Here is a 54,827-nt window from a genome sequence, read left to right as displayed (position 1 = left end):
TGTAATTGTAGGCGATGGCAAGGTGGGCTACAATCTGACCAAACAGCTCTCGAAAGAAGGGCACGACATCGTAGTCATCGACAGCAATAAGGACGTTTTGCAGGAATCGGTCGAGACGCTCGACGTCATGGTCGTGCATGGCAACGGCGCGAGCCTGAAAGTGCAGAAGCAGGCGAATGTTGCAAACTGTGATCTGCTGATCGCGGCAACCTCTGCGGATGAATTGAATATGCTCTGCTGCATCGTTGCGCGCAAGCTCGGGGATGCGCACACGATTGCCCGCGTCCGCAATCCCGAATATGCGGAACAGCTGATCTTCCTGAAGGAAGAACTGGGGTTGAGCCTGACCATCAACCCCGAACTCGCGGCCGCAAGAGAAACCTTTAAACTGCTTCAGTTCCCGTCGTTCCTGCGGCGGGACTCGTTTGCCAAGGGAAAAGTGGAGATCGTTGAACTGATTTTGCGCGAGGGCGGCCTGCTCGACGGGCAGAAGCTCTCCGAGCTTTATAAAATCGCCAAGGTCAATGTGCTTGTCTGCGCGGTCGAGCGGGAAGGGAAAGCCTATATCCCGGACGGTAACTTCTGCTTGCAGAAAAAAGATAAAATCTATGTCACCGCCCCTTCCCATGAGCTGACCTCCCTGATCAAACATCTGGGGCTGGTGACGCACAAGGTCCGCGATGTCATGATTATCGGCGGGAGCCGGATCGCCTATTACCTCGCTATGAGCCTGCTCGGCGCCGGGGTCGCGGTCAAGATCATTGAGCAGCGGCGGGAACGCTGCCTCGAACTCGCTGAAATGCTCCCCAAGGCCACCATTATCCATGGGGCGGGCGCCAACCAGGAGGTCCTGCTCGAAGAGGGAATCCGTGAAACCGATGCGGTGGTTACCCTTACCGATATGGACGAGGAAAACCTGATCGTTTCGATGTATGCCAACCATCTGGGCGTGCCCAAGGTGGTCACCAAGATCAACCGCACCGAATACACCGAGGTCTTCCGCGATAAGGGGATCGACTGCGTCATCAGCCCAAAACAGATCACTGCCAATGACATCGTGCGGTATGTCCGGGCGATGCAGAACACCAGCGGCGGTTCGGTGCTCACCCTGCACCGGCTGGTGGATGACATGGTAGAGGCGCTCGAGTTCCGCGCCAACGCCACCACCCGCCATCTCGGGGAAACCCTTGCCCAGATCCAGCTCAAAAAGGGAATCCTGATCGCCTGCATTACCCGGTATGGGAAGGTTATCATCCCAAGGGGTAATGACACGATCGAACTGAACGATACGGTCGTTGTTGTCACCACCTCGGACAGGTTGTATAAAGACCTCAATGACATCTTTTTGGATGGGCCGGTCCCCGCCAATACCTACGGCACCACCGACCCCAACCGGAGCTGATCCAGGGGGGATGAAAGGATGAACTATCGGATGCTGGCCTATATCCTGGGGTATATCCTCCGGATCCAGGCCCTGTTTATGCTCCCGGGGCTGGCGATCTCGCTGGCCCGCGGGGAATCAAGCGCTGTTTACGGCTTCTTGATCGCCATTTTGCTGCTGCTCGTGGTCAGTGCGGCGAGCTTTTTCCTCAAGCCCAAAGAACGCCATTTTTATGCGCGGGATGGGTTGGTGATTGTTGCCCTGGTCTGGATCGTCATGTCGGTGTTCGGGGCGCTGCCCTTCTTCATCAGCCGTGAGATCCCCCATTTTATCGACGCGCTGTTTGAAACCGTCTCCGGGTTTACCACCACCGGCGCAAGCATTTTAACCAGCGTGGAAGCGATGCCGCATGGCCTCCTTTACTGGCGCAGCTTCACCCACTGGCTGGGCGGCATGGGCGTTCTGGTCTTCCTGCTCGCCATCCTGCCGATGGCACAGGGGTCTGGCTCCTCACTTCACCTCATGCGCGCCGAAAGCCCCGGCCCCGAGGTTGGCAAGCTCGCCCCCAAAATGCGCAAGACCGCAGTCATCCTTTATGCGATCTACTGTGTCATGACGGTGGTCCAGATGGGGCTGCTCCTTCTGAGTGGTATGCCGCTCTTCGACAGCGTCTGCATCTCGTTCGGTACTGCTGGAACCGGAGGGTTCGGAGTGCTGAACGATAGCTGTGTGCGTTATACCTTTTTGCAGCAGAATATCATCGCTGTGTTTATGGTGCTCTTCGGAATCAATTTCAGCATCTACTACCTGCTGCTCCTCCGCGAATTTTCACGCGCGTTCTTCAATGAAGAGCTGCGTGCCTATCTCGGCATCGTGACGGCGGCTACACTGCTGATCGGATACAATACACTGCCGCTCTTCAATGGGAATTTTGGGGATTCCTTACACCATGCCTTTTTCCAGGTCGCGTCGATTATGACCACCTCCGGGTTCGCTACCACCGACTTCAACCTCTGGCCTGAGTTCTCTCGTACCATCCTTGTCGTCTTGATGGTCATTGGCGCATCCGCCGGTTCGACCGGCGGCGGTATCAAAGTCTCGCGCGGGCTGCTCCTTCTCAAAAATGCCAGACAGACCATCCGCCGGATGATTAACCCGCGTGAAGTCAACCTGGTACGGATGGATCAGGAGGTTGTCGGGGAGGATACCCTGCATGGCGTCAACGTCTATATGACCTTCTACTGCCTGATCGGGGTGGTTTCCCTGTTAGTCATCTCCAAGGATAATTTTTCGCTCGAATCCAACATCACGGCTGTGCTCTCCTGCCTCAATAATATCGGGCCGGGGTTGGGTGCGGTCGGCCCCATGGAGAATTTTTCAGCCTATTCCGGCCTGAGCAAGCTCGTCCTGACGATGGACATGCTCTTTGGCCGGCTCGAGATCTTCCCCATGCTGACCCTGCTGCTGCCTTCCGTCTGGCGGCGTGCGTCCCAGCGCGGCAAAGTTTCCATGGTGTAAAACGGCGGGCGGTGTCCCCCTTCGCAGCTTCCATGCCTATGGGATCGAGTGTTCGAGGCATTCCCCGGATTCGCGGGGATGTACACACCGTTCGAATTTTTATAACAATTTGTTTGAAACGAGCATTAAAATACTATTCGTATTTTAATGCTCGTTTCTTTACTCTTTTTTTTTAAAATTTTTTGAAAGGTGCAGTTTTTCTGCACCTTTTTCGTTTTTGGACGGAGGGGTGAAAGGAGTTGATGGTTACGGATCAGGTTGATCTAGTGCAGGCAAAAAAATTATTCTGCATCTTTGTGGCACGTGGATTCGAGCCGGAAGAGGCTGCTGTGCGTTCTGGTATCCCGATAGACGGCGATCCCGCACGCACCGCATGTCTGCTGCTCGGGGAGTACGGCCTACGCAGGAGAATCGCCCGGCTGACAAAGGCGCTTGCCTTCTGTGCCCCTGCGGCACGCGCAAGGTCCGGTTTGGAACGGCTCGCCCTCGGGGCTGGGTACGGTCGGGAAGAGGTGCAGCTGGCGGATGGGGCAGACCCGCTGCCGCCCGATCTGTTGTTTCACCTCGCAGAGGTAAAGTACCCCAAGGGCGGAGGGGTTGAGCTGAAATTCTTCGACCGGCTGAAAGCGCTCTCCCTCCTCGCTGGGTTGGAGGGGGAAGGCGGGGAAGCCGAATCTCCGCTGCTCGATGCACTCTCCCGCTCGGCAAATGCGCTCGCGGGGCCGAAAGGGGAGCAGGGGCGTGAAGATTGAACGGTTTTCCCGGAAACAGCTCGCCGCCATCAGTTGGTGGCATCCAGACAGCCCTCATGCCGGATGCTGTGCGGTCATCTGCGATGGGGCGGTGCGCAGCGGTAAGACCTTCTGCCTGTCGGTCGGGTTCGTTAGCTGGGCGATGGCCTGTTTCGACCGCCAGAGTTTCGCCCTCTGCGGGCGCACTGTCCTTTCTCTCCGGCGTAACCTCGTCACGCCTCTGACCGCCTGTCTGGGGGAGCTGGGATTCCGGTGTGCAGACCACCCGTCACGCGGATACATCGAAATCTCCCGCGGCAGACGGTCCAACCGGTTCTACCTGTTTGGGGGAAGGGATGAAGGAAGCGCCGCTCTCATCCAGGGGGCCACCCTCGCCGGCGTGCTGTTCGACGAGGTCGCCCTGATGCCCCGTTCGTTCGTCGAACAGGCGCTCGCCCGATGTTCGGTGGAAGGCGCGCGGTTCTGGTTCAGCTGCAACCCGGAGCACCCGGCTCACTGGTTTTATACCGAATGGATCTGCCGCGCAGAGGCCCGGAACGCCCTCTATCTGCATTTTGCCATGCGCGATAACCCGTCCCTTTCTCCTGCGGTGCTCGCCCGCTATGAATCCCTTTATTCAGGCAGTTTCTACGAGCGGTTTGTGTTGGGGAAATGGGTCGCTGCGCAGGGGGCGGTTTACCCAATGTTTGATCCTGCGGTGCATCTGTTCGATCAGCCGCCTGCCTGCCGCAGGTTCTTCCTCTCCTGCGATTATGGCACCGTCAACCCCACTTCCATGGGGCTGTGGGGGGAGAGGGATGGGGTTTGGTATCGGCTGGACGAGTTCTACTATGACTCCCGCAGGGAAGGGCGCCAGATGACCGATGAGGAATATTATCAGGCATTGGAGTCGCTTGCCGGTACGCGGGAAGTTGAGGCGGTGATCGTCGACCCGTCGGCCGCCAGCTTTATCGCCTGCATCCGCAGGCATGGAAGGTTTTTTGTCATCCCCGCCAAAAATAGCGTCGCTGATGGCATCCGGCTGGTCGGAAGCCTGCTCAAACAGGGGAAACTCCGGTTTTCCCGCCGGTGTGAAGGGTTGATCCGGGAGTTCTCCCTCTACCGCTGGGATGGCCGCGCCGGTCGGGATTGCCCCGTCAAGGAGCATGACCATGCGATGGACGATATGCGGTATTTCGCTGCTACCGTCCTCGACGAGCCGGAGGGCGGCGCTTTCTTCGCCGCGTGCAGCCGCGGCGGGGGCTGACACAGCAGCGTGTATAGCCAGCCAGGCGCAAAGTATCTTCTCGTAAGCAGGTGCAAAGGCTGGCGAACTGTTTGATCTAGGCTTAAAAAAGGCAAGGGAATCCATGGTGAATTTCGCCAGATGCAGAATGGGGTTCCATTATTTTAGGTAAGGAGGGATTTCTCATTGAAATTTTCCAACCTGTGGAAAAGAGGGGAGGCGGCGCGCTCTGTTCAAACCGCGCGGGAGCCATGCGCCGCCTGGAACGGGATGCTCCCCCTCTACACCCGGGACTGCGCAGTCTATGACGGGCTGCGCCGCTCGATCCCGGTGGTCGATGCGGCAATCGACAAGATCGGACGGCTCACCGGTGGGTGCAGGCCGGTTTGCTCGAATCCCCGCGCGCAGGCCGAACTGGAACAATTGTTCCGAGAGGTTCCGGTGGGCGGTATGTCCCAGGGGTTTGAGGCGTTTTTACGGCAGTATCTCGACAGCCTGCTCCTCTATGGCAATGCGGCCGGCGAGATCGTCCTCTCCCGCGACGGGGAGTCGATCGCCGGGCTTTACAACGCCTCGGTGCGCAACCTGCATTTCCAGGAGGGGGAGTCGCCATTTGAGGTGCGGGTCTGCGCCGCCAGAAATGGGGCGGTCCCCGTCCCGGTGCCCTATCCGCAGCTGATCGTCTGTTCCGCGCTTAATCCACCTGCCGGCCAACTGCGCGGAGAGTCGATTTTGAGCGGCCTGCCGTTCGTCTGCGATGTGCTCATGAAAATCTATGCTTCGATGGGACAGAACTTTGAGCGGATCGCCAACCTGCGGTATGCGGTCACCTACAAACCCGGCGCCGGTTCGCTCGACCGCGCGTATGCCAAAGAAATTGCCGGGAATATCGCTCGGGAGTGGGGGGATGCGATGGCTTCCAGCAAGGCCGGCAACATCAAGGATTTTGTCGCGGTCGGGGATGTCGATATTAAGGTGATCGGCGCTGATAACCAGATGATCGACACCGAAATACCGGTGCGGCAGATGCTCGAACAGATCGTCGCCAAGCTGGGAATTCCGCCCTTCCTGCTCGGCCTGAACTGGTCTACCACCGAGCGGATGAGCGCCCAGCAGGCAGACATCCTTACCTCCGAGCTGGAAAGCTACCGGAGGCTGGTGGAACCCGCGATCCTCAAAATCTGCAACCTCTTCCTGCGGCTCCGGGGATATACCTGTGAAGCCGGGATTGCGTGGGACAACATCAATTTACAGGACGAGCTGGAACTCGCAAATGCCCGTCTGACCAATTTGCAGGCCGACCAGCTCGAACAACAGCTCCAAAAGGAGGGAAATCAGATATGAAACAGGCTTTGATCCTGAAAAATTTGGGTGGGGAGGTATCTGCTGCCCAGCTCGAGGCGATCAACCGGTTTTCCAGGCGGGCATTGGAAGCGGATGAGGTGTATGTCTTTTCGCTCCTGCTCTGCGATAACGCGGTTGACCGCGACGGGGAACGGTTTTCGTCCGGTGCGCTCCAGAAGCTCGCTTCGCTTTTCGTCGGCAAAACCGGTATCTTCAACCATGACCCCAAAGGCCAGAACCAGACCGCCCGCATCTTTGAAACAGCGGTCGAGACCGATGATGGACGGGTGGTCGAAAACGGCGAGCCTTATCGGGCGTTAAGGGCCTGGGCGTATATGGTGCGCTGCCCCAAAAATGAGGACCTGATTCTCGAGATTGACGCGGGCATCAAAAAAGAGGTCAGCGTCGGGTGTGCAGTGGGGAAGGTGCTTTGCTCGGTCTGCGGCGCTGATCTGCGCGATCAGCCCTGCGGGCACCGTCCCGGAGAGGTCTACAATGGCGTCCTGTGCTGGCGGGAACTGGAGGAGCCGACCGACGCGTATGAATGGTCATTCGTAGCTGTGCCCGCCCAGCGCAATGCCGGGGTGACCAAGCAGTTTTCTGCCGCGGAGCCCGGCCAGCTGCGAAAGGCGCTTGAAAGCGGCCAGGAGGTTCTGCTCGACCCGGCGCAGGCCGCCGCCCTCGCGGATCAGTTGCGGTCGCTCGAATCCCTCGCCGAGGACGGCCGCGCACGTCTCGACCGGCTCCGCCGCAAGATGGTCGCGCTCGCCGCTTTCGCTCTGCCCTCGGTCCCCGCCGGTACGGTTGGTGAGGTCGCAAAAGGGATGGATGCCGGACAGCTCGAAGCCTTCTGCCGCGGGCTTTCCAGTATGCAGGGAACCCCGCCCAGCCTACAGCTCGGCGGGACATCCAAACCCGCGCCCGACAATCAGGCGTTCTGTATCTGACACCACTTTTTGAATGGAGGAATCTTTTGTATGAATTACCAGAACATCAAACTCGACAAGTCGATGTACAAGTCCGGTGTGCCGTTCTCCGCCCAGCTCGAGAAGCTTGACCCTTCCGCAAACTATGCCGGAACCGATCTCGCCGGGATGGACGCCTTCCAGCGCCAGCTCAAACGGTTCGATATCCGGGTCAGCGGTGCAAACAGCGATCCCGTCTCCAAGTTTTTCAGCACTGCCGATTCTGCCGCCCTCTTTCCCGAATATGTCGCACGCGCGGTCATGCAGGGGGCGGACGAAACCGCTGCCATCAACAACATCATCGCCTCCCGGACGGTCATTAACTCGCTCGACTACCGCACCATTACCACCGCCGCCGGCCATGATGTGGAGGCAAAAGTCGTTGCAGAGGGGGCGGAGATTCCGGAAACAGTCGTCAAACTTAAGGACAATCTCGTGAAGATGGTCAAGCGCGGAAGAATGCTTGTTGCTTCCTATGAGGCTGTCCGGTTCCAGCGGATTGATCTGTTCACCGTCACCCTCAAGCAGATCGGCGCTTATATCACCAAGGCCCAGCTCGCGGATGCGGTCGATGTGCTCATCAACGGCGACGGCCCGGATCATGCCAACAACAATCCGGCTGCGGTGGTCGAAACCGCCGGTGCAGGTGCGCTTACCTATGCCGACCTGCTCAGCCTCTGGTCGGCTTTCGATGAGTTCCAGATGAATACGTTGATTGCTTCCCCTGACATGATGCAGAAGCTGCTGACCCTTACCGAGCTGCGGGATCCGGTCGCTGGGCTGAACTTTACCGGCAGCGGTATGGTCGGCACCCCGCTGGGGGCCAATGTGATCCGCTCCAAGGCGGTGCCTGCGGGTACCATCGTTGCACTTGACAAGAATTTTGCCCTCGAGATGGTCACTGCGGGCGAGATCGCTGTGGACGCCGACCGCCTGATCGACTCCCAGCTCGAACGTGCCGCTGTTACCGCGACCTCCGGGTTTGCAAAAATTTTTCCCGATGCCTGTAAGGTGCTCAAACTCAAAGCGTGAGGAGGTGGTTTTGATGCTGTTGGAACCGGTTATCCGCCAGTTTGCGCAGTTCGCGCGGCTGGACGAGGAATCCGTTGCTCCATGGATTCCGCTTTGCGAAGCCGCTGCCGCATGGATCGAGTCGATGCGTAAGCCGATCGTTCCGCCGGAGGGGGAATCTCCTCCGGTGGGAGAGGGGAAGCCCGATGAGGGAATGCCTCCGGAAGGGGAGGAAGTACCACCCATCGAGGATGGGACATCTCCGGCGGGAGAGGAGAAACCACCCACGGGGGGTGGGACACCTCCGGAAAGTGAAGCCCCCGAACCGGCAGACGATCCCCGTCTGGTGCTTGCCGCTGCGGGAGAAGCCTTTTATCAGTATTCGCTGGTTTCCTCCGGCGGAGAGGCGCAGAGCCTCAAGATCGGCGATATTTCGGTCTCCGAATCAAGCGGGAACGGAGGAAGCTCAGGTGCGCGTACTCTGCGGGACCTGCTGCTGGCCAAGGCTGCCGGCCTGCTCGAACCCGGGTTCGCCGGTCTCTGGCAGGTGGAAGGATGACCCCCGCTGCGCTGCGCGGGGCGATCGAACGGTGCGGCGAGCCGGTCCGTATCGTTCGGGATGGGGAGGTCTTCTCCTTCTTCGCCTGCATCCAGCCCCGGCCGCATACCAACCAGCTCGGCACCGGCGAGCCGGTTCTCCACTCCCGGTTCGGACGGGAGGACCCCCGTCAGTTCTATTATTACGGTCCGCCTGACGGGGGTGGGGAACTGGTCGAGAGCGGCACCATCCTCGAGACCGAAACAGCCCGCTATCTCGTGGTGACCTGCCATGAATTCCGGTTCCGGGGGGAGGCGGTCTATCGCTGGGCTTCCCTCAAACCTGCGGATCAGGAGGTAGACGATGGAACAGTTTTTATCCATTAAACGGGAGTTCGCTGAACTGCTCGCCGGGCAGTTCTCTCCCTATGGGGTAAGGGTGACCGGGGAGTTCCCCTCGGAATCCCACCGCAGGCCGGGCGGATGTGCGCTTGCTGTCGGGATTGACGGGGTTGGATTTCCCTCGGTCCCGTCCGGCGGCAGCCAGATCCAGCTCACCCTACGGTTCGATATTCTTTGTCCGGCCGGCCATTCCCCCGGCTGCCATGAGGTGTTCGAGCTGCTCTGCGGGGTGCTCGTCCCAAAACTCGGCATCCGGGAGGTCCACTGCGGGACCATCTCGTACGATAGGGGATTCGATGCGTTCTGCATGACCGCTACCGCTGTACTCGATGGGATACTCGCCGGAGCCGACCCCGACAGCGGCTCGTTCGACCGGATCATCATTCGTGCAAACATCAAATGACAGGAGGGGTTTTATGATCCAGATTCCAAATACCATGCGGCCGGGCGTATTTATCAGCAGCTCGGTGCGCGCGGCCGCTTCCGGAAACGCGGTCAGGACCGTTGCCGCCGTGGGGCAGGCCGGTGCGGATGCGCCGCAAGGCTGTACAGTCGTCCATACCCGGGAGGATGCCGCCGCGCTTGGCGAAAATTCCGCGCTCCAGCAGATGGTTTTTGCCCTGCTTGACGCGGGGTGTGCGCCGGTGCGGGCGGTTCCGGCCGGGGAGGACTATGCGGAGGCGTTCGACGCAATTGCCGGGATCGAAGAGGTCCGGGTGGTCGTTTCGGATGGAGGCGGCGAGGCGTTCGCTGCACATCTCGCTGAATGCAGAACCGCCGGTCGGGAACGGTTCGGGGTGCTCGCGGTTTCCGAGCCGGAGGACGCTGCCGCAATCGCCCGGCAGCTCAACTGCGAACGGCTGGCGGTCGCCTGCGACGGCGGGTCCTGCACCCTGCGTACCGCTGCCGCGTTCGCCGCGTTGATCGCTCGGGAAGGGGCCGCGGGCTGTTACAACGGCGCCGAACTGCCCTTCTCTGGCACCTTCGATGGCTCTCTCTCGGATGGCCAGGTGGGAATGCTGCTCGCTGCCGGCGTCACACCGTTTGAACAGGTGGGCGGTGTGGTCGAATGCATCCGCGCGGTGACCTCCCACACCCTTACAGACGGGTTGCCCGACCGCACCTTCTCCGCAGTCTCTACTGTGCTCGCGGTTGATGAGGTGGTTTCCGGGCTGCGGTACGCGGTGCGCGCCCGCCTGCGGGGAATGAAAAATTCCTCCGCTACCCGCGAGAGCATTGCGTCCCAGCTGACCGTCGAACTCGAGGCGAGGCGTCTCGAAGGGGTGATCGACAGCTTTCTGCCCCCGGTCGTTGCCGCACACCCGAAGGACCCGTCGGTCTGCGTGGCAACCCTCTCGTTCTCAATCGCGCCCGAGATCAGCCAGATCGTGATTTCGGCTGAAATTTCTATCTGAATGGAGGTGTCTGTATGGCATTGGTTTCTTTTCCTACCAGTAAGGATGTCTATATCGAGGTAGACGGGAAGCGGCTCGCTGCCGCACAGAGCTATAAGGCCAAAACCTCCCGGGAAAGCCGGTTCGTCGAGGCGTTCGGCTCGGATGAGCCGGTCGGGACGGTTGGGGGGCGGGTCAAGTACCTGATCGAGCTTTCCCGCGTGGTCATCTGCGGCGGCTCCGCGGCAGAAGTCCGGTTCCACAACCTTTCCAACTTCAATATCGTGGTGGTGCGCCCTGACCGCAAGATCATCTATTCCGGATGCGAATGGTCGGGCGTCGATGAGGCAATCGGTCTGAACGACCTTGTCTATGAGACGGTCACCGCAGTTGCTTCCTCGCGGATGGAGGTTGCACTTTGAGCCGGGCCGGTTGTCTCCCCGAAAACCGGTTCTCTGTCCCCTATCTGGGGCGGGACTTCCGGTTTCACCGCCGCTCCGCTTGGCAGGAATTGCAGTTTCCCGGTGCGGTCGAACGCCTGCTGGAACATCTCCCAGGGGCGGACCTTCCCGGCAGGCAGAAACAGGCGGTTGCGGGGAATGCGGTCCTGCTCTGGCAGGCGCTCGATGGGCCGGATGCTGCCGGTTCCCCCGAAGAGGTCCTGCGCCGGTTCAGTGCCGGCCAGATCGCTGACCTCGTCCGGCTCTATTTTGAGCCGGACGGCAGCGGGGAGGTCTGGTACGATGAGTGCGGCGTGAATGCGGGGTTTTCCGGTGAGGAGGGTGCGGTTTGAACGGCTATAACGTCAATGCGGACCTTGCAAAAAATCTCGAGGTTTACGCCAGATTCATCGAGGCGCGTTCTTCGGTCACCACCCCGGAAAAGCTCGACGTCCCAATGGTATGGGGGATGTATCTTGACACCACCCGACCGGTCGGTGAGCCAAGCCGCCTTTCTATGGAAATCTCCGGTTCAGAGGTGCCGCAGCTGCTCTCCGCTTCGGCCCCGGATGGTGGTCTGCCTCAAAGCTTCCATGCTTCGGTTCGGAACCCTCAGCAGCCGCAGGCGCTGTCCACTACCCTGCCGGAAGCCCGGATTCCCGATGCGCTGCCTGCTATGACGCAGGAAAGCCGGCTCCCCGAGCCGCTCGCCTTTTCGGTTCGGGAAACCGCCGGGCCGGGGGAATCCCTCGCATTTGACGGGGCCGAAGCGGACAGCGCCGAGACCGCTGTTTCGGTGACCTACCGTACTCCCGTCAGCGGTGATCTCGATCTGTTAGGGCTGGTCAATGACCGGCTCAAAACCCAGGCGCGCCGGTATCCGCATCCGCTTTCAAACGAGATGGACGCTTTCGGGTAAAGGAGGACTCTATTTGACCAATTTACAGTATAAAAACCATACCTTCCAGCCCAATCCCCGCAGGATCAGTGTTTCATATGTGCAGAATATCGCCGCGCATCTGCTGCCCGCTTACGGTACCCTCTCCCAGCCGCTCGGCCCGCGCTGCCGGGTCGTGCGGTGCGAAGGGGAGGTGTTCGACACCTCCAACGCTGACACCGCCGCTGCCAAACTGCGTGCCATTGCTGCGCTCTGTGATGACAGTGCATCCGGGATGCTCTATCTACCCACCGGCCAACAGTTCGAGGCGGTCGTCTCCCGGTTCAGCTATACCGCCCAGGGGGATGGGAGAATCCTCAGCTACGCGGTCGAATTTACCGAAACCGAGCGCAAGGGGGTGCAGGAGGAATGATCGACCCGGCAAAGCTGCGGTTTATCGCTTACGGTGCGAAGGACACCTTCACCTTTGACCACCCGGTCGAGTTCGAGCTGGTCAAGTCCTACGATTCGCCCGCCCAGTCGCTTGAGGCGGTGTTCCCCTGCGAGCAGGCGATGAACACCGAACTGATGCGTCTGCTCCTCTTTCACGGGGAACAGCGGCTGTTCTATGGGCTGGTCGATGAAACCTGCCTTTCCCATACCGACGAGGGGCGCAGGCTCAAGATCGCGGCCCGCAGTGTGGGCGCTCTCCTCCTCGATAACGAGGCGGTCCCCAAGCTCTACACCAATGTCTACCTGCGGGAGATCATCTCTGACCATCTCAGCCCGTACGGATTTCCCACCGTCATCGGGGTCGACAACCCGTTTTTCAGCCAGTACCAGATCGTCAAGGGCACCAGTGAATGGGAGGCGTTCTCCAACTTCTGCCGCAGTGCTGCGCGTGGTACCGCTTATCTCAACGATGAAGGGGATGTGATCTGTACCGTCAACCCGCCGCGCGGGAAAACCCTGCAAATCTCCAACCGCAGGGAGGACGCGATACACTACGCAAGCCTGCGGGTGGTCAACAACCGGTATGCACCGGTCAGCAAATTTCTCATCCGGGACAACAATGGGGCTTACAGCTACAGCTACACCAACCCGGAGGCTTCGACGCTCAATATCCAGCGGATCCGCTGCCTGATCCCCGGGCCGGAATACAGCGAGGGGACCGAGGGCGGCTGGCTGGACGGCAGGCTGCGGGTGAGAAGGTCGATGCTGGGCAAGCTGGTCATTACCGCGACCTGTCCCGGCCTGCTGGAGGCGGCTTTCGGTGACCGGGTCGATCTGGATGATGGGTACACCACCAGAAGCGGGCTGTTCGTCCAGCAGGTGCGGCACCGCCTCGGGGAAGGCGGCTATACCACCACGCTGACCCTGCTTGATATCAACTATGTGTGAAAGGGGAGGTCTCTTTGGATGTTTTACTGCGCGACGGGGATATGGTGATCGGGCACGACGGTTCCGCCCTTTCTGTCAGCGGTGCGCATGAGCTGCTCCAGCGTGCGGTTCTCCGGCTCGCGGTCCGCAGGGGCAGCCTGCCGCACGACCCTACTTTCGGGAGCAGGCTGCATCAGCTCGGCGGAGCGGACGGTTCCCTCAACCAAAAGGCGCTCGCCGCCTGCCGGGAGGCGCTTGCACCTATGTCCGGTGTGCGCGTCCGCTCTGCCGACTGCCAGTTCTCCCCCGATGCCGGACGGCTGCATGTCCGGGTCGGGTTGGAAGCCGGACACCAGAACTATCAGTTGGAGGTGACTGTATGAACTACGATCAGGAATATTACTACGAAAGGATGGCCGAGACCTATGCTGGTTTGACCGGCTTCCGCCCCAACCCCGCTTCGGATGTGGCTTTCCGGTTCCGCGCACTGGCGGTCCAGCTCTCCGCCCTCGCGGGACAGATCGAAGAGGCCCGTCTGGGGGCGTTTCCCGCGACCGCATCCGGCAAGACGCTTGATGCGCACGCCGCCCTTCGGGGGCTTTCCCGCCGGGAAGCCTGCCGCGCCAGCGGGATGCTGCGGTTTTCACGCAAACAGGCCGAAACTGCCTGTACGATCCCGGCAGGGTGCATCTGCGCCACTGCTGATGAGATCGAATATGAAACGGTTGCGGAAGGGCGGATGGAGCCGGGGGTTTCCGAGCTGCTGGTTCCCGCACAGGCGGTACATCCCGGTATTTCCGGAAATGCGGTCGCGGGTGCGGTCTGCCTGATCCGCTCTTACTGCGGGGAGGTCTCCGAAGTGGGCAACCCTGAACCCTTCTCGGGTGGCTTCGAGCGCGAAACCGACCAACATCTGCGCGCCCGTCTCGAATCGGCCTGCCGGGAGCCGAACAATGGCGCAAACAGGGGATTTTATATGGAACACGCGCTCGCCTGCCCTGGGGTGTATGATGCGGCGGTCAGCGGCCAGGGGGGCACTGTGACTGTTCTGGTTGCCGCGGAAGGGGATGCGCAGCTCTCCGACGAAACGATCTCCTCCCTTTCGGAGCAGCTCAATCGGCTGCGGGAGCCATGTACCACCGTTGCCGTGGCACGCGCAGAGGTTGTCCCCGTCAGGATTGATGTTGAGGCGGCCGCTGATGCCGCCGGGCGGGAACAGATCGCCGGTCTGCTCGCCCAGGAACTGAACTGCCGCCGGATCGGTCAGGGATGCACCCTCGCGCGGCTGGGGCAGGTGATTATGAATAGCGGTTTCGCCGAAAATTACCGGTTTGTCCTGCCTGCCGCCGATCTCACCCCCGGTGGCTCCCAAATCCTGCGGGCAGGGGAGATCGTTGTCAGGGAGATGGTCGGATGAGCCTGCTTTCTCAAACCGCTGCTCTCGGCATCTACGACCTGCGGCCGGGCAGTATGATCCGCTGTGAGATCGAATCGTATCAGGCCGCGCTTGATCTTCTGCCGCCCCTGCTTGCATCCGTCTCCAGCCTGCCCGACCGGATGTCCTCGGAGCAACTCGGCAGATGGTGCGCACTCTATGGATTTACACCCCCGGAGGGGATGAAGGAGGATGCGGTACGTCGGGCGCTCGCCGAATGCATCCGGGGGTGCGGATGGACAGTCCCCGAAATTGAGGGCTTTCTGGAACGGCTTGGGGCAGTCGTATCCATCGAAGAGCAGACGGGGCGCCTGATGGTACGCGGGGATTTTTCCCCCGGATTTTTTCCGGATGTTGAAACTCTGCTGCGCACGATCGGACAGCTCGCCCCTGCCGGGTTGGAGATTGCAAACGACCTCTATGGACTGAGCTGGGATGCGCTCGACCGGAAAGACTATACTGCGCAGATGCTCGACGACCGCGATATGACCTGGAACTGGTTCGAGACGTTTGCGCATCTGCTCTAAAGTGTTTCGCTCATTGCGATGAGCGACCAAAGGCTCTGCCTTTGGAATCCGCCACCTTTGAAAAGGTGGACGAAACTTCTTACGATAACCGAGAAGGAGGGTGTTTATGGCAAGTACAAATATGACCGAGCATCTCAAGCTGAACCAGTGGATTGGGTCTGACAAGCCCAAGATGGCCGACTTCAATGCCGATAACCGCAAGGTAGATCAGGCGGTCGGAAGCCACACTGCGGATCAGACGATGCATCTCACAGAGGCCGAGCGCGCCGCATGGAACAAGGCAATTCCGATTGTGGGGGGATACACCGGGGACGGTACTCCCATGCGGGCAGTCGAGATGGGGGTTGCGCCGCGGTTCGGCATCCTGTATGCAGTGGACAAGGTACCGATCGGCGCGACCGCTACCTCCGGGACGGTGGACGTTTATTCGGGATTTTTTTCCCAGACCGGATGCTCCCAGGGATTGATGCTCAATCCCGGGGATACCGCTTTTACAGCGCTCAACGTCCCGCAGGCAGTCTACGGGCGGATCGCCAAGCTCAATGAAAAAGATGTGAAATATGTGTATATCCTCTTTGCGTAGGGAAACAAAAACCGCCGGTCCTGTTTCTCAACAGGGCCGGCGGAACTGCGTCTTGTAGAATTATTCTACTTCGTAGAGTTTCTGGAGCCGCAGCAGGTGCTCGTACCGCGCCAGAGAGTTCTTCTCCGCCTCGGTGAACAGAGTCTCCGCACGATCCGGGAACGCTCTCGTCAGCGACGAGTAACGCGCCTCGCTCATGATGAAGTCTCTGTAGCTCGCCGACGGGGCTTTGCTGTCCAGCGTGAACGGGTTCTTGCCCTCTGCCTTGTTGGCCGGGTTGAACCGGAACATGTTCCAGTAGCCAGCGTCGACCGCTTTCTTCATCTCGCTCTGGCAGTTGGTCATGCCGCCCTTAATGCTGTGCATCTCGCAGGGCGAGTAACCGATGATCAGGGACGGGCCCGGATAAGCCTCTGCCTCGGTCAGTGCTTTGATCGTCTGGTTCATGTCAGCGCCCATCGCGATCTGCGCGACGTAGACATAACCATAGGACATTGCGATCTCTGCGAGGCTCTTCTTCGCAATCGCCTTACCGGAAGCAGCAAACTGCGCTACCTGGCCGATCTGCGAGGACTTGGATGCCTGGCCGCCGGTGTTGGAATAGACCTCGGTATCAAAGACCATGATGTTGATATCCTGACCGGAAGCCAGAACATGGTCAACACCGCCGAAGCCGATGTCGTATGCCCAGCCGTCGCCGCCGAATACCCAGACCGATTTCTTGGACAGGTACTCCTTGTGAGCGAGGATTTCCTGAACCAGCGCGCAGGCTGCGCAATCGCAGTAAGCCGCGCCGGACTCCTTCAGAGCCTGTGCATGGGCCTGCATCTCACCATGTTTATCGCCAAATACCTCTTTGCTGGCCGGGCTGGCGATGAACGCCAACACATCGTCAATCGTCATGAGGCCCTCTTCCAGAGCAGCAATATACTTTTTGGTCGCTTCCGCGTTTGCCTTGCCGTCGTTGACGGTATCCAGCCACGCCTGTGCAGCTTCTTTCAGCGGTGCATAGGTATGCTCAACCGCGATCAGCGCTTTGGTCTTTTCGATCATGCGGTCACGGATTGCGCTCTGGCCGAGCAGCATACCGAAGCCATGCTCTGCGTTATCCTCGAACAGCGAGTTCGCCCATGCCGGGCCGTGGCCCTCTTTGTTGACAGTGTACGGCGAAGTTGCCGCCGGACCGCCCCAGATCGAGGAGCATCCGGTTGCGTTGGAGATATACATTCTGTCGCCGAACAGCTGGGTGATGAGACGTGCATACGCGGTCTCCGCGCAGCCTGCGCACGAGCCGGAGAATTCAAGCAGCGGCTGTTTGAACTGGCTGCCCTTGACTGTCTCGACCGCTACCGGCATATCCGCCTTGGGCGCGACCTTCGCAACCATGTAATCGAATACCGGCTGCTGTGCCGCCTGGCTCTCCTGCGGCTTCATCTCGAGCGCCTTGACGCCCTTCTTGCCCGGGCAGACGCTGACGCAGACGCCGCATCCCATACAATCGAGCGGAGAAACGCTCATTGCGAATTTGTACTGTTTCGCACCGGTCATCTCGAGGGTCTTGGTTGCCTCCGGAGCGGCTGCGGCCTCCTCCTCGGTGAGTGCGAACGGACGGATGGTTGCGTGCGGGCAGACATACGAGCAGCGGTTACACTGGATGCAGTTTTCAGGCAGCCACTCGGGAACCGCCACCGCAACGCCGCGTTTCTCGTAAGCCGAGGCGCCCTGCTCGAAGGTACCGTCCGCGTGCGGGACAAACGCGCTGACCGGCAGGCTGTCGCCGTTCATCTTGGAGACCGGCTCCATGATGTCCTTGACCATCTTGACCAGCTCGGACTTGCCCTCAAGAGCTGCGCTGTCATTTGTATCCTGCGCATCCGCCCAGGAAGCCGGAACATCGATCTTGACGAACGCAGTGCCGCCCGCGTCGATCGCAGCATAGTTCATGTTGACAACGTCCATGCCCTTCTTCTCATAGGAATGCAGGGCCGCATCCTTCATATATTTGATCGCGTCCTCAGCGGGCATAACCTTCGCGAGTGCGAAGAACGCCGCCTGAAGGATGGTATTGGTGCGCTTGCCCATGCCGATCTTGATCGCGAGGTCGATCGCATTGACCGTGTAGAGCTGGATGTTGTTCTTGGCGATATACCGTTTTGCCTCGGCAGGCATATGGTGGTCAAGCTCCTCGGGGCTCCACTGGCAGTTGATCAGGAACACACCGCCCGGTTTGACGTCGTTGACCATCTTATAGCCCTTGACCACATAAGACGGGTTGTGGCAGGCAACAAAGTCTGCTTTGTTGATATAGTAGGGGCTCTTGATCGGCTTGTCGCCAAAACGCAGATGCGAAACGGTGATACCGCCGGTCTTTTTGGAGTCGTACTGGAAGTACGCCTGTACATATTTATCGGTGTGGTCGCCGATGATCTTGATCGAGTTCTTGTTCGCGCCGACCGTGCCGTCGCCGCCCAGACCCCAGAACTTGCACTCGATGGTGCCTTCCGCAGCGGTGTTCGGGGAGACCTCTTCCTCGAGCGAAAGGTTGGTCACGTCGTCGGTGATGCCGATGGTGAACTGCGGCTTCGGATCCGCCTTCGCAAGCTCTTTATAGACTGCGAATACGCTGGAGGGCGGGGTATCCTTGGAGCCGAGGCCGTAACGGCCGCCGATCACCTTGGTCGAGATGCCCGCCTGTGCAAGGGAGGTGACAACATCCAGATAGAGCGGCTCGCCCAGTGCGCCCGGCTCTTTGGTTCTGTCGAGGACAGCAATCGCTTTTGCGGTGGAGGGGATCGCTTCGATCAGTTTGGAGGAAACAAACGGACGGTAGAGACGTACCTTGACCAGACCGACCTTCTCGCCGGCAGCGGTCAGATAGTCGATGACCTCTTCTGCAACGTCGCAGATCGAACCCATTGCGATGATAACGCGCTCTGCATCCGGTGCGCCGTAGTAGTTGAAGAGTTTGTAATCGGTGCCCAGCTTCTCGTTGACCTTGCCCATGTACTCCTCGACCACTGCGGGCAGCTTCTCGTAGTACTCATTGCAGGCCTCACGATGCTGGAAGAAGATGTCGCCGTTCTCGTGGGAACCGCGCATCACAGGGCGCTCGGGGTTCAGAGCGCGTTTGCGGAACGCTTCCACTGCGTCGAAATCGAGCATCTCCGCCAGGTCTTTGTAATCCCAGATATCAATTTTCTGGATCTCGTGGGAAGTACGGAATCCGTCGAAGAAGTTGATGAACGGAACCCGGCCTTTGATCGACGCCAGATGTGCGACCGCGCCCAGATCCATGACCTCCTGCGTATTGGTCTCAGCCAGCATCGCAAAACCGGTCTGACGGCAGGCATAAACGTCCGAATGGTCGCCGAAGATGTTCAGCGCATGGGACGCAACCGTTCTCGCCGAAACGTGGAACACGCAGGGCAGCAGCTCGCCGGCGATCTTGTACATATTCGGGATCATCAGCAGCAGGCCCTGGGAAGCGGTGTAGGTGGTGGTCAGCGCGCCAGCGGCCAGAGAGCCGTGGACGGTGCCCGCAGCACCCGCCTCGGACTGCATCTCGACGACCTTTACCTCGGTGCCGAAGATGTTCTTCTGGCCCTTTGCCGCCCACTGGTCGACATTGTCCGCCATCGGGCTGGACGGTGTAATCGGGTAGATACCCGCTACTTCGGTAAACGCATAGCTGACATGCGCTGCCGCAGTATTACCGTCCATGGTTTTCTTTTTCCTTACGATTGCCATGTTTGTATTTCCTCCCTATTAAAAATAGTAACTAATTGGAAATTAGTCATGGAGACAAGACCCCTCACGGTCACTTCCCGCGAAAGAATCCATCTTCTTTAGATTTTACCATCTTTGTCCACTGTTGTAAACAGCATGTACAACAAAATTTATGATAATTTTCTGCAAAAAAGCGCAGATAAGACGAAAATTTCTTGTTTATTTATACACGCCCTTTCCGGCACTTTTTTCTTATTTTGCCCAACCTGCCACAAAAAATTGACAGCCGCCCTGAAAATGTTTATATTAGAGGTAATCAAACCTGTCTTTCAGGAACACTTTGGAGGAATTGAGATGATGGGAGAGTATCCCAGTTGGCCGTTGATCCTGTTCATGGCATTCTGCAACGCCTTTTTAACCGCCGGGCGCACCGCCCTCACCCAGCTGCCTGATGCAGAGGTCAAAAAGCTTGCTGCCTCCGAGCGGAAGAGAGACCGCCGGATCGCGCACGACCTCGAAAAACCTGCCGCGCTGCTTGAGGGCTGTAAGCTGGCGGGATTCTCCTGTACAGTTGTGACCTCGCTACTGCTCTGGTCGTATCTGGCGCGCAGCCTGTCGGCGCTTTTCCCTGTGGATGGCGCCCCGGTTTTCCTGCGATACACAGCGGTTTTTCTCGCCTGTGCGGTGCAGGTGCTGATCCTGGACGTGCTCTGCCTGCTGCTTCCCTACCGGATCGCCTGCCGTCACCCACAGCCGGTTGCGGCCGCGCTCGCCGGATTCTGCCGGATTGTTTCCCTGCTTTTCCGGCCGTTTGTCGCGTTCAACGGCGCGCTTGCCGAGCTGCTCGCCCGATTGGTCGGCTGTCCCGAGCCGCTTGAATCGGGGCAGGCCGCTGAAGAGGAAATCCGCATGATGGTGGATGTGGGCAGCGAAAAAGGGGAGATTGAACAGAGCGAAAAAGAGATGATTAACAATATTTTCGAGTTTGATGACCGGTGCGTTTCGGAGGTCATGACCCACCGTACCGATATGTGCGCCATCCCCAAAACCGCGACCCTTTCCGAAGTGGCGGCGCTCGCGCTCGAAAGTGGGTATTCCCGCATCCCGGTTTACGACGACAATGTTGATGCGATCCTTGGGATCGTCTATGTTAAGGACCTGCTCCGCTTGATCGAGCAGAGCAATGAGACCTTCGATCCTCAGAGCTATATGCGTCCGGCGCTGTTTGTGCCCGAAACCATGAGCTGTGTCGATCTGTTCAGCCAGTTTAAGGCAAAAAAGGTACAGGTTGCAATCGTAGTGGACGAATACGGCGGCACTGCTGGGATCGCGAGCATGGAAGACCTGCTCGAATCGATCGTTGGGAATATCCAGGACGAATACGACGACGAGGAAGAAGAGATCTTCAAACTAGGGGAGGACTGCTATGCGATCGGCGGAACTGTCCTGATCGATGATGTTGAACGGCTGTTCGGGATCACCCTTGCAGAGGACTCGGAGTATGACACGATCGGCGGGCTGCTGACCGACGTACTTGAACGGATCCCCGCCCCAGGGGAGCATCCGACGGTAGCGCTTGGCGAAGTGAAATTTACGGTCGTGGCCGTCTCCGACCGGCGGATCGTGCGGATTCGCGCTGAACGCTCCAAAACTTCCGCCCCCTCCTGAAGGCGCGGGGGCTCCGCCCCTCGACCCCGCCACCTTTGAAAAGGTGGACGAAACTTTTAAACAAGGAGCAGCTAAAAAGGTGCTCCTCATCTGCCGGGATGGGGCCTGCGGGGAGGGATCGCTGACCCCTCTCTGCAAGGCGCATCCTGCCCAGGTGTCGCGTGAACCGCGCTTCGGGCGCAACGCCCGAGAAATAACATGCGCATGGAAAAGCCCCCTCTACAAGTCTGTGGAAAGTCTTGAACAAATTCCAAGGGAAAAATCCAGAAAACCTTTTTGGACATGGAGGAATTACTCACAATATGCAACAAATTTTAGGTTATATCCGGCGCGCAATCACCGAGTATGGGATGATTCAGAACGGCGATACCATTGCGGTCGGTGTTTCAGGTGGAAAGGACAGCGTTGCTCTGCTTGTCGGACTTGCCCGCGTCCGCTCGTTCATTGGCATCGATTTCTCCCTCAAAGCCATCACGCTGGACAATCAATTCAACGGTCTCCCGTCCGATTATTCCAAAATCCAGCAACTCTGTGATGAATACGGGATTCCCTACCTGATCAGGCGTACTGATATCGGTTCGATCGTCTTCGACACCCGCAACGAGACCAACCCTTGCAGCCTCTGCGCCAGAATGCGCCGCGGACTGCTCCACGACACTACCAAAGCCCTTGGCTGCAACAAAATCGCGCTTGGCCACCACTACGACGACGCGGTGGAAACCTTCCTGATGAATCTGTTCCACGAAGGGCGGATCGGTTGTTTCTCCCCGGTTACCTACCTTTCCCGTAAAGACCTCACGATGATCCGGCCGCTTGTCTTTGCCCCCGAACGGGAGATCCGCAACGCAGTCAACCGCGCAGGGCTTCCGGTTGTCAAGAGTGCCTGCCCCGTCGATGGATGTACCGCTCGCCAGTCAGCTAAGGATCATTTAAACGATTTGGAAAAACTATATCCAGGCATTACAAAACGTATATTTGGAGCAATACGGAGGGGGAAGATCAGTGGATGGTAACTGGTTGCAGCGCACCGAACTTTTGATCGGTTCCGAAGGGCTTGCACGCCTGCAAAGCGCCAGGGTTGCCATACTGGGGTTGGGCGGGGTCGGTTCTGCCGCCGCAGAAGCGCTCTGCCGGGCTGGTGTGGGGCATCTGCTGCTGATCGACCATGACCGGGTGGACCTCACCAATCTGAACCGGCAGCTTGTCGCTACCCGGGAGGTGGTGGGGTGGCGCAAAACTGACGCACAGGAAAAGCGTTTGCGTTCGATCTGTCCGGAAGGGGATTTTACCTTCACCCCCGAATTTTATCTGCCCGAAAACCATGCCTTCCTGTTCGACTGGTCCCCCGCTTTTGTGGTGGATGCGATCGACACGGTTACCGCCAAGCTCCACCTCGCACAGGAATGCCAGACAAGGCATGTACCGCTGGTAACCTGTTTGGGCACCGGTAACCGGCTCGACCCTTCTCAGCTCCGGATTGGTGACATCTGCGAAACTGCTAATGGATGTGGCTGCGGACTTGCGCGGGTGATGCGCCGGGAGCTGAAAAAGCGCGGCGTGACTTCTCAGACTGTCCTCTACTCCCTCGAAACACCGCGTAAAACGGTCTGCCCAGACAGCCAGAACGGACGTCATGCTCCCGCAAGCATTGCATTTGTGCCGCCCGCCGCAGGGTATTTGATCGCATCTTACGTGGTGCGCCGCCTGCTTCAACTGGTGTAAGAACCTTGCTAAAAGCCAAAGTTTTTCTCGATTTTTTTGCTCCGGGGAGGGGTCGGGTGCCGCTTTTTCCCAAAACTAAAGTTTTACTCGATTTTTTTCAAAAAATCGCGGGGTCGAGGGGCAGAGCCCTCGCCGCTCGCCGCAGCGAGCGGAACGCTTTATCCTGTGAAGCGCTTTTTTCGGGTGAATTGCCGCGAAGCGGCAAGAGGGGGCTTTTTGCAAGTGAAAAAGCCCCCTGTCAAACATACTATCATCGATACCCTTCAAAACAGGCACCTATTCGCAGAAATGTTAGATTTTCTATTTGTAAAAATAAATATAAATATTCCAAAAAGTAAAAACGCAGAGGAAAATCCTCTGCGTTTTTTCATATCGCTTATATGGTTCAAACCAGCTCGATAATTGCCATCTCTGCGGCGTCACCGCGGCGAGGGCCGATCTTGACGATTCTGGTATACCCGCCCTTAGTCTCCTGATACTTAGGGGCGATCTCGTCAAACAGCTTCTTCGCGACATCCTCTTTCGTTACGAAAGAGAAAATCTGACGCTTGGAGTGGAGGTCGTTGGTTTTAGCCGTTGTAATCATCTTCTCGGTCATCGCACGAACTTCTTTTGCCCGCGTGACAGTGGTCTCGATCTTGCCGTTTTCCAGCAGGAAGGTGACCATCGCCCTGAGCATTGCCATTCTATGGCTGGAAGTTCTGCCGAGTTTTCTGGTTCCTGGCATCGAATTTCACTCCTTACCCAAAACTTTGCAGGCGCCTGGCGCCCGGATTATTCTTCGTCCTTAGAAAGGTCAAATCCCAGTGACTGTAACTTCCAGATAACCTCTTCCAACGATTTCTTTCCGAGGTTACGCACCTTCATCATCTCGTCCGGAGACTTGTTGATGAGGTCCGCCACGGTATTGACGCTGGCTCTCTTCAGACAGTTAAACGCGCGAACAGATAAGTCAAGCTCTTCAATGGTCATCTCAAGAAGTTTATCTTTACCGGTATCCTCTTTTTTGTCCATGATCTCGGTTGTGCTCACCTCATCCGAAAGGTCGACGAAGTGATTGAGTTGTCTATTGAGGATCTTGGCCGCCAGACTCACCGCCTCCTTCGCGGAGATGGTCCCGTCTGTCCAGACTTCAATCGTGAGTTTGTCATAGTCGGTTATCTGTTCTACCCGGGTGTTCTCCACCGTATAGTTGACCTTCAGCACCGGGGTGTAGATACTGTCAACCGCGATGGTTCCGATCGGAGCTTTCTCAAGCTCGGTATGCTTGTTGCGGTCGGCGGACACATAGCCCTGCCCTTTGCGCAGCGTAATCTCCATCGAGAGCTTGGCGCCCGCATCCAGCGTGGCGATGTGCATACTCGGGTCGAGTATCTCAACCTCCGAATCGCATTCGATGCTTCCGGCGGTCACTTCACACTCGCCCTGGGCCTCTATTCTCACCGTCTTGGGTTCATCGCAATACAGCTTTGCGGTAAGCCCCTTGATGTTGAGGATAATCTCAGTTACGTCTTCTTTCACTCCCGGGATTGTCGAGAATTCGTGCTGGACGCCGTCGATCTTCACAGAGATGACCGCAACACCAGGAAGAGAGGAAAGCAGCACACGGCGCAGGGCATTCCCCAGCGTGGTACCAAAACCTCTGTCCAGCGGTTCCGCCACAAATTTGCCGTAACTACCGTCAGACTTGAGCTCGACCGTCTCAATCTTGGGCTCTATGATTTTGACCATAATGGACCCTCCTTCTCCGGCGGAAACTCAATCCCCGCCTTGTCATTCTCGTTTCCCTAAAACCTTGCGCGGTCATGCGGCGGCGCGTATTGCTGCGCGCCTCCACATGATTACTTGCTGTACAACTCGACGATCAGGTGCTCCTCAACGTCGAGGTCGATGTCCTCGCGGTGCGGGAGTTCGATGACGCGGCCGGTCATTTTGGTCTTGTCGCAGTCCAGCCATTTTACAACCGGACGGGCAGACATCGCTTCGACAACCTCTTTGAGCTTGCCGCTCTTGGATGCCACCGCAACCAGATCGCCGGACTTGAGCAGGATCGAGGGGATATTGGCCTTTTTGCCGTTCACAGTGAAATGGTTATGCCGAACCAGCTGGCGTGCCTCTTTGCGGGAAGCCGCGAAGCCCAGACGGTAAACTACATTGTCCAGACGGCTCTCACAGATGCGCAGCAGGTTTTCACCGGTCATGCCGGACTGGCGCTCCGCCATATCGAAATATTTCTCGAACTGGCTCTCGAGAACCCCATAATAACGCTTGGCCTGCTGTTTGGCGCGGAGCTGGATTCCATATTCGGAGATCTTCTTACGCGCCTTGCCGTGTTGCCCGGGAACCGAAGCCCTGCGGGTGACGGCACACTTGTCGGTGTAGCATCTCTCGCCCTTGAGGAACAGCTTTTTGTTCTCGCGGCGGCAGAGCCTGCATACAGCGCCGGTATATCTTGCCATTGATTGCACCTCCTGAATGGTTTGGGCGGCGTGCGGGGCACGCTGCGGGATCAGATGCGTTTAGACGCGTCTTCTCTTGGGCGGACGGCATCCGTTGTGCGGGATGGGGGTCACGTCCTTAATCATGTTGACCTCGAGACCTGCTGCCTGCAATGCGCGGATTGCGGCTTCACGGCCCGAGCCAGGTCCTTTTACGAACACTTCGACCGTCTTGAGCCCATGTTCCATGGCAGCCTTTGCAGCGGTCTCCGCAGCGGTCTGCGCGGCATACGGGGTGCTCTTTCTGGAGCCTCTGAAGCCCAGCCCGCCAGCCGAAGCCCACGAAAGCGCGTTGCCCTGGGTGTCGGTGATGGTGACGATCGTATTGTTGAACGTGGACTGGATATGCGCCGCTCCGCGCTCGATGTTTTTGCGCTCGCGGCGTCTGCGAGTGGCTGTTTTTCTGGCAGTTGCTTTTGCCATCGTCTATATCCCTCCCTGATTATTTCTTCTTGTTGGCGATAGTCTTCTTGGGGCCTTTTCTGGTGCGCGCATTGGTCTTGGTTCTCTGCCCGCGGACAGGCAGACCCTTTCTGTGGCGCACGCCGCGGTAGCACCCGATCTCAACCATGCGCTTGATGTTCAGCGCGACCTCACGGCGGAGGTCACCCTCCACATGCAGGTTGTGGTCGATATAATCACGCAGCTTGGAAACGTCCTCCTCGGAAAGGTCCTTGACACGGATGTCCGGATTCACGCCGGTGGACGCAAGGATTTGCTGAGCGGTTTTGCGGCCTATACCAAAGATATAGGTCAAACCGATCTCGACCCGCTTTTCTCTCGGCAGGTCAACGCCAGCTATACGAGCCATACTTCTGTTACACCTCCATTATTCGGTTTTACACTTAGCCCTGACGCTGTTTGTGCTTGGGGTTTGCGCAGATAACCATGATACGGCCCTTGCGCTTGATGATCTTGCACTTTTCACAGATGGGCTTAACGGAAGGTCTTACTTTCATGAGAAATTACCTCCTTCTGCTCCCTTGGATGTTTCTTGCTTATTTGGAGCGCCAGGTAATGCGCCCCTTGGTCAGGTCGTACGGAGACATCTCCAGTGTGACCTTATCTCCCGGCAGGATACGGATAAAGTTCATCCGCAGCTTACCTGATATATGCGCTAAAAGCTGATGCCCGTTGGGCAGCTCCACCCGGAACTGCGCGTTGGGCAGGCTCTCTACGACGGTGCCTTCAATTTCGATGACATCTTCCTTAGACAAGCTCGTTTCCTCCCTCGCTCTCACCGCGGCATCCCCGCAGGAACGTCCGCAGCTTTTTATTGGTGGCTCCGCTGGAAAGGTCCAGCACAGCATTGGTTTTCCGGATGTGTTTCACACTCTTGCGCTTTGGCTTTTCCAGCAGCCGCACCTTGCCGTCGGCAAGCGCGACATGCCTCTTTTCCACCGAGACGACCACATAGAACCGCCCGGCGTCATGCCCTGCAATCGACTCGACCACGCTGCCCGTCTGGATCGGCATTCCTGGCACCCCCTATTCAGGCTGTGTCAGGATCACCGGCCCGCTTTCGGTGATCGCGATGGTGTGTTCGAAATGTGCGGCAAGCCCCTTGTCGGCGGTGACGATCGTCCATCCGTCCGAAAGCTCGCGGATCTCAGGGGAATGCTGGGTAATCATCGGCTCCACCGCGAGCACCATGCCCGCGACCAGCCGCACCCCATGTCCCGGACGCCCGTAGTTGGGCACCTCCGGGGCCTCGTGCAGGTTCCGGCCGACGCCATGCCCGACATATTCGTGCACCACGCCGAACCCGCGTTCCTCCACATAGGACTGCACCGCACTGCCAATGTCACCGATCCGCGCACCCACCCGCATCACCGCAAGAGCGGCCTGCAGGCTTTCGCGGGTGGCATCCATCAGCGTCTGGGCCTGCGTATCCACCGCGCCGACCGCGAAGGTCGCAGCCGTGTCCCCGTGGTATCCGTCATACAGGGCGCCTACGTCGATGCTGACGATGTCGCCTTCTCTGAGAATCCGTTTACCGGGGATCCCGTGGATAACCTCTTCATTCACCGAGATGCACGCGCTGCCCGGAAAACCACCATACCCCAGAAACGAGGGTTTGGCTCCCTTTGAAACAATAAACCTTTTGATGGCCCGGTCAACCTCGCCGGTGGTAACCCCCGGACGGATCGCCGCGCCGCCTGCCTGCAAAGCCTGCGCAGCGATCGCGCCGGCCTTGCGCATTTTTGCAAGCTCTTTGGAAGTTTTCAGTGTGACCATTGCCATGCTATTAAGCCTCCAGCGCGGCCAGCACCAGACGGGATGTGTCGGAGACCTCACCCTGTCCCTGCACGATGACCAGCTTGCCCGCTTTTTCGTAGAACGCTTTGAGCGGTTCGGTCTGCTGATGGTAGGTCTCGAGGCGTTCGAGCACAGTCTCCGGCTTATCATCCTTGCGGACCACCGTATTCCCGCCGCACTTGTCGCAGATACCCTCCTGCTTGGAAGGGTTGTGCTCGACATGGTAGCTCGCGCCGCACTTCTCGCAGACACGTCTGCCCGAGAGCCGCTGGATAATCGCCTGATCGGAAACTTCGATGTCAACCACCCGGTCGATCTCGATCCCCATCCGGCCGAGCGCCTCTGCCTGCGGGACGGTGCGCGGGAACCCATCGAGGATAAACCCGTTTTTGCAGTCGTCCTGCTGAAGACGCTCTTCAATGATCCCGATTACGACCTCATCAGGCACCAGTGCGCCGCTGTCCATATAGGACTTGGCCTTCAGGCCCATTTCGGTCCCGTTCCGGAGCGCCTCACGGATGATGTTCCCTGTGCTGACTGCCGGAATCTGCAAATGTTCGCGGATGACCTCCGCCTGAGTGCCCTTGCCGGCACCCGGAGCGCCGAGGAGAATCAGTTTCATAACCCTAACCTCACTTTTCTATTCAAGGAAACCTTTGTAGTGACGCATCATCATCTGGGATTCGAGCTGGCGGAAGGTATCGAGTGCAACGCCAACCACGATGATGACCGAGGTACCGCCGAGCGAAACGTTCAGCCCCGGGGTAAACTTCCCGAGCAGGATCGGCAGGGTGGCGACAATGCCGAGGAACAGACCGCCGATCAGGGTAATTTTCGCGATGATCCTTGCGATAAAATCGGAAGTGGGCCGGCCCGGACGGATGCCCGGGATGGTGCCGCTGTTGTTGCGCAGGTTGTTGCTCATCTCGATCGGGTTATACTGGATCGCAACATAGAAGTAGTTGAACGCCAGGATCAGTACGAAATAGAGCACTGCATAAAGGATGGTGTTGGTATTGAACGAATAGAGCATCCTGCCCGCGAAGCTGTTGGGATCGGGGCTGGTGAATGCCGCGATGGTGCCGGGGATCGCGAGCAGCGAAGATGCAAAGATGATCGGCATAACGCCCGACATGTTTACCTTCACCGGGATGAAGGTCGACTGGCCGCCGTACATCTTGCGTCCGACCACCCGCTTGGCATACTGCACCGGGATCCGCCGCTCGGCGTTGGTCATAATGATGATCGCCACGATCAGCACCAGGAAAAGCGCGACCATAAAGACGACCGAGACCATGCTCGAGAAGCTGTACTCGTTCAGGCGGATATACCGTCCGAACCCGACCACTGCGGAAGGCCCGCGGGAAACGATGCCCGAGAAGAGGATGAGCGAAATGCCGTTCCCAATCCCGTTTTCATCGATCCGCTCACCGAGGTAGACGATCAGCAGCGCGCCGCCGACAAAGGTGCTGATGATAACCAGCGCGGAAAATACCCCTGCAAAGCCGGAAGTATAGTTGACCGCATGGAACTGGTTGCGCAGCATGGTGTAGTAGGCGAACGCCTGGAGCAGGGCAAGCCCGAGGGTGGTATACCGGGTGATCTTGTTGATCTTTTTACGTCCGTCCTCGCCCTCTTTGGCCAGCCGTTCGAGCGCAGGGATCGCGACGGTGAGCAGCTGGATAACGATGGACGAGGTGATATACGGGGTGATCGAGAGTGCGAAGATGGTCGCGCTGGCAAATGCACCGCCCGAGAGGATGTCGAGATAGCCGAGCAGGCTGCCCGCCGAAACCATCTGGTTGAGCGCGGAGGCGTCGAGGAACGGCACCGGTACGGCCGCGCCAAGCCGGAACAGAATAATAATCATCAGGGTGTAGACAATCTTCTTCTTCAGCTCCGGGATACGCCACGCATTCCTCAGGGTTGTGAACATCTTACTTCACCTCGGCCTTCCCGCCTGCTTTCTCGATTTTCTCTTTGGCAGACGAAGAAAAAGCTGCACAGTTGACAGTAAGTTTTTTGGTCAGTTCACCGTTCCCGAGGACTTTAACGCCATCAAGCGTCTTTTTCAGCAGGCCCGCTTCAACGATCGCCTGCTCATCGACAACCGCGCCGTCCTCAAACCGCTGCTCGAGGTCGGAAACGTTGACTGTTGCATACCGGGTTGCAAAGATGTTGTTAAAGCCGCGCTTCGGAACACGCCTCTGGAGCGGCATCTGACCGCCCTCGAAACCGGGCCGCACGCCGCCGCCCGAACGGGCCTTCTGGCCTTTATGGCCTTTGCCGGCGGTCTTTCCGTTGCCGGAACCGTGGCCGCGGCCTTTGCGGAATACGTCGCGGTTGGAACCGGGCGCCGGGGAAAGTTCATGCAATTTCATGGTTGGCTGCACCTCCTTGCTTAGTTTTCGGTAACCTCAATGAGGTGGGAAATTTTCGCGATTTTGCCTTTGGTGGCAGCATTGTCCGGCTGGACAGTCTCGTTGCCGATCTTACGCAGCCCGAGGGACTCGGCGGTGGCAATCTGATCGTCTTTTCTGCCGACAAGGCTCTTCACGAGCTTGATTTTGAGCTGTGCCATCTTGCCCGCCTCCTTATCCTATAATATCCTTCACGGCTTTGCCGCGGGTGGCTGCGACCTGCTCTGCATCACGCAGGGCGCACAGCCCCTGGATCGTCGCGGAAACCACGTTGCAGGGGTTGTTGGAACGCAGGGACTTGGTACGGATGTCCCGGATGCCCGCAACCTCGAGCACCGCACGCACCGGGCCGCCCGCGATAACGCCGGTACCTTGCGGAGCCGGTTTCATCAGGACTCTGCCCGCGCCGAACACGCCGATGATCTCGTGCGGAATGGTGGTGCCTTTGAGCGAGATCTTGTGCAGGTTTTTCTTTGCGTCCTCAATACCCTTGCGAATTGCGTCGGGTACCTCGCCCGCTTTGCCAAGCCCGAAGCCCACAGTGCCGTTGCCGTCGCCGACTACGACCAGAGCCGCAAACTTGAAGATACGACCGCCTTTTACCGTTTTGGAAACGCGGTTGATCGCTACTACTCTCTCTTTCAGATCGAGATTTGTTGCATCAATAAGAGCCAAAAGTATCCCTCCTTACTTAGAATTTGAGGCCGCCTTCACGGGCTGCTTCCGCAAGCTCTTTCACGCGCCCGTGGTAGATATATCCGCCGCGGTCGAACACAACCTCGGTGATGCCTTTATCGGCTGCTTTCTTGGCGATCGCGCTGCCGACCTTTTTCGCTGCTTCCTTGTTCCCGCCAAAACCTTCGAAGTCCTTATCCATCGACGAAGCCGCACACAGGGTGACGCCGTTCACATCGTCAATGATCTGGGCATAAATGTGTTTTGCGGAGCGGAAAACATCAAGACGCGGGCACTCGGGGGTGCCGCTGATCTTGGCTCTGACACGGACATGGCGTTTCAGCCGGGCTTTGTTCTTGTCAGGCTTTGTAATCATGGTGGTTCACTCCTTTACTTACTTCTTGCCCTTACCTGCTTTGCCTTCCTTGCGGATGATGACCTCGTCAACATACTTGATGCCCTTGCCCTTATAAGGCTCCGGCGGACGTTTCTCGCGGATTTCCGCTGCAAACTGCCCGACCTTCTGTTTGTCCGGGCCGTGGACGATGATCTTGTTGGGCGCAGGCACGTCGATCGTGATGTCCGCATTGTCCTCAAAGAAGACCTGATGCGAGAATCCGAGGGTCAGCACGAGCTGTTTGCCCTGCTTGGCGGCGCGGTAACCAACGCCGTTGATCTCCAGTTCCTTTTTGAACTCCTCGGTGACACCGTGGACCATGTTGGCAATCAGCGTGCGGGTGAGTCCATGCATGCTCTTTTCGATTTTCTCATCGTTGGGGCGGGTCACAATGATCTCGCTGCCCTCGAGCGCAATGCCGATCTCGGGGCGGAAGGTCTGGGTCAGGGTGCCCTTCGGGCCCTTGACAGTGACAGTGTGGCCGTCGATCTTCACATCGACGCCCGCCGGTACAGCGATGGGCTTTCTTCCAATTCTGCTCATTTCTGCCGTACCTCCCTTACCAGACAAACGCGAGGACTTCGCCGCCGACATGCGCCGCTCTGGCCTGACGGTCGGTCATGACGCCCTTGTTGGTGGAAAGGATCGCGGTTCCGAGACCTTTCATCACGCGGGGCATATCCTCACAGTTGGTGTAGATGCGCAGGCCGGGTTTGGAAACCCTGCGAAGCCCCTGGATTACCGGGGTCTTGCCCTGCCCGTATTTCAGGGTAACCTTGATGGTGCCCTGCTTGCCGTCTTCCACGACGGTGAAGTTTTTAATATATCCTTCATCCAACAAAATCTGAGCGATTGCTTTCTTCATGTTGGAAGCAGGAATATCGACAGTATCGTGTTTTGCGTTGTTCGCATTTCTGATACGTGTCAGCATGTCAGCGATCGTATCGGTGATATGCATGCCGTCAACCTCCTTTTGGCTCAGCTTTGTTTTTTACCAGCTTGCTTTCCTTACGCCCGGGATCTGCCCTTTATACGCCAGCTCTCTGAAGCAGATGCGGCAGATGCCAAATTTGCGAAGGTAAGCGTGCGGGCGGCCGCAGATCTTGCATCTGGTATATTCTCTTGTGGAGAATTTCGCCGGACGCTGCTGCTTAATCTTCATAGATGTTTTCGCCACGGTAATTCCTCCTTACTTCGCAAATGGAGCGCCCAGAAGCGTGAGCAGCTCGCGGGACTCTTCATCGGTTTTCGCAGTGGTGACAAAGCAGATGTCCATGCCGCGCACCTTGTCGATCTTGTCATAGTCGATCTCGGGGAAAATCAGCTGCTCGCGCAGGCCCATGTTGTAGTTGCCGCGCCCGTCGAACCCGTTGGGGTTGATGCCGCGGAAGTCGCGCACGCGGGGCAGCGCCACATTGAACAGCCGGTCGACAAACTCATACATCGTATCACCGCGCAGGGTGACCTTTGCACCGATGTTCATACCCTCGCGGAGCTTGAAGTTCGCGACGGATTTTTTCGCCTTGCAGACAATCGGCTTCTGGCCGGTGATCTTGGAAAGGTCCCCCATGATTGCGTCGATAATCTTCGGGTTGTCGCGCGCCTCGCCACAGCCCACATTGATGACAACCTTATCAAGCTTGGGGATCTGCATGACAGAGGTGTATCCAAATTTCTTCATCAGTGCAGGGGCGTATTCGTTCCTGTACTGGTCCTTCATTCTTGCCATGATCTCTCCTCCTCACTTAAAAAGTTTCACCGCATCCGGTGTTTTTGCACAGGCGTTGTTTTGTGCCGTCGTTCAAAATCTTGTGGGCAATCCGGGTCGGCTTGCCGCATTTGGGGCAGACAAGCATCACCTTGCAGGCATACATCGCGCCTTCGGCTTTTACGATGCCGCCCTGGTCGCCCATCTTGCGGGGCTTGACATGCTTGGTGACCATGTTGACATTCTCAACGATGACCTTGCGCTCCTTGGGGGAAACCTCCAGAACCTTGCCCTTTTTGCCCTTGTCCTTGCCGGACAGAACGATGACTGTATCGCCCTTTTTGACGTGAAGCTTATTCACTTTCGAGCCCTCCATTACAGCACCTCAGGAGCGAGGCTTAATATCTTGAGGTACTCCTTCTCACGGAGCTCCCTCGCTACCGGTCCAAAGATACGGGTACCTCTGGGGTTTTTATCTTCTCTGATGATAACCGCTGCGTTCTCGTCAAAGCGGATGTAGGTACCGTCGTCGCGGCGAACACCCTTTGCGGAACGAACGACAACTGCTTTGACAACGTCGCCCTTTTTCACCTGGCCACCGGGAGCGGCTTTCTTGACCGAAGCGACGATCACATCGCCGATATTCGCGTATCTTCTGCGGGAACCGCCGAGCACGCGGATGCACATCAGCTCTTTTGCGCCGGTGTTGTCGGCTACCTTGAGATAGGTCTGCATCTGAATCACAGTGCGTTCCTCCTTTCAGTCGGAATAATCTATCCAAAAAATGTTTATTTCGCTTTTGCGATGATCTGGGTCACTCTCCACCGTTTGTCTTTGGACAGGGGGCGGGTCTCCATGATCTCAACCTTGTCGCCGATGCCGCACTCGTTCTTCTCGTCATGCGCCTTGAACTTCACAGTGCGCTTGATGATCTTTTTATAAAGGGGGTGCTTGACATTGTCCTGAATGGCCACGACAACGGTTTTGTCCATCTTGTCGCTGACGACCATGCCGACACGGGTCTTTCTGAGGTTTCTCTCGCTCATATACCTTTCGTCCTCCCTTCCGCTTACTGCGCGCTCTTAAGCTCGTTCTGCCGGAGCAGGGTCTTGACGCGGGCGATGTCCTTTTTCACCGCGCTCAGACGGACCGGATTTTCGAGCTGGTTGATCGCATGCTGGAAGCGAAGGTTGAAAAGCTCGGCTTTGAGGTCAGACAGCTTCTCGGTCAGCTCAGCCGCGGTCATGTCTTTCATCTCGCTTGCCTTCATTCCGCTTCACTCCCCTTTTCTTCAGTCTCTTTGGTGATGAATTTGCACTTCACCGGCAGCTTGTGCATCGCAAGACGCATCGCCTCGCGCGCCAGCTCCTCGGAAACGCCGCCGATCTCAAACATGACACGGCCGGGCTTCACAACGGCGACCCAGTACTCCGGGCTGCCCTTACCGGAACCCATTCGGGTTTCAGCCGGCTTTTCGGTGATCGGCTTATCCGGGAAAATCTTGATCCATACCTGACCACCGCGCTTGATATAACGGGTCATGGCGATACGGGCAGCCTCGATCTGGTTGGAGGTGATCCAGGCCGGCTCGAGCGCCTGGAGGCCGTAATCACCGTAGGTGATGGTGTTGCCTCTTGTGGCCTTGCCTTTCAGGCGGCCTCTCTGTACCCTGCGGTACTTTACTCTCTTCGGCAGAAGCATTATTTATTGCCTCCTTCCTTGCGGGAACCTTTGCTGCCCCCAAGTACCTCCCCGGTGTAGATCCAGACCTTGACGCCGGTCTTGCCGTAGGTGGTGTCGGCCTCCGCGAAGCCGTAGTCGATGTCCGCGCGGATGGTCTGCAGGGGGATGGTACCCTCGTGGTAGTGCTCGCTTCTCGCGATGTCCGCGCCGCCCAGGCGCCCGGAAACCGCAATCTTGATGCCGCGTGCGCCAAACTTCATGGCGCGGCCGATCGCCTGCTTCATCGCGCGGCGGAAGGAAACGCGCCCCTCGAGCTGCGCGGCGATCGACTCGGCGACCAGCTGTGCGTTCTTATCCGGGCTCTTAACCTCCACCACGTTGATGAAGACCTGTTTGCGGTCGGCAGCGGCCTTGCCCTTGTTGATCATCTGATCGCAGAGCTTGCGCACACGCTCGATCTCGGCGCCGCCCTTGCCGATAACGATGCCGGGGCGGGCGCAGTGGACATGGATGCGCACCTTCGTGGCATCCCGCTCGATTTCAATTCTGGGGACTCCTGCGTCATACAGGGTTTTCTTTAAGAACTTGCGCAGCTTGTAATCCTCGACAAGGATATCGCCGAAAGCAGCGTCCTTAGCAAACCAGCGGGAATCCCAATCCTTAATGACTCCGACACGCAGACCGTGTGGATTTACTTTTTGTCCCATGATTTACCTCCTCCTTCGGCTTATTCCCGTTCTGCGACGGTGATGAAAACATGTGAAGTTCTCTTGAGCACCTGGAACGCACGTCCCTGCGCGCGGGGGCGGATACGTTTCATTGTGGGGCCGGGAACTACGTAGCACTCCGAGACATAGAGGTTTTCCCTGTCCATATCGAAGTTGTTCTCCGCGTTTGCCACGGCCGATTTCAGCAGCTTCTCCAGCGGCTCGCAGGCGGCCTTGGGAGTGTGCCTGAGAATTGCCATCGCCTGATCGGCGGGCTTGTTTCGAATAAGATCCAGCACGATCTGCACCTTACGGGGCGCGATACGAGCATGTCTCAACGAAGCTTTTGCTTCCATTGCTGATGTCCTCCTTTCGGCCACGTTTATTTGGTCTTTTTCGCGCCGGCATGGCCGCGATAGGTCCGGGTGGGAGCAAACTCGCCGAGCTTGTGCCCAACCATGTCCTCGGTCACATAGACCGGCACGTGCTTGCGTCCGTCATGGACCGCAAAGGTATGCCCGACAAAATCGGGGAAAATCGTCGAGGAACGGCTCCAGGTCTTGAGAACCTGCTTTTTCTCGCCGCTCTCGTTCATCTTCTGAACTCTCTCAAGCAGAACGGGCTGCACGAAAGGTCCTTTTTTAATGCTTCTTCCCATTGATGCATCTGCCTCCTTTCAGCCCGCTTTATTTCGCGTTGCGGCGTTTGACAATGAACTTGTCAGAACGGTTGTGTTTTGCACGAGTCTTGTAGCCCAGCGCAGGTTTGCCCCACGGGGTAACAGGCCCCGGACGTCCGACCGGGCTCTTGCCCTCACCACCACCGTGAGGATGGTCGCAGGGGTTCATGACCGAGCCGCGTACAGTCGGCCTCCAGCCCATGTGGCGGCGGCGGCCCGCTTTACCGTAGTTGACGTTCTCAGAATCGACATTGCCGACCTGGCCGATCGTCGCGATGCAGATTTCGGGGATGTTGCGCAGCTCGCCGGAAGGCAGCCGCACCAGCGCCATACCGTTCTCCTTCGCCATCAGCTGTGCCATAACGCCAGCCGAACGCGCCAGCTGCGCGCCTTTGCCGGGGTAAAGCTCGATGTTGTGGATGAAGGTACCGGTCGGGATGCTTGCCATCGGCAGCGCGTTGCCCGGCTTGATGTCCGCCTGTTTGCCCGAGACGACGGTATCCCCGACCTTCAGGCCGTTGGGGGCAATGATATAGCGTTTCTCGCCGTCCTCATACTGCACAAGCGCGATGTGCGCGGTGCGGTTGGGGTCGTACTCGAGGGTCAGGACGGTTGCCTTCATATCCGCCTTGTCCCGCTTGAAGTCGATCACGCGGTATTTGCGGCGGTTCCCGCCGCCGCGGTGGCGGACGGTGATGCGGCCCAGGTTGTTGCGGCCGGAGTGCTTTTTCAGGGTTTCGAGCAGGCTCTTTTCCGGTGCAACCTTCGACAGCCCGCTGTAGTCGGTGCAGGTCATCTGCCTGCGCGACGGGGTTGTCGGCTTATAGCTTTTGATAGCCATGCGGTTTCACTCCTCATTATTGTGTTGGCGGGGCTATGAGTACCCCATACGCGGCTCAGACGGGAGCCATTAAATCATGCTGTCGAAGAACTCGATGGTCTTGGAGCCTTCGGTCAGCGTGACGATCGCCTTCTTGGACGAAGCGGTATAGCCTGCGGTGCGGCCCATTCTTTTGAACTTGCCGCGGCAGGAGACCGTGTTGACCCTGGCAACCTTCACGCCCGGGAACAATCCCTCAACCGCTTGGGCGATCTCGATTTTGTTTGCGTCTTTCGCAACCTTAAAGGTGTACTTTCTGGACTGCACATTCTCCATCGAAGCCTCGGTGATGACCGGGCGGAGGATGATATCCTGCGGCGCTTTCATTATGCGTACACCTCCTCAATTTTGGCGATGGCGTCTTTCGCAACGATGAACTTGTCGCAGTTCACGATGTCATAGACATTGATGGTGTTGACCAGGGCGGTCTTGACGCCCGGGATGTTCGCCGCGCTCTTGATGAGCTTGTCGTTATGCTCAGGCATGACGATCAGCGCTTTTTTCTCAACGCCGAGCGCCTTGAGCATCTCAACGATCACTTTGGTCTTGTAGCTGTCGACCGAGATGTTGTCGACGACGATCAGGTCACTGGTCGCGACCTTATCCGAAAAGACCGATTTGATCGCCAGGCGGCGGACCTTCTTGTTCAGGGAATAGCTGTAGTCGCGGGGCTTGGGGCCGAGCGCGATGCCGCCCTTTCTCCACTGGGGAGCGCGGATCGAACCTTGTCTCGCATGGCCGGTGCCCTTCTGTCTCCACGGCTTTCTGCCGCCGCCGGAGACCTCGGTCCGGGTCAGGGTCGACTGGGTGCCCTGACGCTGGTTGGCGAGGTAGTTCACAACAACCTGGTGAACCACCACAGGGTTGGGCTCGATACCGAACACAGCCTCGGAGAGTTCCATTTCCGAAACGACCTTGCCGGCCATATCGTATACATTAACCTTTGGCATTTGTGTATCCTCCTTCCCTTACGCCTTAACGCTGTCACAGATGCTGACGACTCCGCCCTTGGGGCCGGGGATCGCACCTTTGATCGCGATCAGATTGTTTTCGGCGTCAATCTTGACGATTTCCAGATTCTGAACGGTGACCCGCTCTGCACCCAGGTGGCCCGGGAGCTTCTTGCCCTTCATAACGCGGGACGGATCGGAGCAGGCGCCCAGCGAACCCTGGTGACGTGCGACCGGGCCGCTGCCGTGGGTCTCTTTCAAGCGTCCGAAGTTGTAGCGTTTGATGGTACCGGCGTAGCCTTTACCTTTCGAGATGCCCACAACGTCGATCGCGTCGCCCACTGCGAAGGTGTCCGCTTTGATGATGTCGCCCACGCTCAGGACCGAGCAGTCTGCCAGGCGGAACTCGCGCAGCTCGCGCTTGTTTGCCACGCCGGCTTTGGCGAAGTGGCCCTTGCGGGGTTTGTTGACAGCCTTGTCGCTGATGTCGCCGAAACCGATCTGCACAGCTTCATAGCCGTCGTTTTCGGTTGTCTTCTTCTGGACAACAACACACGGGCCTGCCTCAACGACTGTTACGGGGATCACTTTGCCGTTCTCGTCAAAAAGCTGGGTCATGCCAATCTTTTTGCCTACGATGCACTTTTGCATACCTTTCTTTACCTCCTGCGGTTATTGGTCGGCTGCTGCCGACATGACCTGACGGCGGCTTGCCGTCGTCGGGGTTTTCCTGCCTCTTTATTAGAGCTTGATCTCAATCTCTACGCCGGCAGGCAGCTCAAGTCCGGTCAGGGCCTCAACGGTTTTGTTGGAGGGCCTGAGGATGTCGATGAGGCGCTTATGGGTCCTCATTTCGAACTGCTCACGGCTGTCCTTATATTTATGGACCGCCCGGAGAATGGTAACGATCTCCTTTTCGGTCGGCAGCGGGATCGGGCCGGAAACCCGCGCGCCGGTGCGCTTTGCGGTCTCCACGATCTTTTCCGCCGCGGTATCGACCAGCTGATGATCATACCCTTTGAGCCTGATTCTGATTTTTTCCTTGACTGCCACGAAACATCGCCTCCTTAAAGTTCTGCTTGAGGCGCTTTAGGACTGATGCCCCCTGCACACCGTTCCGGGTGTTCCGCGCTTCGGCATACAAAAAATCCGGGAAACCATCCTCGTGGTTCCGCCGGACTTTAGATACTGTCCGCCGCGCACCGATCCCCCTGGGATCAGGCAGGAATTGTTCAGTATTAAAGTCGCCCGGTTTAAAATCGGACATACTCCGCGGAAATTTCCCGCCTCATCGGGCGGCCACCTCCCGCATCATCGCATATCTTGTGCAGTCATGCCTGATTATAATACCATACCATTTTTACGATTGCAAGCATTTTTTCAACTTTTTTCGTAAAAACCTACAAAAAAATTTGGCTCATTTTGGCGGGGGATTTTGTGCAGTATTCTGCCCTGATCCCCCCTTGATTATTCCCAGAGGCTGCCGCCCCTTTTTCAAAGCCCCTGCCGGCCAGGCGGAACGGGCCTTTTTATGCCGCTGGCAGGACGCTGCGCGCTCCGGAAGGCATCCGCCGGACACGCAGACGGCTCCCATCCTTCGCCTCCTGCTTTTCCGCCAGATATTCCTCCAGGCACAGGCCCTTCTCGTACATCTCCGTGGCCGCTTCCACACCCACATAGCGGTAATGCCAGACCTCCTCCGCCACACCCGTGATGTCGGTTTTGTTCCCAGGGTAGCGGAAGATAAAGCCGTAGCGATAGCTGTTCTCCTGAAGCCAGAAATAGAGGTCGTAGATAGCGCCGTTGATGTCCACTGCCAGTCCAACCTGATGCTCGCTATACCCCGGAACAGCGACCCACTGCTCCGCCATCTGTTTGGCATTGCCTGGGGAATATCCCTGACTCTGATACTGGGCAATCTTATCCTCATAAAGGCGCTGCTGTGTTTCCTGCGTGCGGTAGCCGGACGCTATGATTGGGAGCTGGTCCAAATTGCTTTCCCTTGCGGCCTCCAGCATCGCCATCAAAGGGGTATAGATGCGCTTATCCACTTTTTCTCCGCCTGGCAGTTCGATCAGGGTGATCCCGTAGTCTGCGGGGATCGCATTTTGATGATTCACCAGTACCAGATTCCAGTCAGCATCCTTCTTTTCTATCCGGATCTCACGTACCAAGGAGCCAGCTGATGCGCTGCCCTGCACCTGCGGGGTTGTCAAAACGGGCAGGTTCGTTGGCGCTGGCTGAGGGGCGCTCGGGACAGGCGCTTTTTCGCCGGGCAAGCCGGGTGACAGGGCAACAGACGCACAAACAGCAAGCAGTGAGAGCGCCGCCAGCACCCCTCTCCGCGCAAAACGTGCCTGCCGCCTCCCTTGGATGCGGCAAAGATGGCCGTTCGGGACCCTCATTCCTTTCATCGAAACACTCCTTTTCGATTGTCTTTCAACACTTCCCGGATATTCGGAAAGATTCTCTTAGAACCTGTATTCATAATCAGGGGATGCCGGATGGGCGAGGGATTTTGCTGTCCTGCAAGGCGAAAAAACGCAGACAATACTTTGTGTATTGCAAGGTTTTTCAACGCGGCAGCCCGGCAAAAGACCCGCTCAGACGGTGGCGAATGGTTGTGAATACGGGTTCTTAATGATACAATTATACAATACAGATTTCTGTTGTACAAGAGCGCAAAAGAGATTGCAGGAAGATTTTCCGAGGCTGGGGATACCGTTTCAGATTCCTGGCCATCACCACAAAAAATCCCGCCGGACGCCTTGACGCGCCGGAAAAGATATGCTATACTGTGAAAGCTGTCCAAAGACAGCAGGTGTCGCAAAGACGTAAAGGGTTATTTCCCGCCTGCCGAGGAGATGCGTTTTGGCTGTTGCAGTTTTTTTGTAATAGATAAATGCTCTTTCCGCGGTGATGGGCGGAGAGGGCTTTTTCGTTTTGATAGATGCAAATTGACTTGGAGGTGAACAAATTGCCAAGCGCAAAGATTTTAGAGCAGAAGAAGCAGATGGTTGCTGACCTGACCGATAAGATCAAAGCTGCAGCCGCCGGTGTTGTCGTAGACTACAAAGGCATCAATGTGGCAGATGACACCAAGCTCCGTAAAGAGTTGCGTGAAGCGGGTGTCCATTATGCGGTCGTCAAGAACTCGATGCTCCGTTTTGCTGTGAAAGAGGCTGGCTATGAGGGACTGGATTCGGTTCTCGAGGGAACCACCGCAATCGCCCTCAGCGACAGCGACCCGGTCGCAGCTGCAAAGGTCCTGACCAAATACGCAAAAGACAGCAAGGGCAAATTCACGGTCAAAGCTGGTTTTGTTGACGGTGGCGTCATTGATGCGGCGAAAGTCGACGAACTGGGCAGCCTGCCCAGCCGCGAAGCTCTCCTTTCGATGCTGTGCAGCGCGCTGCAGGGCAACCTGAGAGGCCTGGCTGTGGCGCTCAACGCGATCGCCGAGAAAAACGGCGGAGAGGCCCCCGCTGCGGAATAAGCGGCATTACACAAGTTGAAGATTTGAAATTTAGGAGGTAACAATCATGGCTTCTGAGAAAATCCTGAAGTTTGTAGAAGAAGTGAAAACCCTCACCGTCCTCGAGCTGAACGAGCTTGTCAAGGCGATCGAGGAAGAGTTCGGCGTTTCGGCTGCGGCTCCGGTTATGATGGCTGGCCCGGTTGCGGATGGCGCTGCTGCTGCCGATGCAAAAACCGAGTTTGACGTAATCCTTGCCAGTGCGGGCGGCTCCAAGATGGGCGTTATCAAGCTGGTCAAAGAGATCACCGGTCTGGGCCTGAAAGAGGCAAAAGAGCTGGTCGACAACGCTCCGAAGCCGATCAAAGAGGGCATTTCGCAGGCGGATGCGGACGAGATCAAAAAGAAACTCGAGGATGCCGGCGCTACTGTCGAGATTAAATAAGGTTCTTCGATTTCAACCAATCCGGAAACAAAAGAAGATTGCACACGGCAGGCTGTCTGTGCAATCTTCTTCTTTTTGCCCGGAACACGTATTCAGTTGTTTTTCTTCGCTTCCTTTTTGGCCGCTTTGATATCGGTTATCCCGTTGGCGGCATTGACCTCCTGCATAAGCGCCTGCGCATACTGCTGGAACGACTCCGCCTCTTCCTTTTGCTGGATATTTACCGGGTGGTATTTGTCATCCTTGGTGTTGCTGGCTACCACAAACAGGGTCATCAGTTGTTTCCGGTCTTTGTCATACAGCGTCACATAGCCATTTTTCGCTTCCACCATGCCGAGGTCGTCCTTTCCCAGGTGGATGGGTTCACTGTAGCTCATATCCCCGCCATCAAAGGACAGCGGCACCAGATACAGGTCCCCCGGCTTGAACGCAACCGCATAATACCAGTAGCTGGTGGTGGTTGTCACCGTCCGGCCCCCGCCGCCGAGCGTGAGTTCCTCCCGGGTGCCGTAAGCCGCTGTATAGGACGCCCCGTTCGGCACCACCTTTTTTACAATCTCCTGAATCTTCTGCTTTTCCTCGCTGTTGGCGCCCTTTTTTTCATCAATCGTCATCTTGATATACACGGCCGCAAAAAGGACGACCAGTGCAATCCCTCCAATAATGATATACTGTGTCATAAGCAGTTCTCCCCTTTTTCTTGTTAATACAATCTGTTTTTAAATAGCGTTGCAATACGCATTGTTAAAATTCCCTTTCCCGTCTTTTATGTAGGTAACGTTGAAATCCCGCACTTCTGTGCACATATAGACCCGCGCAAACAGTGAATAGCTGGACTTCACCTCCATAAAAGAGATTTCCCCTAAGTCTTCCAGCCCCCACGACCTCCCACAGAATACGATTCCATCCTCATAAAAATCCAGGAAATCCCTGCAATGGAGGAGCGGGAAAAAGACCCATGCCGCAGCCCCCAGAACGATCAGGCCAGCCAGCAGCCCCGACAGAAAACTGACCGGGCCACTGTTTGGCGGATTCCCCCTGATTCCGGCAAGTATGACGACCCCAGCCAGCAGAATCCTCAGCGAAACCCGCAGCAGAATCTTTCCCTTATCAGCGCGGGCTTCGGCCAGTTTCCGGCCGGCGCGTTTTTGTCCTTCCATCTGTCGTTCAGCCCCTTTCCTATCTGGACTTTTCACGTCAATCTGTCCCCCGATTTTCCGTCACCGCTCTTTGTGCGGTAAAAAAGACTGTTTCTTTTTGCGGGGAAGGCCCCTCGCAATCGGCCCATGACTCCCTGATTATAGCACGTTCCTCTCTGTTTTTCCAGTTCTGTTTCGGTTCTGGCCGGCAGAAAATTTCTGCCGGTCCTCCGTCCGGGTAAACCAAGCAAAAGTCAAAAGCGGCATGACCCGTAATGGCCATGCCGCTCTGGTTTTATTCAGACTTCTCTGTCTCTTCCGGCTTGGAGGGATAAAGGGGCGGGGGTGCCGTTTTTCCGGCGCGGCGCTTCCCGGAACGCCGCGCAGTTCTCACCGCAATCAATACGATCAGCCCGCAGACCGCCGCCCAAAGGAGCAGCATCGGCCCACACTCGGCGGCAAAGAGGATCACGCCCTGGGTGGAATCGACCAGGTTCTGCCCGCCCCGGCGGAAGGATGCGGCGAGCTTTTCACCGAATGTCCTGGGGGCCGAAACGGTCTCATTATACTTGACCACCTCGCGCAGATCGAGGTTCAGGTACGAATAGGTAACCTGATTGTCCATCCGCTTGAGGGAGGCGGTCAGCCGCTCGATCTCATAGCGGACATTGGAAAGCGCCTGTTCCAGCGTGATGACATCCTCGAGCTTATCGGCCTTGCTGAGGATCTCCAGAAGGCGCTCCTCCTGGAGCCGGAGGGTAGAAAGGCGGGCTTCCGAATCAAAATACTGGTCGCTGATGTCCTCCATCGACTCACTCTTCGAAAGCAGGTTGCAGATGCCCCCAACCTCGCTGATCGTCTGGTCGAGCTTTTCGGAAGGGATGCGCGCCTGAATCGAAGCAGAGCGCTCCTGCACATATTCCCCACTGCGATGGTAGGAGTTTCCGTAGCTATCGATGCTCTGGCTTTCTATGTAGCCTCCCTTTTCCTCAATAAGAGCGGAAATCTGCTGCAATGACTGGTCGAACTCGAGCGTCTCGAGCGAAAGGTTGCTGTGCTTGATGATCTTGCGGCTCTCGAGCGGAGCGGTTTCGTTGGGGACGGGAACTGGTCCATCCTCCATCTCCCCCATATCCCCCATAGCAACCGATATCGCGGTCTCCTGCGCAGCTTGCTCTCGTTTGTAAAAACCGCCGCCGGACTGTGCAACAGCAGAGGGGGTATCTGCTGGCATAGCGGCGGCCGAAGAAGACACTGCGTAACCTTCCTTCATGTTGCTCATGACAGCTCCCGGGCTGCCGCCTCCACAGGCGCTCAAAAGCAGTACAGCCGCGGTCGCTGCGGCAAGCAGTGTAAAAGCATTCCGTTTCATAGAGCGATACCTCCGTTTCATCCTGTATGGGCTTTCTGTTTGACCGGCAAAACCGCCGCGAACTTCCAAAGAATCGGTTGGGTGCCTTTTGAAAGCTTTCTAATGATAAAGTGCGGGAAAAACGGGGAATTGTTGCACCCTGACGAAAAAAACTGCAAGACAGCCCACAGGGGCGCCGCGGCATATGCCGCGGCGCCCCTGTATGGATATGATTACAGGTGCTTAGAACCTGTTTCGTATTTAGAACCTGTATTCATAATCAGGGGATGCCGGATGGGCGAGGGATTTTGCTGCCCTGCGAGGCGAAAAAACGCAGACGATACTCTTTGTGTATTGCAAGATTTTTCAACGCGGCAGGCCGGCAAAAGACCCGCTCAGACGATATCAAATGGTTGTGAATACGGGTTCTTATATGCAAGGGGGCTTTTTCACTTGCAAAAAGCCCCCTCTTGCCGCTTCGCGGCAATTCACCCGAAAAATGCGCTTCACAGGAGAAAGCGTTCCGCCGCGTGCGCGCGGCGGCGGGGGCGCTGCCCCTCGACCCCGCCACCTTTGAAAAGGTGGACGAAACTTTTAAACAAGGATCGGGTAAAAAAGCGCTCCTAGTCTGCCGGGGTGGGGCCTGCGGGGAGGGGGCGCTGACCCCTATCCCGCAAGGCAAACTGAGGGGGCGTCGCGGCGGATGCCGCGCTTCGGACCGTAGGTCCGAGAAGACCCCCGAAGAAGGGCGCTTGCGTCCCGGAAGTTTGGTCTGGAACCCAAACTTCCGTTGCCTCACTGCCCCTCGACCCCGCAATTTTTTGAAAAAAATCGAGTAAAACTTTAGGGCTTGTTTGAAAATAGAGAAATAGACGGATGGTTCGTAAAAAGCGAGCGGTTGCAAGGAAAAAAGCACAGGAATGCTTGCTGTATTCCGCGCATTTTTGACGCGGCAGCTGCCGCTTTTTGTAGAAAAAGACGGCTATTTCGATTTTTCAAACAGCCCCTAAATGCTAAACAGGTTCTTACAGTTACATGCGGCGTCTGCGCCGGCGCGCCTTGTAACGGCGGCGGTTATGGTTGCGAATCATCATCAGGGCGATATAGAGCACCAGTATAACCACAAAAAAGACCAGCACAAATTTAAAAAGGAAAGTGTCCAGAAAACTTTTCGCCTGATCGAGATAATAGAGGGATTTGCTGAGCGGGACCGTCTCAGCAGCGACCAGATCGACCGTCCCCAGCTCCTCCCCTGCAAGTACGATCTTCAAACTGCCGATCTTCTGCCCCTTCTTAATTGGGGCGTCGATGATCTGCGGATAGTCGGGGATCGGGGAAACATCGTCCTTGCCGGTTTCCTTGGGCACAAGGTAGGAGAAGCTGCTCGCTGCAAGCAGGTTAATCTTGTCCACATCCCAGTTCAGCCGCACCGCAACCTCGGTAGCCTCCTCCCCTGCTTCCATCAGGGTCTTGACCTCAAAGGTATCGAATGCCCAGTCATAGAGCTTGCGGGTATCGAACCAGGGAAGGAAATTCTGATAGGCGATCCCGTCCGGGCTTTTGGCGGGGGCTCCCAGACAGACCAATAGATAACTGTATCCGTCACGGGTGGCGGTCGAGATGAAATTCCGGATGTTCTGGTCGGGAAGCGAGCCGGTCTTGACCCCTTTCAGCCCTTCGTAATAATCCTCGTTGCCCGGCTTCTGCATATTGTTGATGCTGGTCCAGAGGATCCCGTTTGGATGGCGCTCGGTCGGATCGGAGGTATAGACCAGGGTGGTCACGATTTCGACAAATTTGTCGTTCTCCATCGCATATTTGGCGATCAGCGCCATGTCATAGGCTGTGGTGTAACTGTTCTCGCTGTAAAGACCGCTCGCATTGGCAAAGTTGGTGTTTTTTGCGCCGATCTCCCGCGCTTTTTCGTTCATCATCTCGCAGAACCGCTCGATACTGCCGTCCCCTACAAAGTCGGCAACCATCATGGCCGCCTCGTTTGCCGACTGGAGCATCATTGCATAGAGCAGGTCGCGCACCTTCAGTTCTTCGTTGAGATAGATGCCGCCGAGGGTATCCACCTGGAGGTTATAAAGCTCGTTCTGGATGTAGGCTTTTAACGGGGTGGTTTCCTCAAGGTCAAGGCCGCTCTCAAGGGCGACAATGCAGGTCATAATCTTGGTCAGCGAAGCGGGCGGCATCCGTACATCCGGTGATTTCTGATAGATTGGGGTATCCGAATCGAGGTTAAGCATATAGATCGCCTGCGAATACAGCTCCTGTTCGAATGAGGGCTTGTACCGGTTGAGGCTGTCCACCGCCGAAACATCGCCGGGAGCCGCAGCGCCGGAGGACGCTTCGGAAGAAGCGCTGCTCGAGCTGCTTCCCTCGGACGAAGAACCGGATGAGGCAGGTTCAGACGAGGACGCATCCGCGCTGCTTGAGCCGCCGGAAGAGCCTGTGGCAAAAACCGGGACCGCCAGCGAGGCGCAGAGGATCCATATCGCAAGCAGAAAAGCGCATTTTTTCATCGTGCCCAAACCATTCTCCGCTGCCGGAAGCGGACAATCACAACAGGCCGTTCCAGCGGCAAATTTTGGATCGGCCAAAGAAAGAATTGCAGGAAAAGGGGAATTATGCTAAACTGTTCCTGTATAGACTGGCGGAACAGGCGAATATATGATTAGTATACCAAAATTCCGCTGAAAAGGAAAGCAAATTTTCTATAAACTTTCATTGGGGCGACAGGAGGACTGAACATGCTGGATTTTGAAAACCGGGGATTGGGATTTGACACGCTGATGGTGCACGCCGGGACCGAGGCCGATCCGGTGACCCATGCGATCGTACAGCCGATCATCCAGACCACTGCTTACACCTTCGACAGTGTTGACCATGCAGCGCGTCTGTTTGAACTGAAAGAGCCGGGCAACATCTACACCCGTCTGAACAATCCGACGGTGGATGCGCTCGAACGGCGGGTCGCCGCGCTTGACGGAGGGGTGGGCGCGCTGGCGATGGCGTCGGGACATGCGGTGATCTTCAACACGATGCTCAACCTTGCCAATGCGGGGGACGAGATCGTCTCTTCGATCTGCATTTACGGCGGCGCGATCAACCTGCTGGGCATCACCCTCGACCGGATCGGGATCAAGGTCAGGTTTGTGGATCCAGGCGATCTGGACGCGTGGGAAGCCGCTGTGACCGATAAGACCCGGGCGTTTTTCGTGGAGGCGATCGGCAACCCAAACGCCAATGTCGCGGACATCGAGCGGATCGCCGGGATCGCCCACCGGCATGGGGTCCCGCTCATCGTCGACTCGACCTTTACCACCCCCTATCTGATCCAGCCGATCCGGTTCGGCGCGGACTATGTGGTCCACTCGGCAACCAAATTCCTGGGCGGGCATGGCACCTCGATGTGCGGCATCGTGACCGATGCAGGCACCTTCCAGTTCAAGGGCAACCCCCGGTTCCCGCTCTATAACGAGCCGGATAAGAGCTATCATGGGGTGGTCTTTGCCGATTGCGGCCCGCAGGCATTCATCCTGCGTCTGCGCGCAATGATGCTCCGTGACCTCGGGGCCTGCTGTGCGCCGATGAATGCGTTCCTGATCCTACAGGGGATCGAGACCCTTTCGCTGCGGATGCAGAAGCATTCGGAAAATGCCCTCGCCGTTGCCAGGTACCTCGAAGGCCATCCACAGGTCGCGTTTGTCAACTATCCGGGCCTGGAGAGCAGCCCCTATTACCCGCTGACACAGAAATACCTGCCCAAAGGCGCGGGCAGCGTGTTCACCTTCGGGCTGAAGGGCGGGCGGGAGAGCGGTGCAAAGTTCATCAATGCGCTCAAGCTGTTCAGCCATGTCGCCAATGTGGGGGACGTGCGTTCGCTCGTCATCCATCCGGCAACCACCACCCACAGCCAGCTTTCGGAGGAGCAGCTGGCCGAAAGTGGGATCACCTCGTCAACCGTCCGGCTGTCGGTCGGCATCGAGGATGTCAAAGACCTGATCGCTGATCTGGAGCAGGCGATTGCAGCGGCCTGCTGAACGGGCACAGAAAGAAGGAATGGTTATGAAACAAAAAGGACTGATGGCTGCGGTGATGGCTGCCGCCCTGCTGTTCACCAGCTGTGGGGAGAGCCCCGAAAAGGAACTGAACCAGTTCCTCCTGCGGGAGGGGGCGTCGCTGACCGTTCAGCTTGAGGAACTCGCGGGCAGCGAGGCGTATATCGACCTGATGACCGGGGAAGAGATGATCAAAGCTGAGCTTGCCGTAATCAAAGGTTCCGGATTCCAGGCTCCAAAGCAGGTGTATCTGATTGCCTTTCCCGAAAACCATTGGATCGAAATTCTGGACCAGTTGACCGACCGCGAAACCGCTGAACTTCCCGACAACATCCGGGAAGTTGTCAACAGCCGGATCAACAGCACCCTGTTTTCCTCGATGGTGAACGCGGGGTACGGTACAGTGACACTTGCTTCTGCCACACTGGTTTCGTTTGGGAAGTCCTATCCGATGCCGAAGGGGTGGCAAAACAACGCGCTGCTTCTGTTCGAGTGCGAGGGGGACTATTCCAGTCTGGTTTCATTCACCCGGACTGGGAATGGCGTCATCAGCGGCTATGTCAGCCCGCTGAAAAATGGGGATGCAGGCACATGGAGCTCACTGGAAGAGCTGCTTGACCTCGATGGAAGCCTGCAATATTCGGTCTATTCCGGGGAAGATGTGGCCGCTCTGCTGGCCGGCTGACCGGCTGAAAATTTCTGCGAAAAGGGGTATATGCAATGCTCTATGTGACGGGCGACATCCATGCGGATATTCGCCGGTTAAAAGGACGGGCCGCAAAACAGCTGAAAAAAGGGGATATTCTGCTGGTCTGCGGGGATTTCGGATTTTTGTGGGACGGCTCCCCAAAAGAGCTTCGGCTGCTTGACTGGCTCGGGAAACGCCCTTATCAGATTTTGTTTGTCGAGGGCACCCATGACAACATCGACCTGCTGTCCGGCTATCCGGAGGAAACGCTTTATGGCGGGCAGGTGCGCCGGGTGAGCGGGAACTGCTGCCAGCTCCTGCGCGGTGAGTGCTATGAGATTGAGGGGAAACGCGTCTTCGCACTGGGCGGAGGGGAGAGCACCGATATGGATATCCGGGTTGAGGGGGAAACCTGGTGGAGCCGCGAACTGCCTTCTGCCGAAGAGCTGGCACATGCGCGGGAAACCCTTGCGTCGCTCAACCAGCAGGTGGATTATATCATCACCCACAGTGTCGCCCCGACTGTCAACAAATTCCTCGACCGGGAACAGATGCAGATCAACCTGCTGCTGGCATTTCTCAATGAGATTTCCGAGACGGTGCAGTTCAAACGCTGGTATTTCGGCAGCTGCCATCTGGATAAGGCAATCCCGCCGAAATATTGCGCGGTCTATCAGGAAATCCTGCCAGTCATGGATTAGGGCTTGCTTGAAAAGAAAGAAAATGTCGTTTTTTTGTAAGAAAAACAACTGCTAGGGGAAGAATCTTTCTGTATCCCACGCAGTTCCGGCACAACAGATGCCGCTTTTGTCAAAAAAGGCGGACGCTTTGACTTTTCAAACAGTCTCTGGAAACTGTTTCAGGAGGCTCCTGTCCGCGTAAGTGCGTTTCGGCGTTTGCCGGGCAGCGAGGACGGTATTGGGGTCTGGAACCCAAAGCACCCTGAAAAGGAGGGTCCGGGATGAAACCCGGACCCTCCTTTTTGATCTATATTCGTCATTCTTCCAATCTGGCCTGCCTGTTTAACCGCACAAGTTCCATCTGGTACAGAACCAACGGGATCAGGAACAGGGCTGCGAAGCCGATTCCCACCCAACTCCGCATCAAAAGTCCAAAAACAGCGGACATGGAGCAGAAAAACAGGTACGGTTTTCTCAACGTTTTATAGTAAGTTTTCCTGTCCTCACAGGCCGTGTGCAGCTGAAACGCGGTCCCGTCATTGTGCTTTTCCACAATCAAAAGTTCCCGATTGAAGGTGGAAGCATTGGTTGCGATCTGCCCGGATTTCTCAGCCCACGGACGCCAGCGTACCTTTCCAACAGAAAGATTCAGATTGATATTTTTATAGAATACCCGATACCCCATATCCTCAAGAAAAGTACGGTATTCCTCCGCACTGCCTCTCGCCTTCTGCCCGACAAATTCCAAACAGTACTGAACCTGGCCCGGCTCGCACTCTGTAAACTCATACAGGAGTTTTCCTGTGCGGACCAGCCGGTAGCCGCGATCTGCCATCCGGTTCAGCCAGGCTTCCTGCGCCGTGAGCAGGCCGCCGAAAAAACGATACACCCTTTTTCTCATATAGCACCTCCAACAATCCCGGCCGCTGTCTGTACCAGCTCCGCAAGACGCGCAAACTCTCTTTCAGCGGCTTGTTTTCCCTGCTCCGTAATGACAAATTCCTTTTTCCTTCCCCCGCTGGCGCCACAAGGTGCAATCCAGCCTTTCTCCTGCAAAGCGTTCAGCGCGCCATACAATGTGCCTGCCCCCAGTAAAAGGCGTCCGCCGGTTTTTTCCTCGACAAACTGCATCACAGCATATCCATGCCTGGGGATGTAAAGGGATAGCAAGATATAGAATGTCACCTCTGTAAGCGCCCCACCTCGCACATGATCCCGCATGGCGCTCCCTCCTTACTACGGTTTCCGTAATAATTATATCAGTAACCGTAATAAAAGTCAATGGGGATGCGAATGCATCCCCATTGGTCAGTCTCGGTCAAAGATTGCCGCTTTTTCCTTTGTGCATTTCTACCCTGCGGTTTATCCGCGGGCCGGCAGCCTCCCATTCCATCGAAGCGGCCTTCCGCCATCGTGCTGTCATGCTGTGCATCTACCGCGGCAGCCTTCTGCCGTCCAGCAGCAAAGCCTTCAGACTTGGCTTTCAGGGCTTGCGGCTTTGTTCGGTACGCATTATAATAGGATGGAGATTAACAGCATCTCCAACAGCCGCGCATAGATCGGCTCCAGCTCCTCGACGGGGAGCGGGTTCCTGCCGCGCCCGATCTCGATCGTGAACGCTGGGCGGTGCAGGCAGTCAATAAACCAGTCTTTGAACCCCGCGTGGGAAGCCATCGGGTCGGGCGGTACCAGCCGATAGCCCGATGCGGAGGCGAGCACCTGCGCCATGAGCTGTGAACGCGCCGGTGTGTGCGCTCCATAACGATAGTAGATCTCCTCCCCCTGGGAATGGAACGCATACGCCTGCCGGATTTGAAAGGTGGTGCAAAAATCCACCAGCGCCCGGCTCTCCGGCTCGCTGTGCGGGGCAGTCCCGCCATATCGGGTCGGCGCGGGGGAACAGATGCCCGCCTGCTGTTCCAGCTGCTTTGCCAGCGGATAACCTGCGTCAAAATTGTGGTTCAGGTCAATCCCCCGCGCATTTGCCTGCCAGCGGGAGGTATCTCCCCCGCTCACCCGCCTGACAAACTCCGCAAGGTGCTTTGCCGAACAGGGCCCATTCAGGGAAATCTCTACCCCGTCCGGGTTCAGACAGGGGATCAGCACGACCGAACGGTTTTCGAGTGTCCTGTTTACGTCGATCTCTGCCAGCGGTTCCCCGGTCGCAATCGCACGCAGCAGGTCCTCTGTAAACCGAAAGAGCAGCAATGTGGTCAGCCATTCCATCCCATGTACGCCGCCCACATATAGTGCGCCATGGTACAGCTCCCCAATCCCAAATGCATAGATACTCCGCCCAAGCACCGATTTCCCAATCGGAAATACTTTCACAAACGGATAGGTTTCCCGCAGTTCACATGCTGCCCGGCGGATATTTGCATAACAGGGCGGTTGGGTGTAAAATCCGTCAAACATCGTTCGTTTCACCTCTGTGCCAGTCTATGTGGCGCGGGGCATGTATTATACACTCCGCTTGGAATTTGCGGGGTGCAGCACTGAAAGGAGTGTTTCGCGTGAAACATTATGAAAAAAAAATCAGTTCCGAGCAGATTTATGATGGGATGATCGTCTCCCTGCGGCGGGATCAGGTCGAGCTGGAGAATGGGGACCCCGCCCTGCGCGAGGTGATCGACCATCCGGGCGGGGTTGCGGTTCTGGCGGTTGATCCGGACGGCAACATCCTGTTTGTTTCCCAGTACCGCTATGCAGTGCAGGAGGAACTGATCGAGCTGCCCGCCGGTAAGCTCGAACGCGGCGAAGACCCGGCTGCTGCTGGTATGCGGGAGCTGGAGGAGGAGTGCGGCTGCATCGCCGGAAGGTTCGAGCCGCTTGGCAGGCTCTATCCGACCTGCGCCTATGACACCGAGGTGATCCACCTCTATCTGGCACAGGACCTGCGCCCTTCCAAACAGCATCTGGACGAAGGGGAATTCCTGACCGTCCGCAAGATTCCTGCGGAGGAGGCGCTGCGGATGGTTCTGTCCGGTGAGCTGCCCGACGCCAAAACCCAGGTTGGTATCCTGAAATGGCATGCAATGCAGCAGAGCAAAGCCTGACCAAACGGATTGCCGCGTTTTTTTGGAAAATAATTCTTTTTGCGGCCTGTATGATTGATGCATTCATTGTACACACTAACTCCGAAATAAAAGTTTTATTTCACGACCTTTGCGCCATCCATTGTTAGAAGCTAGACCCTTTTTGGATGGCCTTTGTTTCGCAATCGCTTTTCCCAGTCTATTTTGAAAGGAAGTTTACAATGAAAGCGTTTATCTGTACCTTTATGACGCTGGCTTTGGTCTTCTCTATGACAGCCTGTTCCTCCCGCAAGAGTGAGACGCCCTCTTCCAGCGCGGAACCCTCCTCTTCGTTTGAATCTTCCTCTGCTCCGCCGGTCTCCTCGATCGCACCGTCCTCCGAGCCTTCTTCTTCCATGTCCAAACCGGAGATCGTGGAGGACATCGAAAGTGGCGCATCCAATCTAAAATCCAATGTGGAAAGTATGGTCACCCCGACCATGAGCACCGATTTTGACAAAATCGGTGCTCTTGACGCTGCTCAAGTCAAATGGGGGCCTGGCGTGCAGGTGGATGAGCAGAACCGTACGGTGGGCAGCGAGATGATGCAGGAGCAGTATGGCCGTTTTGATGCCTACTTTATCGCTCCCGAGGACTGCGGAAAACTCTATCTGACCTTCGACGAAGGGTATGAAAATGGGTATACCCCACAGATTTTAGACGTACTTAAAGAGAAGCAGGTCAGCGCGGTCTTTTTTGTCACACTGCCGTTTGTAAAATCCGAGCCTGAATTGATCCAAAGGATGATTGACGAGGGGCATGTGGTCGGCAACCACACCAGCCACCACTGGAACCCTACCCAGAAATCACTCGACGAGGCGGCACAAGACATCAAAGAACTGCATGACTATATGAAGGACACCTTTGATTATGAGATGAGCCTTTACCGCCCGCCCGAGGGGGCCTTCAGCGAACAGACACTGGCCATGGTCCAGCAGATGGGATACACCACTGCGCTCTGGAGCTTTGCCTATGCCGACTGGGACCCGAACAACCAGATGGGGTACGACAAAGCGCTTGAGCGCACCTGCCGGTTCATCCACGAAGGCGGGATTTATCTGCTCCATGCGGTGAGCAAGGACAATGCCGAGATTCTCGGCGAGCTGATCGATAACATCCGGGATAAGGGTCTGACCGTCTCTAAGTGGGATTTGAGTTAAAAAAGCGAGGTCTTACAGGTTTCTGCAAGACCTCGCTCCTTTTTTATTGGATCAAAAATGTTTTAGGATGGCTCTCCAAAAGCCCTGACTGACTGAACCATTGCACAAGTTCTTCCACAATATCCATTTGCAGGCGGTATTCGCCGGCTGTTTCGGGCAGTTGAATTGGCATGAACAGGCGTATCCTGTCCTCCACCGCAACAGGCGGCTCAAACCGCGGATAATCCCAATGGTAGATTGTTCCGTCCTGATTGAACCAATGGTAGGAGAAAAAGACATCTTTTTTCGATAAAAGCGGCTTTACCCGTTCCGGGATTTTCAGTTCGATCTCCGCGGTATAGGTGAGCTCCTTTTTCATGGCCTGCGGCAGGTGAATCTTGAGAACGTCGCCGTATGTCTGACCGTCTGCTGTCTCTTCGCGGAAGGTGCCAATATTCTCGGTCTCGTAAAGATAGTAACAGTCGCACCCGTTTCCTGGTAACAGGCGTTCATAATACCTGACCTTCTCTTCCCTTTTTTCCCTGCCATTCCAGATCAGGTCCCAGTGTTGGATGCAGAACTGGTTGATCGTTGCATTTTTACCCATAATGTTTTTGGAAGCATGGATGCAGTTTGGAAGTTCGATAATCGCCGGAAGATTTCGATAAAGCCTCAGCTGATAGTCCGGCATCCAAGGGCTGGTTACAATATGTTCTTCGGGGGAGATGTACCATTTTCTCGGAATCCAATATGCCGCCTTTGTCCGATCTGAAACATACTGTTGGAGCAGTTCACGTGTGCATTCCGGGCTTAATGTTTCGTCATCATCCATCCGGAAAATCCAGTCTTTTGTGCAAATGTTGAAAATATCAAGTTCGTATGCCTCAAAACAGCCTTTCCCAACCATTACCTCTACCCGGTCTGCCACTTTTGAAATCTCCTCGTAGGCGTATTGATCTGTACTGTCCAGGATGACACATAGTTCATCCTTCAAAGGGACAAGGGAGTGCAGTAGGGAGAGCAGCC

The 54,827-nt window shown here is 56.9% G+C and carries 71 protein-coding genes, 1 pseudogene and 1 other annotated feature (2 of these 73 running past the window's edge); of the genes and pseudogenes, 30 read left to right on the top strand and 42 right to left on the bottom strand.

Annotated features, from left to right (window positions below):
* The 20 genes from trkA to C814_RS22715 form a co-directional block, all read left to right on the top strand.
* On the top strand, positions 1-1,402 hold the 3' portion of the coding sequence (gene trkA / locus C814_RS21775) for a Trk system potassium transporter TrkA (protein ID WP_369750581.1). It extends 59 nt beyond the left edge of the window; the window shows 1,402 of its 1,461 coding nt (coding positions 60-1,461); its start codon lies off the left edge, out of view; the stop codon is at positions 1,400-1,402.
* 18 nt (positions 1,403-1,420) lie between these two features.
* Positions 1,421-2,899 (top strand): TrkH family potassium uptake protein, encoded by a 1,479-nt coding sequence (locus C814_RS21770; protein WP_016317625.1) that lies wholly within the window; start codon positions 1,421-1,423, stop codon positions 2,897-2,899.
* Positions 2,900-3,138: 239 nt separating this feature from the next.
* Positions 3,139-3,651: a hypothetical protein gene (locus tag C814_RS0105965; protein ID WP_022788629.1), complete on the top strand. Its 513-nt coding sequence runs from the start codon at positions 3,139-3,141 to the stop codon at positions 3,649-3,651.
* Positions 3,641-4,897: a PBSX family phage terminase large subunit gene (locus tag C814_RS21765; RefSeq protein WP_016317623.1), complete on the top strand. Its 1,257-nt coding sequence runs from the start codon at positions 3,641-3,643 to the stop codon at positions 4,895-4,897. The genes C814_RS0105965 and C814_RS21765 overlap by 11 nt, the downstream gene beginning before the upstream one ends.
* 165 nt (positions 4,898-5,062) lie before the next feature.
* Positions 5,063-6,220, top strand: a complete 1,158-nt coding sequence (locus tag C814_RS21760) for a phage portal protein (protein ID WP_016317622.1) — start codon at positions 5,063-5,065, stop codon at positions 6,218-6,220.
* A complete protein-coding gene (locus tag C814_RS21755) occupies positions 6,217-7,167 on the top strand; it encodes a hypothetical protein (RefSeq protein ID WP_016317621.1) in 951 nt (316 codons plus the stop codon). The genes C814_RS21760 and C814_RS21755 overlap by 4 nt, the downstream gene beginning before the upstream one ends.
* Positions 7,168-7,197: 30 nt before the next feature.
* Entirely contained in the window at positions 7,198-8,217 is a 1,020-nt protein-coding gene (locus tag C814_RS21750; RefSeq protein ID WP_016317620.1) for a phage major capsid protein, read from the top strand.
* A 10-nt stretch (positions 8,218-8,227) separates the two neighbouring features.
* Positions 8,228-8,755 carry a hypothetical protein gene (locus tag C814_RS21745; protein ID WP_207637144.1) on the top strand — a complete coding sequence of 176 codons (528 nt, stop codon included), beginning with the start codon at positions 8,228-8,230 and terminating at the stop codon, positions 8,753-8,755.
* Positions 8,752-9,120: a hypothetical protein gene (locus tag C814_RS21740; RefSeq protein WP_016317618.1), complete on the top strand. Its 369-nt coding sequence runs from the start codon at positions 8,752-8,754 to the stop codon at positions 9,118-9,120. Before C814_RS21745 ends, C814_RS21740 begins: the two co-directional genes overlap by 4 nt.
* Positions 9,098-9,538: a hypothetical protein gene (locus C814_RS21735; protein ID WP_016317617.1), complete on the top strand. Its 441-nt coding sequence runs from the start codon at positions 9,098-9,100 to the stop codon at positions 9,536-9,538. Before C814_RS21740 ends, C814_RS21735 begins: the two co-directional genes overlap by 23 nt.
* A 13-nt stretch (positions 9,539-9,551) precedes the next feature.
* On the top strand, positions 9,552-10,550 hold the full coding sequence (locus C814_RS21730; RefSeq protein ID WP_016317616.1) for a hypothetical protein: 999 nt from the start codon (positions 9,552-9,554) through the stop codon (positions 10,548-10,550).
* Between the two features lie 14 nt (positions 10,551-10,564).
* Positions 10,565-10,951: a hypothetical protein gene (locus C814_RS21725; protein ID WP_016317615.1), complete on the top strand. Its 387-nt coding sequence runs from the start codon at positions 10,565-10,567 to the stop codon at positions 10,949-10,951.
* Entirely contained in the window at positions 10,948-11,322 is a 375-nt protein-coding gene (locus C814_RS21720; RefSeq protein ID WP_016317614.1) for a hypothetical protein, read from the top strand. Before C814_RS21725 ends, C814_RS21720 begins: the two co-directional genes overlap by 4 nt.
* Positions 11,319-11,888, top strand: coding sequence for a hypothetical protein (locus tag C814_RS21715; RefSeq protein ID WP_016317613.1), 570 nt, complete (start codon positions 11,319-11,321; stop codon positions 11,886-11,888). The genes C814_RS21720 and C814_RS21715 overlap by 4 nt, the downstream gene beginning before the upstream one ends.
* 13 nt (positions 11,889-11,901) lie before the next feature.
* The gene (locus C814_RS21710; RefSeq protein WP_016317612.1) at positions 11,902-12,279 is read left to right on the top strand and encodes a hypothetical protein; all 378 of its coding nucleotides are present in this window, start codon (positions 11,902-11,904) and stop codon (positions 12,277-12,279) included.
* Positions 12,276-13,247, top strand: coding sequence for a hypothetical protein (locus tag C814_RS21705; protein WP_016317611.1), 972 nt, complete (start codon positions 12,276-12,278; stop codon positions 13,245-13,247). The genes C814_RS21710 and C814_RS21705 overlap by 4 nt, the downstream gene beginning before the upstream one ends.
* A gap of 14 nt (positions 13,248-13,261) precedes the next feature.
* Positions 13,262-13,609 carry a hypothetical protein gene (locus tag C814_RS24370; protein ID WP_016317610.1) on the top strand — a complete coding sequence of 116 codons (348 nt, stop codon included), beginning with the start codon at positions 13,262-13,264 and terminating at the stop codon, positions 13,607-13,609.
* Positions 13,606-14,643 carry a baseplate J/gp47 family protein gene (locus C814_RS22720; protein ID WP_016317609.1) on the top strand — a complete coding sequence of 346 codons (1,038 nt, stop codon included), beginning with the start codon at positions 13,606-13,608 and terminating at the stop codon, positions 14,641-14,643. The genes C814_RS24370 and C814_RS22720 overlap by 4 nt, the downstream gene beginning before the upstream one ends.
* Positions 14,640-15,188, top strand: a complete 549-nt coding sequence (locus tag C814_RS21700; RefSeq protein WP_016317608.1) for a hypothetical protein — start codon at positions 14,640-14,642, stop codon at positions 15,186-15,188. Before C814_RS22720 ends, C814_RS21700 begins: the two co-directional genes overlap by 4 nt.
* 106 nt (positions 15,189-15,294) lie before the next feature.
* Entirely contained in the window at positions 15,295-15,771 is a 477-nt protein-coding gene (locus C814_RS22715) for a hypothetical protein (RefSeq protein ID WP_016317607.1), read from the top strand.
* Between the two features lie 60 nt (positions 15,772-15,831).
* Here C814_RS22715 and nifJ read toward each other — a convergent pair whose 3' ends face one another.
* The gene (gene nifJ, locus C814_RS21695) at positions 15,832-19,512 is read right to left on the bottom strand and encodes a pyruvate:ferredoxin (flavodoxin) oxidoreductase (protein ID WP_037376460.1); all 3,681 of its coding nucleotides are present in this window, start codon (positions 19,510-19,512) and stop codon (positions 15,832-15,834) included.
* Positions 19,513-19,851: 339 nt separating this feature from the next.
* On the opposite strand from nifJ, the gene C814_RS21690 reads away from it, so the two are divergent.
* The 3 genes from C814_RS21690 (at position 19,852) to C814_RS21680 (ending at position 22,887) form a co-directional block, all read left to right on the top strand.
* Positions 19,852-21,165 carry a hemolysin family protein gene (locus C814_RS21690; RefSeq protein WP_016317605.1) on the top strand — a complete coding sequence of 438 codons (1,314 nt, stop codon included), beginning with the start codon at positions 19,852-19,854 and terminating at the stop codon, positions 21,163-21,165.
* Between the two features lie 302 nt (positions 21,166-21,467).
* Positions 21,468-22,178: a PP-loop family protein gene (locus C814_RS21685; RefSeq protein WP_016317604.1), complete on the top strand. Its 711-nt coding sequence runs from the start codon at positions 21,468-21,470 to the stop codon at positions 22,176-22,178.
* On the top strand, positions 22,168-22,887 hold the full coding sequence (locus C814_RS21680) for a tRNA threonylcarbamoyladenosine dehydratase (protein ID WP_016317603.1): 720 nt from the start codon (positions 22,168-22,170) through the stop codon (positions 22,885-22,887). The genes C814_RS21685 and C814_RS21680 overlap by 11 nt, the downstream gene beginning before the upstream one ends.
* A gap of 385 nt (positions 22,888-23,272) precedes the next feature.
* Here C814_RS21680 and rplQ read toward each other — a convergent pair whose 3' ends face one another.
* The 33 genes and pseudogenes from rplQ to C814_RS24745 form a co-directional block, all read right to left on the bottom strand.
* Entirely contained in the window at positions 23,273-23,614 is a 342-nt protein-coding gene (gene rplQ / locus C814_RS21675; RefSeq protein WP_016317602.1) for a 50S ribosomal protein L17, read from the bottom strand.
* 47 nt (positions 23,615-23,661) lie between these two features.
* Positions 23,662-24,618: a DNA-directed RNA polymerase subunit alpha gene (locus C814_RS21670; protein ID WP_016317601.1), complete on the bottom strand. Its 957-nt coding sequence runs from the start codon at positions 24,616-24,618 to the stop codon at positions 23,662-23,664.
* Positions 24,619-24,728: 110 nt separating this feature from the next.
* Complete coding sequence (gene rpsD, locus C814_RS21665; RefSeq protein WP_016317600.1) at positions 24,729-25,346, bottom strand: 30S ribosomal protein S4; 618 nt, start codon at positions 25,344-25,346, stop codon at positions 24,729-24,731.
* A 60-nt stretch (positions 25,347-25,406) separates the two neighbouring features.
* The gene (gene rpsK, locus C814_RS21660; protein ID WP_016317599.1) at positions 25,407-25,808 is read right to left on the bottom strand and encodes a 30S ribosomal protein S11; all 402 of its coding nucleotides are present in this window, start codon (positions 25,806-25,808) and stop codon (positions 25,407-25,409) included.
* 19 nt (positions 25,809-25,827) lie between these two features.
* Entirely contained in the window at positions 25,828-26,196 is a 369-nt protein-coding gene (gene rpsM, locus C814_RS21655; RefSeq protein ID WP_016317598.1) for a 30S ribosomal protein S13, read from the bottom strand.
* Positions 26,197-26,230: 34 nt separating this feature from the next.
* Complete coding sequence (gene rpmJ, locus C814_RS21650) at positions 26,231-26,344, bottom strand: 50S ribosomal protein L36 (protein WP_016317597.1); 114 nt, start codon at positions 26,342-26,344, stop codon at positions 26,231-26,233.
* A 39-nt stretch (positions 26,345-26,383) separates the two neighbouring features.
* Entirely contained in the window at positions 26,384-26,602 is a 219-nt protein-coding gene (gene infA, locus C814_RS21645; protein WP_006873261.1) for a translation initiation factor IF-1, read from the bottom strand.
* The gene (locus C814_RS21640; protein WP_016317596.1) at positions 26,595-26,861 is read right to left on the bottom strand and encodes a KOW domain-containing RNA-binding protein; all 267 of its coding nucleotides are present in this window, start codon (positions 26,859-26,861) and stop codon (positions 26,595-26,597) included. The genes infA and C814_RS21640 overlap by 8 nt, the downstream gene beginning before the upstream one ends.
* 12 nt (positions 26,862-26,873) lie before the next feature.
* Positions 26,874-27,623: a type I methionyl aminopeptidase gene (gene map, locus C814_RS21635; protein ID WP_031219996.1), complete on the bottom strand. Its 750-nt coding sequence runs from the start codon at positions 27,621-27,623 to the stop codon at positions 26,874-26,876.
* A gap of 10 nt (positions 27,624-27,633) precedes the next feature.
* On the bottom strand, positions 27,634-28,266 hold the full coding sequence (locus C814_RS21630; RefSeq protein WP_016317594.1) for an adenylate kinase: 633 nt from the start codon (positions 28,264-28,266) through the stop codon (positions 27,634-27,636).
* A gap of 18 nt (positions 28,267-28,284) precedes the next feature.
* Complete coding sequence (secY, locus tag C814_RS21625; RefSeq protein WP_016317593.1) at positions 28,285-29,580, bottom strand: preprotein translocase subunit SecY; 1,296 nt, start codon at positions 29,578-29,580, stop codon at positions 28,285-28,287.
* A gap of 1 nt (position 29,581) precedes the next feature.
* Positions 29,582-30,025, bottom strand: a complete 444-nt coding sequence (gene rplO, locus C814_RS21620) for a 50S ribosomal protein L15 (RefSeq protein WP_016317592.1) — start codon at positions 30,023-30,025, stop codon at positions 29,582-29,584.
* 20 nt (positions 30,026-30,045) lie between these two features.
* Positions 30,046-30,225, bottom strand: coding sequence for a 50S ribosomal protein L30 (gene rpmD, locus C814_RS21615; RefSeq protein WP_016317591.1), 180 nt, complete (start codon positions 30,223-30,225; stop codon positions 30,046-30,048).
* 13 nt (positions 30,226-30,238) lie between these two features.
* Positions 30,239-30,739, bottom strand: a complete 501-nt coding sequence (rpsE, locus tag C814_RS21610) for a 30S ribosomal protein S5 (RefSeq protein WP_016317590.1) — start codon at positions 30,737-30,739, stop codon at positions 30,239-30,241.
* Between the two features lie 16 nt (positions 30,740-30,755).
* Positions 30,756-31,115: a 50S ribosomal protein L18 gene (rplR, locus tag C814_RS21605; protein ID WP_016317589.1), complete on the bottom strand. Its 360-nt coding sequence runs from the start codon at positions 31,113-31,115 to the stop codon at positions 30,756-30,758.
* A gap of 18 nt (positions 31,116-31,133) precedes the next feature.
* Positions 31,134-31,679 (bottom strand): 50S ribosomal protein L6, encoded by a 546-nt coding sequence (gene rplF, locus C814_RS21600; protein ID WP_016317588.1) that lies wholly within the window; start codon positions 31,677-31,679, stop codon positions 31,134-31,136.
* A 16-nt stretch (positions 31,680-31,695) separates the two neighbouring features.
* Positions 31,696-32,094 (bottom strand): 30S ribosomal protein S8, encoded by a 399-nt coding sequence (rpsH, locus tag C814_RS21595; protein WP_016317587.1) that lies wholly within the window; start codon positions 32,092-32,094, stop codon positions 31,696-31,698.
* 33 nt (positions 32,095-32,127) lie between these two features.
* A complete protein-coding gene (locus C814_RS21590; protein ID WP_016317586.1) occupies positions 32,128-32,313 on the bottom strand; it encodes a type Z 30S ribosomal protein S14 in 186 nt (61 codons plus the stop codon).
* Between the two features lie 12 nt (positions 32,314-32,325).
* Entirely contained in the window at positions 32,326-32,865 is a 540-nt protein-coding gene (gene rplE / locus C814_RS21585) for a 50S ribosomal protein L5 (protein WP_016317585.1), read from the bottom strand.
* A 16-nt stretch (positions 32,866-32,881) separates the two neighbouring features.
* Positions 32,882-33,205, bottom strand: a complete 324-nt coding sequence (gene rplX, locus C814_RS21580) for a 50S ribosomal protein L24 (protein ID WP_031219995.1) — start codon at positions 33,203-33,205, stop codon at positions 32,882-32,884.
* Between the two features lie 14 nt (positions 33,206-33,219).
* Entirely contained in the window at positions 33,220-33,588 is a 369-nt protein-coding gene (gene rplN / locus C814_RS21575) for a 50S ribosomal protein L14 (protein WP_016317583.1), read from the bottom strand.
* Between the two features lie 44 nt (positions 33,589-33,632).
* The gene (gene rpsQ, locus C814_RS21570) at positions 33,633-33,890 is read right to left on the bottom strand and encodes a 30S ribosomal protein S17 (protein WP_016317582.1); all 258 of its coding nucleotides are present in this window, start codon (positions 33,888-33,890) and stop codon (positions 33,633-33,635) included.
* A gap of 23 nt (positions 33,891-33,913) precedes the next feature.
* Positions 33,914-34,114 carry a 50S ribosomal protein L29 gene (gene rpmC, locus C814_RS21565; RefSeq protein ID WP_016317581.1) on the bottom strand — a complete coding sequence of 67 codons (201 nt, stop codon included), beginning with the start codon at positions 34,112-34,114 and terminating at the stop codon, positions 33,914-33,916.
* Complete coding sequence (gene rplP, locus C814_RS21560) at positions 34,111-34,545, bottom strand: 50S ribosomal protein L16 (protein ID WP_016317580.1); 435 nt, start codon at positions 34,543-34,545, stop codon at positions 34,111-34,113. The genes rpmC and rplP overlap by 4 nt, the downstream gene beginning before the upstream one ends.
* On the bottom strand, positions 34,545-35,234 hold the full coding sequence (rpsC, locus tag C814_RS21555; RefSeq protein ID WP_016317579.1) for a 30S ribosomal protein S3: 690 nt from the start codon (positions 35,232-35,234) through the stop codon (positions 34,545-34,547). Before rpsC ends, rplP begins: the two co-directional genes overlap by 1 nt.
* Positions 35,235-35,254: 20 nt before the next feature.
* The gene (rplV, locus tag C814_RS21550; protein ID WP_016317578.1) at positions 35,255-35,590 is read right to left on the bottom strand and encodes a 50S ribosomal protein L22; all 336 of its coding nucleotides are present in this window, start codon (positions 35,588-35,590) and stop codon (positions 35,255-35,257) included.
* Between the two features lie 26 nt (positions 35,591-35,616).
* Positions 35,617-35,892: a 30S ribosomal protein S19 gene (rpsS, locus tag C814_RS21545; protein ID WP_016317577.1), complete on the bottom strand. Its 276-nt coding sequence runs from the start codon at positions 35,890-35,892 to the stop codon at positions 35,617-35,619.
* Between the two features lie 28 nt (positions 35,893-35,920).
* A complete protein-coding gene (gene rplB / locus C814_RS21540) occupies positions 35,921-36,754 on the bottom strand; it encodes a 50S ribosomal protein L2 (RefSeq protein ID WP_016317576.1) in 834 nt (277 codons plus the stop codon).
* 69 nt (positions 36,755-36,823) lie between these two features.
* Complete coding sequence (gene rplW, locus C814_RS21535; protein WP_016317575.1) at positions 36,824-37,120, bottom strand: 50S ribosomal protein L23; 297 nt, start codon at positions 37,118-37,120, stop codon at positions 36,824-36,826.
* Positions 37,120-37,743 carry a 50S ribosomal protein L4 gene (gene rplD / locus C814_RS21530; protein ID WP_016317574.1) on the bottom strand — a complete coding sequence of 208 codons (624 nt, stop codon included), beginning with the start codon at positions 37,741-37,743 and terminating at the stop codon, positions 37,120-37,122. Before rplD ends, rplW begins: the two co-directional genes overlap by 1 nt.
* A gap of 18 nt (positions 37,744-37,761) precedes the next feature.
* Positions 37,762-38,394: a 50S ribosomal protein L3 gene (gene rplC / locus C814_RS21525; protein ID WP_016317573.1), complete on the bottom strand. Its 633-nt coding sequence runs from the start codon at positions 38,392-38,394 to the stop codon at positions 37,762-37,764.
* A 90-nt stretch (positions 38,395-38,484) separates the two neighbouring features.
* Entirely contained in the window at positions 38,485-38,796 is a 312-nt protein-coding gene (rpsJ, locus tag C814_RS21520; protein ID WP_016317572.1) for a 30S ribosomal protein S10, read from the bottom strand.
* Positions 38,797-39,347: 551 nt separating this feature from the next.
* Positions 39,348-39,887, bottom strand: a pseudogene (locus tag C814_RS24745) (D-alanyl-D-alanine carboxypeptidase family protein); the annotation flags it as partial.
* Between the two features lie 646 nt (positions 39,888-40,533).
* Positions 40,534-40,692, top strand: a sequence feature (ribosomal protein L10 leader region).
* Between the two features lie 28 nt (positions 40,693-40,720).
* Between C814_RS24745 and rplJ the strand changes: the two are divergent.
* Positions 40,721-41,239 carry a 50S ribosomal protein L10 gene (rplJ, locus tag C814_RS21515; RefSeq protein WP_016317570.1) on the top strand — a complete coding sequence of 173 codons (519 nt, stop codon included), beginning with the start codon at positions 40,721-40,723 and terminating at the stop codon, positions 41,237-41,239.
* 46 nt (positions 41,240-41,285) lie between these two features.
* Entirely contained in the window at positions 41,286-41,663 is a 378-nt protein-coding gene (gene rplL, locus C814_RS21510) for a 50S ribosomal protein L7/L12 (RefSeq protein WP_016317569.1), read from the top strand.
* A gap of 92 nt (positions 41,664-41,755) precedes the next feature.
* On the opposite strand, the gene C814_RS21505 is transcribed toward rplL, so the two are convergent.
* From C814_RS21505 to C814_RS21490, 4 genes are all read right to left on the bottom strand, one after another.
* On the bottom strand, positions 41,756-42,343 hold the full coding sequence (locus C814_RS21505) for a hypothetical protein (protein WP_016317568.1): 588 nt from the start codon (positions 42,341-42,343) through the stop codon (positions 41,756-41,758).
* A 39-nt stretch (positions 42,344-42,382) separates the two neighbouring features.
* Positions 42,383-42,823: a hypothetical protein gene (locus C814_RS21500; RefSeq protein ID WP_016317567.1), complete on the bottom strand. Its 441-nt coding sequence runs from the start codon at positions 42,821-42,823 to the stop codon at positions 42,383-42,385.
* 274 nt (positions 42,824-43,097) lie between these two features.
* Positions 43,098-44,174, bottom strand: coding sequence for a DUF4349 domain-containing protein (locus C814_RS21495; RefSeq protein ID WP_016317566.1), 1,077 nt, complete (start codon positions 44,172-44,174; stop codon positions 43,098-43,100).
* 1,010 nt (positions 44,175-45,184) lie between these two features.
* On the bottom strand, positions 45,185-46,681 hold the full coding sequence (locus C814_RS21490) for a D-alanyl-D-alanine carboxypeptidase family protein (RefSeq protein ID WP_022788625.1): 1,497 nt from the start codon (positions 46,679-46,681) through the stop codon (positions 45,185-45,187).
* A gap of 228 nt (positions 46,682-46,909) precedes the next feature.
* Here C814_RS21490 and C814_RS21485 point away from each other — a divergent pair, with 228 nt between their 5' ends.
* Genes C814_RS21485 through C814_RS21475 form a run of 3 tightly spaced genes read left to right on the top strand, consistent with a single transcriptional unit; the run spans position 46,910 to position 49,609 of the window.
* Positions 46,910-48,202, top strand: coding sequence for an O-acetylhomoserine aminocarboxypropyltransferase/cysteine synthase family protein (locus tag C814_RS21485; RefSeq protein ID WP_016317564.1), 1,293 nt, complete (start codon positions 46,910-46,912; stop codon positions 48,200-48,202).
* Positions 48,203-48,227: 25 nt separating this feature from the next.
* Positions 48,228-48,905, top strand: a complete 678-nt coding sequence (locus tag C814_RS21480) for a hypothetical protein (RefSeq protein ID WP_016317563.1) — start codon at positions 48,228-48,230, stop codon at positions 48,903-48,905.
* A 35-nt stretch (positions 48,906-48,940) separates the two neighbouring features.
* Complete coding sequence (locus C814_RS21475; RefSeq protein ID WP_016317562.1) at positions 48,941-49,609, top strand: metallophosphoesterase family protein; 669 nt, start codon at positions 48,941-48,943, stop codon at positions 49,607-49,609.
* A gap of 295 nt (positions 49,610-49,904) precedes the next feature.
* Here C814_RS21475 and C814_RS21470 read toward each other — a convergent pair whose 3' ends face one another.
* The 3 genes from C814_RS21470 to C814_RS21460 form a co-directional block, all read right to left on the bottom strand.
* A complete protein-coding gene (locus tag C814_RS21470) occupies positions 49,905-50,489 on the bottom strand; it encodes a DUF2812 domain-containing protein (protein WP_016317561.1) in 585 nt (194 codons plus the stop codon).
* Positions 50,486-50,809, bottom strand: coding sequence for a PadR family transcriptional regulator (locus tag C814_RS21465; protein WP_016317560.1), 324 nt, complete (start codon positions 50,807-50,809; stop codon positions 50,486-50,488). The genes C814_RS21470 and C814_RS21465 overlap by 4 nt, the downstream gene beginning before the upstream one ends.
* A gap of 291 nt (positions 50,810-51,100) precedes the next feature.
* On the bottom strand, positions 51,101-52,003 hold the full coding sequence (locus C814_RS21460; protein WP_016317559.1) for a M14 family metallopeptidase: 903 nt from the start codon (positions 52,001-52,003) through the stop codon (positions 51,101-51,103).
* 98 nt (positions 52,004-52,101) lie between these two features.
* On the opposite strand from C814_RS21460, the gene C814_RS21455 reads away from it, so the two are divergent.
* A complete protein-coding gene (locus C814_RS21455; RefSeq protein ID WP_016317558.1) occupies positions 52,102-52,644 on the top strand; it encodes an NUDIX domain-containing protein in 543 nt (180 codons plus the stop codon).
* Positions 52,645-52,844: 200 nt separating this feature from the next.
* Entirely contained in the window at positions 52,845-53,822 is a 978-nt protein-coding gene (locus C814_RS21450) for a polysaccharide deacetylase family protein (RefSeq protein WP_016317557.1), read from the top strand.
* A gap of 43 nt (positions 53,823-53,865) precedes the next feature.
* Here the strand turns inward: C814_RS21450 and C814_RS21445 are convergent, their stop codons facing one another.
* Positions 53,866-54,827: the 3' portion of an SPASM domain-containing protein gene (locus tag C814_RS21445; protein ID WP_016317556.1), read on the bottom strand. It continues 820 nt past the right edge of the window; only the last 962 of its 1,782 coding nucleotides appear in the window; the start codon falls outside the window, past its right edge — the gene reads right to left on this strand; the stop codon is at positions 53,866-53,868.

Origin of the sequence: Anaerotruncus sp. G3(2012) (assembly GCF_000403395.2) — a bacterium.
Classification (GTDB): Bacteria; Bacillota; Clostridia; order Oscillospirales; family Ruminococcaceae; genus Anaerotruncus.
The sequence above is the reverse complement of the archived record's forward strand: the minus strand, read 5'-3'. Positions and strand labels throughout refer to the sequence as shown.

Coding starts and splice junctions, on each gene's coding strand:
- rplV (WP_016317578.1), bottom strand. CDS start 35,590: ATGGAAGCAAAAGCTTCGTTGAGACATGCTCGTATCGCGCCCCGTAAG.
- C814_RS21750 (WP_016317620.1), top strand. CDS start 7,198: ATGAATTACCAGAACATCAAACTCGACAAGTCGATGTACAAGTCCGGT.
- rpsC (WP_016317579.1), bottom strand. CDS start 35,234: ATGGGACAAAAAGTAAATCCACACGGTCTGCGTGTCGGAGTCATTAAG.
- rpmC (WP_016317581.1), bottom strand. CDS start 34,114: ATGAAGGCAAGCGAGATGAAAGACATGACCGCGGCTGAGCTGACCGAG.
- C814_RS21630 (WP_016317594.1), bottom strand. CDS start 28,266: ATGAAACTGATTCTCCTCGGCGCTCCGGGTGCCGGCAAGGGCACTCAG.
- rplC (WP_016317573.1), bottom strand. CDS start 38,394: ATGCAAAAGTGCATCGTAGGCAAAAAGATTGGCATGACCCAGCTTTTT.
- C814_RS21460 (WP_016317559.1), bottom strand. CDS start 52,003: ATGTTTGACGGATTTTACACCCAACCGCCCTGTTATGCAAATATCCGC.
- rpsS (WP_016317577.1), bottom strand. CDS start 35,892: ATGGGAAGAAGCATTAAAAAAGGACCTTTCGTGCAGCCCGTTCTGCTT.
- C814_RS21640 (WP_016317596.1), bottom strand. CDS start 26,861: ATGCCGATCCAGACGGGCAGCGTGGTCGAGTCGATTGCAGGGCATGAC.
- rpsH (WP_016317587.1), bottom strand. CDS start 32,094: ATGCATATCACCGATACGATCGCTGACATGCTGACACGTATCAGAAAT.
- C814_RS21685 (WP_016317604.1), top strand. CDS start 21,468: ATGCAACAAATTTTAGGTTATATCCGGCGCGCAATCACCGAGTATGGG.
- rplW (WP_016317575.1), bottom strand. CDS start 37,120: ATGAAAGCGCCGCAGGATATCATCCTCCGCCCGGTCATCACCGAGGCT.
- map (WP_031219996.1), bottom strand. CDS start 27,623: ATGGTCACACTGAAAACTTCCAAAGAGCTTGCAAAAATGCGCAAGGCC.
- C814_RS21495 (WP_016317566.1), bottom strand. CDS start 44,174: ATGAAACGGAATGCTTTTACACTGCTTGCCGCAGCGACCGCGGCTGTA.
- C814_RS21500 (WP_016317567.1), bottom strand. CDS start 42,823: ATGGAAGGACAAAAACGCGCCGGCCGGAAACTGGCCGAAGCCCGCGCT.
- rpmJ (WP_016317597.1), bottom strand. CDS start 26,344: ATGAAAGTAAGACCTTCCGTTAAGCCCATCTGTGAAAAGTGCAAGATC.
- C814_RS21705 (WP_016317611.1), top strand. CDS start 12,276: ATGATCGACCCGGCAAAGCTGCGGTTTATCGCTTACGGTGCGAAGGAC.
- C814_RS21465 (WP_016317560.1), bottom strand. CDS start 50,809: ATGCGGGATCATGTGCGAGGTGGGGCGCTTACAGAGGTGACATTCTAT.
- C814_RS21730 (WP_016317616.1), top strand. CDS start 9,552: ATGATCCAGATTCCAAATACCATGCGGCCGGGCGTATTTATCAGCAGC.
- C814_RS21735 (WP_016317617.1), top strand. CDS start 9,098: ATGGAACAGTTTTTATCCATTAAACGGGAGTTCGCTGAACTGCTCGCC.
- rpsK (WP_016317599.1), bottom strand. CDS start 25,808: ATGGCAAAAGCAACTGCCAGAAAAACAGCCACTCGCAGACGCCGCGAG.
- rplP (WP_016317580.1), bottom strand. CDS start 34,545: ATGCTTCTGCCGAAGAGAGTAAAGTACCGCAGGGTACAGAGAGGCCGC.
- rplE (WP_016317585.1), bottom strand. CDS start 32,865: ATGGCAAGAATGAAGGACCAGTACAGGAACGAATACGCCCCTGCACTG.
- rpsD (WP_016317600.1), bottom strand. CDS start 25,346: ATGGCAAGATATACCGGCGCTGTATGCAGGCTCTGCCGCCGCGAGAAC.
- rplB (WP_016317576.1), bottom strand. CDS start 36,754: ATGGCTATCAAAAGCTATAAGCCGACAACCCCGTCGCGCAGGCAGATG.
- rpsQ (WP_016317582.1), bottom strand. CDS start 33,890: ATGAGCGAGAGAAACCTCAGAAAGACCCGTGTCGGCATGGTCGTCAGC.
- rplQ (WP_016317602.1), bottom strand. CDS start 23,614: ATGCCAGGAACCAGAAAACTCGGCAGAACTTCCAGCCATAGAATGGCA.
- rplD (WP_016317574.1), bottom strand. CDS start 37,743: ATGCCAAAGGTTAATGTATACGATATGGCCGGCAAGGTCGTTTCGGAA.
- C814_RS21490 (WP_022788625.1), bottom strand. CDS start 46,681: ATGAAAAAATGCGCTTTTCTGCTTGCGATATGGATCCTCTGCGCCTCG.
- C814_RS21725 (WP_016317615.1), top strand. CDS start 10,565: ATGGCATTGGTTTCTTTTCCTACCAGTAAGGATGTCTATATCGAGGTA.
- rpsM (WP_016317598.1), bottom strand. CDS start 26,196: ATGGCTCGTATAGCTGGCGTTGACCTGCCGAGAGAAAAGCGGGTCGAG.
- C814_RS21755 (WP_016317621.1), top strand. CDS start 6,217: ATGAAACAGGCTTTGATCCTGAAAAATTTGGGTGGGGAGGTATCTGCT.
- rplR (WP_016317589.1), bottom strand. CDS start 31,115: ATGATTACAAAGCCTGACAAGAACAAAGCCCGGCTGAAACGCCATGTC.
- C814_RS22720 (WP_016317609.1), top strand. CDS start 13,606: ATGAACTACGATCAGGAATATTACTACGAAAGGATGGCCGAGACCTAT.
- C814_RS21480 (WP_016317563.1), top strand. CDS start 48,228: ATGAAACAAAAAGGACTGATGGCTGCGGTGATGGCTGCCGCCCTGCTG.
- C814_RS21475 (WP_016317562.1), top strand. CDS start 48,941: ATGCTCTATGTGACGGGCGACATCCATGCGGATATTCGCCGGTTAAAA.
- C814_RS21450 (WP_016317557.1), top strand. CDS start 52,845: ATGAAAGCGTTTATCTGTACCTTTATGACGCTGGCTTTGGTCTTCTCT.
- rpmD (WP_016317591.1), bottom strand. CDS start 30,225: ATGGCACAGCTCAAAATCAAGCTCGTGAAGAGCCTTGTCGGCAGAAAA.
- rplO (WP_016317592.1), bottom strand. CDS start 30,025: ATGAAATTGCATGAACTTTCCCCGGCGCCCGGTTCCAACCGCGACGTA.
- C814_RS22715 (WP_016317607.1), top strand. CDS start 15,295: ATGGCAAGTACAAATATGACCGAGCATCTCAAGCTGAACCAGTGGATT.
- C814_RS21670 (WP_016317601.1), bottom strand. CDS start 24,618: ATGGTCAAAATCATAGAGCCCAAGATTGAGACGGTCGAGCTCAAGTCT.
- C814_RS21485 (WP_016317564.1), top strand. CDS start 46,910: ATGCTGGATTTTGAAAACCGGGGATTGGGATTTGACACGCTGATGGTG.
- rplL (WP_016317569.1), top strand. CDS start 41,286: ATGGCTTCTGAGAAAATCCTGAAGTTTGTAGAAGAAGTGAAAACCCTC.
- C814_RS21470 (WP_016317561.1), bottom strand. CDS start 50,489: ATGAGAAAAAGGGTGTATCGTTTTTTCGGCGGCCTGCTCACGGCGCAG.
- C814_RS21740 (WP_016317618.1), top strand. CDS start 8,752: ATGACCCCCGCTGCGCTGCGCGGGGCGATCGAACGGTGCGGCGAGCCG.
- C814_RS21700 (WP_016317608.1), top strand. CDS start 14,640: ATGAGCCTGCTTTCTCAAACCGCTGCTCTCGGCATCTACGACCTGCGG.
- secY (WP_016317593.1), bottom strand. CDS start 29,580: ATGTTCACAACCCTGAGGAATGCGTGGCGTATCCCGGAGCTGAAGAAG.
- C814_RS21505 (WP_016317568.1), bottom strand. CDS start 42,343: ATGACACAGTATATCATTATTGGAGGGATTGCACTGGTCGTCCTTTTT.
- C814_RS21770 (WP_016317625.1), top strand. CDS start 1,421: ATGAACTATCGGATGCTGGCCTATATCCTGGGGTATATCCTCCGGATC.
- C814_RS21690 (WP_016317605.1), top strand. CDS start 19,852: ATGATGGGAGAGTATCCCAGTTGGCCGTTGATCCTGTTCATGGCATTC.
- rplF (WP_016317588.1), bottom strand. CDS start 31,679: ATGAGCAGAATTGGAAGAAAGCCCATCGCTGTACCGGCGGGCGTCGAT.